General features: G+C 67.2%; 37 protein-coding genes, 2 pseudogenes and 1 other annotated feature (1 of these 40 only partly in view). Of the genes and pseudogenes, 20 read left to right on the forward strand and 19 right to left on the reverse strand.

From position 1 onward, the window contains the following. Positions 1-45 precede the first annotated feature (45 nt). Genes ACSFBM_RS09765 through ACSFBM_RS09785 form a run of 5 tightly spaced genes read left to right on the forward strand, consistent with a single transcriptional unit; the run spans position 46 to position 6,170 of the window. Positions 46-1,065 (forward strand): TRAP transporter substrate-binding protein, encoded by a 1,020-nt coding sequence (locus ACSFBM_RS09765; protein WP_435484172.1) that lies wholly within the window; start codon positions 46-48, stop codon positions 1,063-1,065. 6 nt (positions 1,066-1,071) lie between these two features. Then, positions 1,072-2,967, forward strand: a complete 1,896-nt coding sequence (locus ACSFBM_RS09770) for a TRAP transporter large permease (RefSeq protein WP_435484173.1) — start codon at positions 1,072-1,074, stop codon at positions 2,965-2,967. A gap of 43 nt (positions 2,968-3,010) precedes the next feature. Beyond that, entirely contained in the window at positions 3,011-3,550 is a 540-nt protein-coding gene (locus ACSFBM_RS09775) for a VOC family protein (RefSeq protein WP_101490957.1), read from the forward strand. A 56-nt stretch (positions 3,551-3,606) separates the two neighbouring features. Beyond that, positions 3,607-4,824 carry a ribulose-bisphosphate carboxylase large subunit family protein gene (locus ACSFBM_RS09780; protein WP_435484787.1) on the forward strand — a complete coding sequence of 406 codons (1,218 nt, stop codon included), beginning with the start codon at positions 3,607-3,609 and terminating at the stop codon, positions 4,822-4,824. Beyond that, positions 4,821-6,170, forward strand: coding sequence for a four-carbon acid sugar kinase family protein (locus ACSFBM_RS09785; RefSeq protein ID WP_435484174.1), 1,350 nt, complete (start codon positions 4,821-4,823; stop codon positions 6,168-6,170). Before ACSFBM_RS09780 ends, ACSFBM_RS09785 begins: the two co-directional genes overlap by 4 nt. Positions 6,171-6,191: 21 nt before the next feature. Here the strand turns inward: ACSFBM_RS09785 and ACSFBM_RS09790 are convergent, their stop codons facing one another. Beyond that, positions 6,192-6,623, reverse strand: a complete 432-nt coding sequence (locus ACSFBM_RS09790) for a hypothetical protein (RefSeq protein ID WP_435484175.1) — start codon at positions 6,621-6,623, stop codon at positions 6,192-6,194. Between the two features lie 31 nt (positions 6,624-6,654). Beyond that, positions 6,655-7,563: pseudogene (locus tag ACSFBM_RS09795) on the reverse strand (ShlB/FhaC/HecB family hemolysin secretion/activation protein); the annotation flags it as partial. Positions 7,564-7,614: 51 nt separating this feature from the next. Here ACSFBM_RS09795 and ACSFBM_RS09800 point away from each other — a divergent pair. Then, positions 7,615-8,846 (forward strand): IS3 family transposase gene (locus tag ACSFBM_RS09800; RefSeq protein ID WP_435484176.1). Its coding sequence is split into 2 segments (ribosomal slippage): positions 7,615-7,903 and positions 7,903-8,846, totalling 1,233 coding nucleotides; the frame shifts between segments, so codons are not numbered across the junction. Next, positions 7,893-8,009 (forward strand) — a sequence feature (AL1L pseudoknot). (Overlaps the previous gene by 117 nt.) 20 nt (positions 8,847-8,866) lie before the next feature. Here the strand turns inward: ACSFBM_RS09800 and ACSFBM_RS09805 are convergent. From ACSFBM_RS09805 to ACSFBM_RS09820, 4 genes and pseudogenes are all read right to left on the reverse strand, one after another. Beyond that, positions 8,867-9,682: pseudogene (locus ACSFBM_RS09805) on the reverse strand (ShlB/FhaC/HecB family hemolysin secretion/activation protein); the annotation flags it as partial. 106 nt (positions 9,683-9,788) lie between these two features. After that, a complete protein-coding gene (locus tag ACSFBM_RS09810) occupies positions 9,789-10,631 on the reverse strand; it encodes a hypothetical protein (RefSeq protein WP_435484177.1) in 843 nt (280 codons plus the stop codon). Continuing rightward, complete coding sequence (locus ACSFBM_RS09815) at positions 10,580-20,845, reverse strand: two-partner secretion domain-containing protein (protein WP_435484178.1); 10,266 nt, start codon at positions 20,843-20,845, stop codon at positions 10,580-10,582. Before ACSFBM_RS09815 ends, ACSFBM_RS09810 begins: the two co-directional genes overlap by 52 nt. A 338-nt stretch (positions 20,846-21,183) precedes the next feature. Continuing rightward, complete coding sequence (locus ACSFBM_RS09820; protein WP_435484179.1) at positions 21,184-21,456, reverse strand: hypothetical protein; 273 nt, start codon at positions 21,454-21,456, stop codon at positions 21,184-21,186. A gap of 137 nt (positions 21,457-21,593) precedes the next feature. Here ACSFBM_RS09820 and ACSFBM_RS09825 point away from each other — a divergent pair, with 137 nt between their 5' ends. Continuing rightward, complete coding sequence (locus ACSFBM_RS09825; protein WP_435438458.1) at positions 21,594-21,830, forward strand: hypothetical protein; 237 nt, start codon at positions 21,594-21,596, stop codon at positions 21,828-21,830. Here the strand turns inward: ACSFBM_RS09825 and ACSFBM_RS09830 are convergent. Continuing rightward, entirely contained in the window at positions 21,811-24,354 is a 2,544-nt protein-coding gene (locus ACSFBM_RS09830; protein ID WP_435484180.1) for an excinuclease ABC subunit UvrA, read from the reverse strand. The two genes, ACSFBM_RS09825 and ACSFBM_RS09830, sit on opposite strands and share 20 nt — an antisense overlap. 147 nt (positions 24,355-24,501) lie before the next feature. On the opposite strand from ACSFBM_RS09830, the gene ACSFBM_RS09835 reads away from it, so the two are divergent. Next, a complete protein-coding gene (locus tag ACSFBM_RS09835) occupies positions 24,502-24,708 on the forward strand; it encodes a hypothetical protein (RefSeq protein WP_435484181.1) in 207 nt (68 codons plus the stop codon). A 37-nt stretch (positions 24,709-24,745) separates the two neighbouring features. Here ACSFBM_RS09835 and ACSFBM_RS09840 read toward each other — a convergent pair whose 3' ends face one another. The 9 genes from ACSFBM_RS09840 to ACSFBM_RS09880 form a co-directional block, all read right to left on the reverse strand. Further along, positions 24,746-25,069: a cell envelope biogenesis protein TolA gene (locus ACSFBM_RS09840; RefSeq protein ID WP_435484182.1), complete on the reverse strand. Its 324-nt coding sequence runs from the start codon at positions 25,067-25,069 to the stop codon at positions 24,746-24,748. Between the two features lie 98 nt (positions 25,070-25,167). Continuing rightward, positions 25,168-30,342: a malto-oligosyltrehalose synthase gene (locus tag ACSFBM_RS09845; protein WP_435484788.1), complete on the reverse strand. Its 5,175-nt coding sequence runs from the start codon at positions 30,340-30,342 to the stop codon at positions 25,168-25,170. A gap of 1 nt (position 30,343) precedes the next feature. Further along, positions 30,344-32,161 carry a malto-oligosyltrehalose trehalohydrolase gene (gene treZ / locus ACSFBM_RS09850; protein WP_435484183.1) on the reverse strand — a complete coding sequence of 606 codons (1,818 nt, stop codon included), beginning with the start codon at positions 32,159-32,161 and terminating at the stop codon, positions 30,344-30,346. Between the two features lie 38 nt (positions 32,162-32,199). Then, the gene (glgX, locus tag ACSFBM_RS09855; RefSeq protein WP_435484184.1) at positions 32,200-34,362 is read right to left on the reverse strand and encodes a glycogen debranching protein GlgX; all 2,163 of its coding nucleotides are present in this window, start codon (positions 34,360-34,362) and stop codon (positions 32,200-32,202) included. 48 nt (positions 34,363-34,410) lie between these two features. Next, a complete protein-coding gene (locus ACSFBM_RS09860; RefSeq protein WP_435484185.1) occupies positions 34,411-35,199 on the reverse strand; it encodes a mechanosensitive ion channel family protein in 789 nt (262 codons plus the stop codon). A gap of 34 nt (positions 35,200-35,233) precedes the next feature. Continuing rightward, entirely contained in the window at positions 35,234-38,572 is a 3,339-nt protein-coding gene (gene treS / locus ACSFBM_RS09865) for a maltose alpha-D-glucosyltransferase (protein ID WP_435484186.1), read from the reverse strand. A 12-nt stretch (positions 38,573-38,584) separates the two neighbouring features. Then, positions 38,585-40,636 carry an alpha-1,4-glucan--maltose-1-phosphate maltosyltransferase gene (locus ACSFBM_RS09870; protein WP_435484187.1) on the reverse strand — a complete coding sequence of 684 codons (2,052 nt, stop codon included), beginning with the start codon at positions 40,634-40,636 and terminating at the stop codon, positions 38,585-38,587. Further along, positions 40,633-42,549, reverse strand: a complete 1,917-nt coding sequence (gene glgB, locus ACSFBM_RS09875; protein ID WP_435484188.1) for a 1,4-alpha-glucan branching protein GlgB — start codon at positions 42,547-42,549, stop codon at positions 40,633-40,635. Before glgB ends, ACSFBM_RS09870 begins: the two co-directional genes overlap by 4 nt. A gap of 167 nt (positions 42,550-42,716) precedes the next feature. Next, entirely contained in the window at positions 42,717-42,983 is a 267-nt protein-coding gene (locus ACSFBM_RS09880; RefSeq protein ID WP_435484189.1) for a hypothetical protein, read from the reverse strand. 199 nt (positions 42,984-43,182) lie between these two features. Between ACSFBM_RS09880 and ACSFBM_RS09885 the strand changes: the two genes are divergently transcribed. The 6 genes from ACSFBM_RS09885 (at position 43,183) to ACSFBM_RS09910 (ending at position 52,174) form a co-directional block, all read left to right on the forward strand. Then, positions 43,183-44,892, forward strand: a complete 1,710-nt coding sequence (locus ACSFBM_RS09885) for an alpha/beta hydrolase (protein WP_435484190.1) — start codon at positions 43,183-43,185, stop codon at positions 44,890-44,892. Positions 44,893-45,058: 166 nt separating this feature from the next. Beyond that, the gene (locus tag ACSFBM_RS09890; protein WP_435484191.1) at positions 45,059-45,790 is read left to right on the forward strand and encodes a 2Fe-2S iron-sulfur cluster-binding protein; all 732 of its coding nucleotides are present in this window, start codon (positions 45,059-45,061) and stop codon (positions 45,788-45,790) included. Continuing rightward, entirely contained in the window at positions 45,787-46,779 is a 993-nt protein-coding gene (locus ACSFBM_RS09895) for an FAD binding domain-containing protein (protein ID WP_435484192.1), read from the forward strand. Before ACSFBM_RS09890 ends, ACSFBM_RS09895 begins: the two co-directional genes overlap by 4 nt. Positions 46,780-46,791: 12 nt before the next feature. Then, complete coding sequence (locus tag ACSFBM_RS09900) at positions 46,792-49,029, forward strand: molybdopterin cofactor-binding domain-containing protein (protein WP_435484193.1); 2,238 nt, start codon at positions 46,792-46,794, stop codon at positions 49,027-49,029. A 356-nt stretch (positions 49,030-49,385) separates the two neighbouring features. Next, positions 49,386-49,886 (forward strand): pyridoxamine 5'-phosphate oxidase family protein, encoded by a 501-nt coding sequence (locus tag ACSFBM_RS09905; RefSeq protein WP_435438442.1) that lies wholly within the window; start codon positions 49,386-49,388, stop codon positions 49,884-49,886. A 17-nt stretch (positions 49,887-49,903) separates the two neighbouring features. After that, on the forward strand, positions 49,904-52,174 hold the full coding sequence (locus ACSFBM_RS09910; RefSeq protein ID WP_435484194.1) for a hypothetical protein: 2,271 nt from the start codon (positions 49,904-49,906) through the stop codon (positions 52,172-52,174). Between the two features lie 38 nt (positions 52,175-52,212). On the opposite strand, the gene ACSFBM_RS09915 is transcribed toward ACSFBM_RS09910, so the two are convergent. Beyond that, on the reverse strand, positions 52,213-52,455 hold the full coding sequence (locus tag ACSFBM_RS09915) for a hypothetical protein (RefSeq protein ID WP_435484195.1): 243 nt from the start codon (positions 52,453-52,455) through the stop codon (positions 52,213-52,215). Between the two features lie 196 nt (positions 52,456-52,651). Between ACSFBM_RS09915 and ACSFBM_RS09920 the strand changes: the two genes are divergently transcribed. From ACSFBM_RS09920 to ACSFBM_RS09945, 6 genes are all read left to right on the forward strand, one after another. Then, positions 52,652-52,906, forward strand: a complete 255-nt coding sequence (locus ACSFBM_RS09920) for a hypothetical protein (protein WP_435484196.1) — start codon at positions 52,652-52,654, stop codon at positions 52,904-52,906. Positions 52,907-53,049: 143 nt separating this feature from the next. Then, positions 53,050-53,391, forward strand: coding sequence for a hypothetical protein (locus ACSFBM_RS09925; RefSeq protein WP_435484197.1), 342 nt, complete (start codon positions 53,050-53,052; stop codon positions 53,389-53,391). Positions 53,392-53,488: 97 nt separating this feature from the next. Then, entirely contained in the window at positions 53,489-53,950 is a 462-nt protein-coding gene (locus ACSFBM_RS09930) for a hypothetical protein (protein WP_435484198.1), read from the forward strand. A 66-nt stretch (positions 53,951-54,016) separates the two neighbouring features. After that, the gene (gene kdsA / locus ACSFBM_RS09935) at positions 54,017-54,862 is read left to right on the forward strand and encodes a 3-deoxy-8-phosphooctulonate synthase (RefSeq protein ID WP_435438437.1); all 846 of its coding nucleotides are present in this window, start codon (positions 54,017-54,019) and stop codon (positions 54,860-54,862) included. A gap of 143 nt (positions 54,863-55,005) precedes the next feature. After that, the gene (locus ACSFBM_RS09940) at positions 55,006-55,338 is read left to right on the forward strand and encodes a hypothetical protein (protein ID WP_435484199.1); all 333 of its coding nucleotides are present in this window, start codon (positions 55,006-55,008) and stop codon (positions 55,336-55,338) included. Positions 55,339-55,584: 246 nt separating this feature from the next. Beyond that, entirely contained in the window at positions 55,585-56,091 is a 507-nt protein-coding gene (locus ACSFBM_RS09945) for a DUF4337 domain-containing protein (protein ID WP_435484200.1), read from the forward strand. 33 nt (positions 56,092-56,124) lie between these two features. Here the strand turns inward: ACSFBM_RS09945 and ACSFBM_RS09950 are convergent, their stop codons facing one another. Both ACSFBM_RS09950 and ACSFBM_RS09955 read right to left on the reverse strand, forming a co-directional pair. Continuing rightward, a complete protein-coding gene (locus ACSFBM_RS09950; protein WP_435484201.1) occupies positions 56,125-56,712 on the reverse strand; it encodes a lipocalin family protein in 588 nt (195 codons plus the stop codon). A 114-nt stretch (positions 56,713-56,826) separates the two neighbouring features. Next, on the reverse strand, positions 56,827-57,671 hold the 3' portion of the coding sequence (locus ACSFBM_RS09955; RefSeq protein WP_435484202.1) for a diguanylate cyclase domain-containing protein. It continues 718 nt past the right edge of the window; the window shows 845 of its 1,563 coding nt (coding positions 719-1,563); the start codon falls outside the window, past its right edge; it ends in the stop codon at positions 56,827-56,829.

Raw genomic sequence — 57,671 nt, forward strand, 5'->3', positions numbered from 1 at the left:
TTCCATGGTGCATCAGATTGCATCAAACGCATAACGGAGACAGACATGACATCGCTGACCCGCCGGAGCGCCCTACGCGCCCTTTCCGCCCTCCCCGCTGCCGGCATCGTCACGGCCGTGCCGCGCATCGCGCGCGCCGCCGAGTTCTCGTACAAGTACGGCAACAACCTGCCGCTGAGCCACCCGCTGAACGTGCGCGCGCAAGAAGCGGCCGACCGCATCGCCAAGGAAACCAAGGGCCGGGTCGAGATCAAGATCTTTCCCAACAACCAGCTCGGCGGCGACACCGACATGCTCGCGCAGGTGCGCTCGGGCGGCATCGAGTTCTTCACGCCCTCGGCGCTGGTCATTGCCACGCTGGTGCCGGTGGCGGCCATCAACGCCGTGGGCTTCGCGTTCAACGACTACGCGCAGGTGTGGGGCGCCATGGACGGCAAGGTCGGCGCGCACGTGCGCGGCGCCATTGCCAAGTCGCGCCTGTACGCGTTCGAAAAGATGTGGGACAACGGCTTTCGCCAGACCACCAGCAGCAAGGCCGCGGTGACCACCGCCAAGGACATGGACGGCCTGAAGATCCGCGTGCCGGTGAGCCCGCTGTCGATCTCCATGTTCAAGGGCCTGGGCGCCGCGCCGGCCAGCCTGCAGTTCAGCGAGGTGTACTCCGCGCTGCAGACCAAGATCGTCGACGCGCAGGAAAACCCGCTGCCCATCATCCAGGTGGCCAAGCTGTTCGAGGTGCAGAAGTTCTGCTCGCTCACCAACCACATCTGGGACGGCTACTGGTTCGTTGCCAACGGCCGCGCCTGGGACGCCCTGCCCGACGACCTGAAGACCATCGTGGCGCGCGCCATCAACGACGCCGGCATGCAGCAGCGCGAAGACATCAGGAAGCTCAACGAGTCGGTGGTCGGCGACCTGCAGGCCAAGGGCCTCACCATCAACCGCCCCACGGCCGACAGCTTTCGCGCGAAGCTGCGCGAATCGGGCTTCTACGGCGAGTGGAAGGGCCGCTTCGGCCCCGAGGCGTGGGCGCTGCTCGAAGGCACCGTCGGCAAGCTGGCCTGAGCGGCCATGGTGCATGAATCCACTTTCGAGGCGGCCCCGTTCACGGGCACCGGCCCTTCGGCCAATGCGCTGAGCGGCATCGCGGCGCGCGCCGACCGCGTGCTCGGCGGCGTGGTCGAGGCGGTGGCGGCGCTGCTGGTGCTGGCCGAGATCTGCGTGCTGTTCGCGGGCGTGGTGTCGCGCTATGTGTTCCATGCGCCGCTGGTGTGGTCGGACGAGCTGGCGTCCATCCTCTTCCTGTGGCTGTCGATGCTGGGCGCCGTGGTCGCGCTGCGGCGCGGCGAGCACATGCGCATGACGGCGCTGCTGCAGAAGGTGACGCCCTCCACCCGCGCCCTGCTCGACGCCTTCGCCATCGCGGCCTCGGTCGCGTTCCTGGTGCTCATCATCTGGCCGTCGATCGACTACGCGCACGAAGAGTCGTTCATCGTCACGCCCGCGCTGGAAATCAGCAACGCTTGGCGCGCGGCGGCCATTCCGGCGGGCATCGGCATCATGCTGGCGATGGCCCTGCTGCGCCTGGTGCGCGTGTGCAGCGGCCGGCAGATTGCCGTGGCGGTGCTCGGCATGGCCGCGCTGGTGGGGGCCTTCTGGCTCGCCGCGCCGCTGTTCGCGACGCTGGGCAAGTTCAACCTTGTCATCTTCTTCGTGGTCGTGGTGGCGGCCACCGTGCTGTCGGGCGTGCCCATCGCGTTCTCGTTCGCGCTGGCCACCTTCGGCTACCTGGCGCTCACCACGCGCACACCGCTGCTGGTGATGGTGGGGCGGCTGGACGAAGGCATGTCGCACCTGATCCTGCTGGCGGTGCCGCTGTTCATCTTCCTGGGCGCGCTCATCGAGATGACCGGCATGGCGCGCGCCATGATCCAGTTCCTGGCCAGCCTGCTGGGCCACGTGCGCGGCGGCCTCTCGTATGTGCTGATCGGCGCCATGTACCTGGTGTCGGGCATCTCGGGCTCCAAGATCGCCGACATGGCCGCCATTGCGCCGGTGCTGTTCCCCGAGATGGTCAAGCGCGGCGCCAAGCCCGGCGACCTGGTCGCGCTGCTGTCGGCCACCGGCGCGCAGACCGAGACCATTCCGCCGTCGATCGTGCTCATCACCATCGGCTCGGTCACGGGCATTTCCATCGCGGCGCTGTTCGCCGGCGGGCTGCTGCCGGCCGTGGTGCTGGGCGCGGCGCTGTGCGTGGTGGTGTGGTGGCGCTACCGCCGCGAAGACCTGAGCGGCGTGCAGCGCTACAGCAAGCGCGAAATCGGCAAGCTGCTGATGGTCGCGCTGCCCGCGGTGCTGCTGCCCTTCGTGATTCGCGCGGCCGTGGTCGAGGGCGTGGCCACCGCCACCGAGGTGTCGACCATCGGCATCGTGTACTCGGCGCTGGTCGGTCTCTTCGTGTACCGGCAGTTCGACTGGAAGCGGCTGAAGCCGATGCTGATCGACACCGCCTCGCTTTCGGGCGCCATCATCTTCATCGTCGGCTGCGCCACGGCCATGGCGTGGGGCCTCACGCAGTCGGGCTTCTCACAGGACCTCGCGCGCGTCATGGGCGCACTGCCAGGCGGGGCCTACGGCTTCCTGGCGGTGTCGATCATCGCCTTCATCGTGCTGGGCAGCGTGCTCGAGGGCATTCCGGCCATCGTGCTGTTCGGCCCGCTGCTGTTTCCCATTGCCAAGGCCGCGGGCGTGCACGAGGTGCACTACGCCATGGTCGTCATCTTCTCGATGGGCATCGGCCTGTTCGCGCCGCCCTTCGGCGTGGGCTACTACGGCGCATGCGCCGTGAGCAAGGTCAACCCCGATGAAGGCATCAAGCACATCTGGGGCTACATCGGCGCGATGCTGGTGGGCCTGGTGATCGTGGCCGCGTTCCCCTGGTTCTCGACCGGCTTCCTGAAATTCTGATGAACACCACAACAACACACTCACATCCACGGAGCCACACCCCATGAGTCGATTCCTCGGCGAGATCCGCCAACTGGGCTATGTCGTGCACGACATCGAAGCCGCCATGGACTACTGGAGCACCACGCTGGGCGTGGGCCCCTGGTTCTACAACCCCAAGGTGCCCATCAAGAACTACCGCTACAACGGCGAAGCGCACGAGCCGCACAACTCGGTGGCGCTGGCCAACTCGGGCTATGTGCAGGTCGAGCTCATCCAGACGCGCAACGACGTGCCCTCGATGTACCGCGACTTTTTGCAGGCCGGGCGCACCGGGCTGCAGCACGTGGCCTACTGGACGGCCGACTACGACGCCGACCTGGCACGCCTGACCGCGCAAGGCTTCAAGCCCGTGATGAGCGGCGAAGTAGGCGAGCGCGGCCGCTTCATCTACTTCGACACCGAGTACCACCCCGGCACCGTCATCGAGCTGTCGGAAGTCGCGGGCCCCAAGGGCAAGATGTTCGACCTGATCCGCAGTGCGTCCGAAGGCTGGGACGGCAGCGAACCCGTGCGGCCCTTCCCCGACCTGAGCAAGCTGTGAGCGTGCAGGCCCCAGAGCGCATCCGCGCGCGCTACCTGATCGAGACGCCGCACGACATGGCGGCCGTGGCCGAGGTGATGGCCGGCGAACAGTCGTGCGGCACCTTCACGCGCGTGGAAGGCGAGACCGATGCGCTGCGCGCGCGGGCGCGCGCCACGGTCGAGGCCATCACCGAGCTCGCGCCGGCCCAGTCGCCCTCGCTGCCCAACGCCCTGCTGGAGCGCAAAGGCGCGAAGGGCCCCTGGCGGCGCGCGCATGTGGACATCGCGTTTCCGGTGGCGAACATCGGCGCGAACCTGCCGACGCTCGCGGCCACGGTGTCGGGCAACCTGTACGACCTGGGCGAGGTGACGGGGCTGCGGCTCGAGTCGCTGCAGGTGCCTGCCGCGTACCGCGCGCAATTCGACATGCCGCGCGTGGGCATCGCCGGCACGCGGCGCGCGACCGGCGTGGCCAGCGGTGCGCTGGTCGGCACCATCATCAAGCCGAACGTGGGGCTGTCCACGGCCGAGACGGCCGAGCTGGTCGGCCGGTTGTGCGCCGCGGGCGTCGACTTCATCAAGGACGACGAGGTCTGCGCCGACCCCGCGCATGCGCCCTTGGCCGAGCGCGTGCCCGCCGTGATGGCCGTCGTGCGCGCGCACCAGCAGCGCACCGGCAAGCATGTGATGGTGGCCTTCAACATCACCGACGAGACCGACGCGATGAAGCGGCACGCCGACCTGGTCGCGCGCGAAGGCGGCTCGTGCGTGATGGCCAGCCTGAACTGGTGCGGGCACTCGGGCATGCAGACGCTGCGGCGGCACACCGGCCTGGCCGTGCACGGGCACCGCAACGGCTATGGGGCGCTGTCGCGGCATCCGCTGCTGGGCATTTCGTTCCAGGCCTACCAGGTGCTGTGGCGGCTGGCCGGCGTGGACCACATGCATGTGCACGGGCTGCAGGGCAAGTTCTCGCAGCCCGACAGCGAGGTCATCGAATCGGCCAGGGACTGCTACACACCGCTGACCGAGGCAGCAGACGACCGCGTGATGCCCGCGTTCTCCTCGGGCCAATGGGCCGGCACCGTGCCCGCAACCTGGGCGGCCATCGGCAGCGACGACCTGCTCTTCATGGCGGGCGGCGGCATCCTCGCGCACCCCGATGGCGCGGCGGCCGGCGTGACCAGCATCCGGCAGGCGTGGTCGGCCGCGCGCGCAGGCGTGCCGCTGGCGGACGCAGCCAGGGACCAGCCCGAGCTGGCACGCGCCCTCGCCTTCTTCGGCAAGCCATGAGCCCCAAGGGCCCCACCAGCCAGCGCCCGGCGGTCGTCTACTACGGCGACGACTTCACCGGCGCGACCGACACGCTGGGCACCGCGGCGCGCGCGGGGCTGCGTGCGCTGCTGTTCCTGAAGACGCCCGATGCCGCGCGCCTGGACCGCGCCGGGCCGCTCGACGTGCTGGGCATCGCGGGCGCGGCGCGCGCCATGACGCCTGAAGAAATGCGCGATGAGCTGCGCCCCGTGGCCACGCTGTTCCGCTCGCTGGGCGCGCGCGTGCTGCACTACAAGACCTGTTCGACCTTCGACAGCGCGCCGCACATCGGCTCCATCGGCGCGGCCGTGCGTGTGCTGTGCGCCGCCGTCGAGCAGCCGTGGACCGCCATCGTCGGCGGGCAGCCGAACCTGGGGCGCTATTGCCTGTTCGGCAACCTGTTCGCCGCGGCGGGAAGCGGCGGCGAGGTGTTTCGCATCGACAGGCATCCGACGATGAGCCGGCATCCGGTCACGCCGATGGAAGAGGCCGACCTGCGGCTGCACCTGGCCAGGCAAGGCCTGACGGATGTGCGTTCGATGCCCTTCACCGCGGCATCGCATGGCAGCGATGCGCTCGCCACCGCGCTGCGGCAGGCGCTGCATTCGCCGCCCGCGGACGCCGTGCTGTTCGACGTGGCCGACGCGACGCAGCTCCGGGCCATCGGCGACGTGCTGTGGGCCAGGGCGCAAGGCACCACGCTGCTGGCAGCGGGACCGAGCAGCGTGGTGGATGCGCTGGCGATGGCCATGTCGTCCTTGAACGGGGACAGCGTCGGCGCCCTGACTGCACAGACCGGCGTGACACCGGCGAAGGGCCCGGTGCTGGTGCTCGCAGGCAGCCTGTCGCCCGTCACCGCGCGGCAGGTGGCGGCGGCGAAGTCGTTCGACATCGTGTGGCTGGACGCGCAGAAGCTCGCGCAACGCGACGCAGCCGCCATATCAGATCAAGCCGAGGCGATCGCCCGAAGCCTCGAGCGCGGCCGCCACGTGCTGGCCTGCACCCGCGCGCCCCACGCCATTCCTTCAGAGGCCGAACTGGACGCACAGGCGCTGGCGCGCGCTGGGGGCGACTTGCTCGCACAAGTGCTTGCGACCACGCCGCTCGCCCGCATCGGCGTGGCCGGCGGCGACACCTCCAGCCATGGCGTGCAGGCGCTCGACGCCTGGGGCCTGTCCTATGTCGCCGACATGGGCGCCGGCGCGTCGCTGTGCCGCGTGCACAGCGACGACGCGGCGCTCGACGGCATGGAGCTCATGCTGAAAGGCGGGCAGATGGGGACGGAGGATGTGTTCGAGCGGCTGGTGCATGGCGTCGGCACTTGAGCCGGGACGCGCGCTCGCGTGTCAGAGCTTGCCGCTGTCCTTGGGGTTGTGCACGATCTGGATCAGCACGTCGGGCGTGTACGACTTGGTGCGCGAAATCTCCGCGATCTCGCCGCCTTCCGCACCCGCGAAGACCAGCACGCCCTGGCCCTTGTAGGCGAGGTAGTGGCGCCAGCGGTCGGTGCCCTTGTAGGTCGGCACCCAGGCCTTGCCCGTGTTGCGCACCGTCTCGGCGTTCGGCTTGCCGGCGATCTTGATGACCTCGGCGTAGGTCATTGTGGGGCGAAGCTGCGCGAAGGCGGTGCCGGGCGTGGGCTGCCCGACGACGGTGCGTTCTTCGTCTTCATCGGCGGCCACCAGTGCGCGGCGCGTGGGCTCGTACAAAGGGGCGGATTGGCAGGCGGCGAGCGCCATGCATGCGAGGGTGATGGCGCAGATTGATCGGTAGTTCATTTCAAATTTCTCCCGTTTAGTTGTTTGCGAATCAGAAGCTTGCGTTCAGATTGAAGCCCAGCGTGACCTTGGCCGTGCGATAGCCCTCGGGCTTGCTGATCGGTGCACCGACGAAGAAGTCGTAGCTCAGCTTCGTCCACTGGCCGCGAACGCCGATGACGGCGCCGGTCAGGCTGCGGCCGAGAAGGTCGGCGGTCGAACGGCCGCCGACATGGCCGTAGTCCATGCCCGCGTACAGCTCCGCGCCGCTCTGCCCCACCGCCCAGCCGATGTCGTTGCGCAGCAGCCATCCGCGCTCGCCCAGCAGGCTCGTCTCGCCATCGAAGCCGCGCACCGTGTAGCGCCCGCCGATGGAGAAGCGGTCTTGCGGCGTCAGCGGCGTGCGGTTCCACTGCGCGCGGATCAGGCCGGAGTAGCGCAGCTTCTGCTCGCCGAGCTTGAAGGGCGCGTTGAGGCTGATATCGGCCGTGTACAGCTTCAGTCGCGAGGTGCCCTCGCCGAACTCTTCTTCGGGCGCAGCGCGCGAACCGAAGCCGCCGGTGCCGCGCTTGTAGGCCAGCGTGCCTTCGAGCGTCGCTTCGCCGATGAACTCCTTGTGGTTCAGGCTGAACTCCAGGCCCCCGACCACGCGGTGCTGCACCTCGACCTCGGTGTCGTCCACGAAGTTGCGCGACTCGCGCCGCCAGCCCTTCACGGCCACAGTCGTCTTGCGGTGCTGGTCGCGGTAGATCAGGCGCGAGAGCTTGACCTCGGCGTTGTTGCTCTTGCCCGCGTAGACGTAGTCTTGGTTCAGGCCGGCCACGCTCTGGTGGTACTGGCTGTTGGAGGCGGTGAAGCCCAGGAGCCAGTAGCCGTAAGGCAGCGAGTAGTGGACGGTCTGGCCTTCGGTGCCTTTTGCCGGGTCACTGAAGACGTGGTTGTTAATGCTGTGGTTGGCGCTGTGAATCGCCCCGGATTTTGTGGAGGCTCAACACTCTGAGAGGATTGAGCCATGAAGAAGTCGAACAAGTTCTCACCCGAGGTGCGTGAGCGCGCAGTGAGGATGGTGCAGGAGCACCGTGGGGAATACCCGTCGCTGTGGGCGGCGATCGAGTCGATTGCACCGAAGATCGGCTGCGTGCCGCAGACGCTGAACGAATGGGTCAAGCGTGATGAGGTCGACAACGGCGTTCGAGAAGGCGTGACGACCAGCGAGTCCCAGCGGATGAAGGAGCTCGAACGCGAGGTCAAGGAACTGCGCCGAGCCAACGAGATCCTGAAGCTGGCGAGCGCGTTTTTCGCCCAGGCGGAGCTCGACCGCCGGCTGAAGTCCTGAGGGATTTCATCGACAGGCATCGTGCCACCTTCGGGGTCGAGCCGATCTGCAGGGTCTTGCAGGTCGCCCCGTCGGGCTACCGGCGGCACGCGGCGCTGCTGCGCGAGCCGCATAAGCGCTGCGCCAGAGCACTCCGCGACGATGTCCTCATTCCGGCGATACAGCGCGTCTGGCAGGCCAACATGCAGGTCTATGGGGCCGACAAGGTCTGGAGGCAACTGGCGCGCGAGGGCACGACGGTGGCCCGCTGCACGGTCGAGCGGCTGATGCGGCGCCTGGGGCTGAGAGGTGTGATGCGCGGCAAGGTGGTGAAGACCACTATCAGCAACTCCAGAGCACCATGCCCGCTGGATCGGGTCAACCGGCAGTTCCGAGCGCAGCGCCCGAACCAGCTGTGGGTCTCGGATTTCACGTACGTGTCGACATGGCAGGGCTGGCTGTACGTCGCCTTCGTGATCGATGTGTTCGCCCGACGCATCGTGGGCTGGCGGGTCAGCAGCTCGATGCGCACGGACTTCGTGCTCGATGCTTTGGAGCAAGCGCTGTACGACCGTCAACCCGAACGCGACGGCAGCTTGATTTGTCACTCCGATCGTGGCTCGCAATACGTCAGCATCCGGTACACGGAACGACTGGGCGAGGCTGGCATTGAGCCATCAGTGGGCAGCAAAGGCGACTCCTATGACAACGCCCTGCCCGAGACGATCAACGGCCTCTACAAGGCCGAGCTGATCCATCGCCGGGCGCCGTGGAAGACCAAGGAGTCGGTGGAGTTCGCGACGCTCGAATGGGTGTCCTGGTTCAACCACCATCGCCTGCTCGAACCCATCGGCTACATCCCGCCTGCAGAAGCTGAGGCAAACTATTACCGGCAACTCGCCAGTCAGTCCGCCAAGACGGCGGCATGACTTAAACCAACTGGCCTCCATGAAAGCCGGGGCGATTCACTGACGTAGAACAGGTCGTTCAGGCCGAAGGGGTTGTCCAAGGACAGCGTGGCGCCGGATTGGTAGCGGCCTGTGGCTTCGGTGCCGCTGTCGTCCAAGCTGAGGGTGACACGCCACTTCTTGGATTGGACGTACTTGACGACGAGGTCGCTGTCGCCGGGCTTGGCATTGGGGGCGGTCGAAGGTTCGATCTGGATGTCGGCTTCGGCGGTGGGGGCTCGCTTGAGGTTCTCCAGACCCTGTTCGATGTCTCGCAAGTTCAGCAGGTCGCCGGGACGGGCTGGGATCGCCGTGGCCAGCAAAGTGAAACTGCCGAGCAGCGTAGACGAAGAGTCGGCGGTCGTGCGTATTGCGGCGATGCGGCCGGGCACCAGCGAGAGGGTCAGCGTGCCGGTGGACAAGTCCTGCGGGGCGGCAAGAACACGAGTAGTGACGTAGCCGCGAGCAATGACGACTTGCTGCGCACGCGCCAGCACCACATTGACGCCAGCGGTACCGAGGCAGCGGCCAACCGGTGAATCGTTGCCCTCAGGGCCGGACAAATCGGCAACAGCCCACTGGAACGAGTCGGACTGCTCACCGACCAGCAGCACGCTGTCGATGCGAAAGCACGGGGATTCCGCCCCAGGAATGCGCTGGGCCGGCGCCTGTGGAGCAGCCTGGGGACGCTGGTCGACAGTGCGTTCGTTCTGCTCGCGCAGGGCGCGTTCTCGCTCCTGTTGGCGTTGCTGCTCGATGAAGGGCTGAGGCGTCGTCGGAGACTGCTGCGCAGCGGACAACAGCGGACCGGCGGCCATTGCGGCAGCCAACAAGTTGCGCTTCAAATCAGACTCCCATTTTTTATTCTTGAACGGCTTGAGTGCGCAAAAATTATTTGTGCAAAAGCCTGACGCGAATGGCACATTACTCCGGCAAGGGCTTAGGCTCTTCATTAATCCGAAATAGGCCTGGGCGAAATAACTTTCTCAATGCAACGCGGCGCTCCGAGAAAAGGGAGAAATTATCCATTACATCAGACAAGGTAGGCGTTAGCGTAACCAAAAAACCTTCGCCGATAGACTCTACGCTGAAGCCGTTTTCTTGGAGCTTGGCTACATCAACTTCAGAAGCATATTGCTCACCGAAGAAGTTGGCCCAAGACAAATAAGCCAAACCACGTTCCTTCAGTGCCACATCGGGGTGGCCATAGAGCAAATCATTTACTCCAAAATTTTCAACAACGTTCTCACTAAATGCTTCGGGCCTTGCCTCTGCATCTGTCCTCAAGTGCATTGTTGCAAATTTTGGATTCGTAAGAATGCAAAGGCGGTGAAACAAATCACTCCAGTCAACCCGCTTATCAGGTGTTGCCGTCAGGGTAATCCATCCTAGTTTCAACTCGCCAGATCTGGTTGTTAGCGTGTGATGAACGCAGCCCCAATATTTAATTGCCTTAGCTCGTTTCCAAAGAAAATTCCATTTGACATGCGACGGTCCCACTGGGCCATCGATGATGGCCTCTGGAGCCCAACTTGCCTTGCAATCATCAATGTTCCCAACAAAAATCTTGATTGGCTCCGAATTTCCGACATACTCAGGCGATAGGCGAGCATCAGCATCGCACAGGGTTTGCAGGAATTTACGACCAAACTCCCACTCGGTGGTATTTAATCTTGTCGTAACAGAAATTCTAATTTCTGGCTTTTCGGTTTTTTTCAATGCGGCCTCGCGAAAATTTGCTTGATGACTTGAGTGGTCGGATCGCATTGATATACCTTTCCGCCTGCTTCTAAAATTTCTTCCCACAAGGGTTGAGATATCACTTTATTCGATGGGCTCACGACCAAACTGTACGGAATATTGTTGATAGTTGCATATTGAAGCTGTGCCCTGAGTTGTTCACTGCCATTAAGAGTTATGACATCCTTGAGTTCCACTAAACCCACTGGTCTGCCAGCATTGTCAAAAATCGTCTTGACCGTGCTTCCATCAGGCATAGGAACGGGCACAGCGGTCGTGTTCTTGGGTAAGCCGGTAGCCTCATTGAACGCATTCTGAAACCGTGCCCCGTTGAACTGATTTTGCAGGGCTTGTGAGCCGGTACCAGGCGTGATGCTCCATGTCACCCCGTTGCTCAGATCGGATCTGAGTACCGTGATCTGGGTGCCTGTCGCGGGGTCTACCCTGAAGTAGCTGCCGCCACCGGCCCGCTGAAACACAAGCGACCCATCGGCCGCTACGCCGGCCGGCACCAACGACCCTCCGGCTGGCCCCGCAAAGGTGCCATCGGCATTGGCGGCATATCCCTTTGGCAGACTGACGCCACCGCCGTTGGGCATCTCGCCCACGTGGAGCGTGCAGCTTCCATTAGCGCAAGTCACACAAGGCCCCACGTTGTGCACCCACGTGCTCAGCGTCCCAACGAAGAACGTGTGTCCTGTCTCGACCGTCAGGTTGTACGTCAACCCTCGGGGCGCGTACATCTGAACCGAGCGCACCTTCAAGTACCGGTGGTTGTCTTGAGATACCAGTTGATCGCCGGCCTGCAGGTTTTCCACCCCCACGAACCCGCGGCTCTCGACGTAGAAGGGATGGCCCGGCGTGACCAGCAGTTCCTCGCTGGTGGTCTGCGACGCGTCGGCCTGCTCCACCGTCAGCCGCAGGATCGGGCGGTCGTCGCGCACGTGCGCGGCCGTCACCGGTGCAAGAAACGCCTCACCCGTGCCGTCTTCCAACCGCGTCCAGACCTTGTCGCCCGGCTTGATGGTTTCGATGGCACGCTCGCCCGATTCAGTGGACACCAGCGTACCCGGTGCAAAGCAGCAAGGCGCCAATCGAGCGGCTGTCGCCTGGGCCTGCGTCACGACGCGCCCCTCGGTGACGATGGCAGACCCTTCCGCCGATGTCACGGCAACCAAGCGTCCCTCGGAATTGAACAACTGCGCCACCCTGCTGCCAGAGGCCACCACGACCTGAGTGACTCCCTCGAACAACCCGTTGACCAGTACTCCGGTGATCGCGCCGGTGCGCGTGTCGACCAGAACCGTGCCGGCGTTGACGTTTCCGCTGTCGATGCCTTGCGTGACTGCCGAGAGCAGCCCGCCTGCCACCGCGCCAGTCGTCGCAGGGCCCACAGCGATCAGCGGCATGGTGACCATGCCAACCCCCAGGACAGCAAGCCCCTTTGCGAACTCTTGCGATTGCTGGATGCACCCCGCACTCGGGCTCACCAAGTTGCACCCGGCCGGAACCTTGTTGTAAAGATCGTTGGCGATGTACGCGAGGGCGGGCTTCTGCAGGCTGAGCACCCGATTGATGTTGCTGTCGCTGCCCAGAGCACCCGAGGTAAGAAGGTTGTTCAGGTCGCTGTCGCCGGCCCTGTAGGCGGCCGTCAGTTCAGCGCAGTTGTTGGTGGCTTTGCAGTTCAGCAGGGCCAGGTCATTGGCCTGGCTGATGGCACGCATGCTCTCAATGGCGTCCGTGATGCACTTGTCAACTCCCCCGCATTTGGCGATCTTGGCCGCAAGTTCCGCCACGTTCTGATGGGACAGGAAGTTGTTGGCAGCTGCATTGGCCCCTGCCTGCCCAGCCAGGGCGATCTGGCTTGCATCCGCCCCGGTGAGCGCGGCCGCCAGACCGGAGATCATTGCGGCGAATTGCGTGGTATTGGACTTGACCCCATACGCTTCGGCCACAAGCTCGCCCACCGCCGCGCCGATGGCCCCTGCACCGCAGCCTCCAGCGTTGTTCGTCCGGGCCGCTCCCACTGCACACCCTGCAATCGCATGCGCCACCTTGTTGGTGAACTCGTTGAGCGTGGCGTCGTTGCCCATGCTCATTGTGCCGATGGCATTGGCCGCCTGCGCCGCCACGGTGTCCAGGATGCCGTTCTTCAGTGCATCCGCCAGGTTCTTCTCCAGGCTGCCGCCGTTGATGGCCGTGTTGATCACTGCCTTGGCGGTCGCGGCCTGCAGGTTCTGGCCCAGTTGCGTGAAGAACGGCTGAGAACCCGCGCCTGCCGTGGGCAAGCCGGTCGGATTCAGGTCCATGGCGCCGAGAACGCCGCCCGTGACGATGGCTGTCAGCAGGTTCTTCACGTTGGCGCTACTGCCCAGATCATGCAGAGCCCCAGCGATATCGCCCTGGTTGTTGATCAGTGCAATGGATGCCTGGCTTGCAAGCGCAGTGATACCGGCCGTGACAGCGCCACCCACCGCAGTGGAGATCGTTACCCCTCCGGCAGCAATGAATCCGCCTTCACCAAGAACGGCAACACCGCCACCAGTCGCCGTGGTGGCTGCGGCGTCGCCCACTGCCGCACCTGCTTCTGAAGCTGCCCCTGCCGTGAAGTACGCCACCACCAGCGTCACGATGGCCGCGCCTTCCGGCGTCAGCCCCTGCTTGTCGTAGTCCCAGGTCTTGTGGACTTCCTCGACCTTCTGCCAATCGATCTTGCCGCTGAGCTTCGGGTCGTGGGCCAACTGATCCACCCAGCCCATGCCCGGCTGCTTGGAAAGCTCTTCAATGCTGTCGCGAGCGCCCAGACCTGCCTGCACATGGTTCGCCGCGACCGACAGGCTCCCCGCGTTGATCTGGTTGTAGTTCGTCGTCTGGTTGGTGCTTCCATTGTCCCGATTGACCTGGTACACAACATCGCGGCCTTGGCTCGTCGTGCGCGTGGTCGTCTCGGTCGTCTGAGTGCCCAGCAACAGTGTGTCGGCGCTCAGGCTCACCTGGCCCGGTGTGTTGATGGTCGTACCCGCCAGCGCCAACGTATCGGCGGCGGCGGCGATGTTGACGTTCGCGCCATTGATCGTGGTGCGGGCCAATGTCGTGGTGTCGACCTCTGTGGAGGTAGTCTCCCGCGCTTTGATCCCCTTGCCGACGTCCTTGAGAATCGCGGCGCTGCCGAAGTCGTACCAAGCGCTTTTGCTGCTGGTCGTGCCAGTCACGGATTGCTGGTTTGTCGCCGCCTGAATGATCACATTGCCGCCCAGGATCGAGACATCCTTCCCAGCATCCACCTGGACGCCTTGCATGAAGACGCTGTTGTTTCCTTGCAGCAGAACGCCACCGTTGCTGCTGCTGATGGTGCTGGGTGCTGCGGTGTCGGACTTGATCTCTACGCCTGTGGTGGTGGTCTTGCCGGAGGGCAGGATTACAGGTGCGCCGATGGTCACAAGACCTCCGATGACGCCGAGGGCGCTGACTCCTCGCTTTTGGCGGTCCAGCTCGATGCTGCTGTTGACGGTGTTTCGGCCTTCGACGATGTTGAGGTTGTGTTCTGCCACCACGGCAACCCCGTCCTTGCCGCTGATGCTGGAGCCGATGATGTTGATGTCGTTCTTCGCGCCAAGGGAGACCACGCCGCCGGAAAACTTGCTGCCTACGCTCGTCGCGTTGTCGAAATCCCCCGAGAGCTTGTTATCGGTGCGACTGAAGGTTTTCTTGTCCGACCACTGCGCGGAGTAGCTGCCGATGACCCGGGCCTCGCCCGACTCGATATTGATGTCCCGGTCCGCATGCACGCTCAACAAGCCCTTGCCTGCGTCCACGGTGGCCTGACGCGCATTGACGTCGCGATCTGCCCTTAGCACGATGGTGCCATTCGTGGTGATGGTGCTTCCGAACTCCTGCGAGCTGGCCATCGCCATCGACGTGGTGGAACTGGCGCCCATCATGGCCCGGGTCTCGGTCACCGTGCCCAGGTTGATGTCGTTCTTTGCCGTGATCGACGTGAAACTACCAACCCCTTGATTGGAGATGATCCCGCCGATCAGGTTCACGTCGTGGCCGGCACTGGCAACCAGTCTGCCGCCCGGGTTCGTCACGTACAGGCCTGCGATGCGGTCGAGGTTGGTGTTGTATCCGTTGGTCTGCGTGGTGCTGCGAACATTGATATCACGCCCTGCATCGATTCTCAGGCTGTCGCGCGCATCGATGGTCCCACCGATGTTGTTCAGATCGGTCCTGGCGTTCAGCGTGACATCGCCACCGCTGATACGGCCACCGAGGTTGTTGATGTTGTCCGCATCGATCCTGACCAGGGTCCGCCCGGCGATCGTGCCTGTGTTGACGAGGTCGCCGCTGCCTTTGATGTTGATTGCATCGGCACTGAGCAAGGCCCCGTTGCCGTTGATGTCCCCAGGACGCACACGAACGTAGACCTGCGGCACCAGGACCTGCTGCGTACTCCCGTTCGGCAGGGTCACCGTTTGCTCGACCAGCCAGACGATGTCGCTAGTGAGTTGCGCCATCTGTGCCGGCGTTAGGGCAATGCCGGGCCGCAAGCCATACTCCTTCGCGAAGGTAGCGCCTGCGTTCATCAGCGCGGCGTACTGCTCTTCGTCGCTGTAGTAACCGTCCAGGTAGCGGTAGCCCGTCAACTGGGCCACCTGCTCACGAATCAGCTTCTGCTCGTAAAAGCCGTCGCCCAGCCGCTTGAGGATGTTGTTCGGATCAAGTCCGAGGTTGTTCAGGAGGTAGTCGCTGCTGAGCCACTGACGATAGTTTGCAAAGCGTGGGTCCGTTTCGATGAGATACCGACCGCCGGTGTTCACGCTGAACAGACTGGCTTGCGGAACGGTGACGTTGGGCATGCTGGTACGAACCACCATCGGAACAGCCTGGCTTCCGGTACTGCCGGTCCCGTCAGCGCCAGCCGCCGCACCTGCGCTCGTCCCATTTGTCTTGATAACGCCATTCACGTTGGAGGCCACTTCGACAATGGCGCCTTGGCGTCCGCCGGCGGCGACGTTGCCCGTGCCACCCGTTGCGTTACCGACGGTGGTGTAGCCAGCGACGCCAGCGTTGAAGCCCTTGGTCGCATTCAGATGCTCCTGAGGCTGGTAGTCAGTGAGCTTGTAGGTATCGGTGGTCGTCGTCGGAGGAATGATGATCGGAGCCTCCGGCGGCTTTCCGGGGCGATTTGGGTTGTAGCCAATCCATACCGCGCTCACGGAGGTATCGCGCTTGCCGGGCGTGGCTTGGTTGTCGACGTCGGACGCGTTCAAGGCGCCACCGGCCATGATCTGGCTGTCGCGGTTGTAGACATGCCCATTGAGGGTCATATCACCGCCAGAGACAATGCGAGCCGGATCGGCCGTCCCCGGTACTACCGAGTCTTCTGTGACCGCGATGTTGGTGACGGCGTTGGTCCAGCCTTTGCCGATGACGCTGACAGTGCCATCCGCAGCCTTGTGGTAGACCAAGCGCGTGCTGGGATCGCCCCACGTGATGGGGTTGCCCAGCGCATCGAAAGGCTCCCAGGATTTCCCATCCATCGTGATGATGCTGGGGACCGATACGGTGCTGCTGTTGGTTGCAACTTTCAGATGTGTATCGACATTGTTGATACTGCCCATGGCGATGGCCATCACACCCAATGATTCGATACTCGCGCTCTCGTTGTTGAAGGTCCCGCCCTTGCCGGTGGCATAGCGCTTGGCATCCAAGGCACCGCCAATGAACATATCGCCAGCGCTGAAGATGAGTGCATCGTCCCGGTTGTTGATGGTGCCCGCGCCGATATCCAAGCTGTTACGAGCAGCTATCGTCGCAGCCTTGGCGACGCCGCTGGCCGTCTCAGCAACGTTGTTGAGCGTGCCCGCCGCGATGGAGATCGCGTTGCCATAGAGGCGACCCGTGCCGATGTTGGTCAGTGTTCCCGCGTTGACCTGCGTGGCTCCCTGGCTGTCGATCAGGCCACGGTTGGTCAGTGTCCCTGCGGCGTTGATGACGGTGTGTGTCCCGGAAATCTCCGCATTGACGGCATTCTCGACATCGCTGCCACTGGCCGTGGCAGTTCCACCCGCCAGCAGCTTGCCGTTGTTGGTCAGCTTGCCGGTGGTCGCGTAGGTCAGATTGCGCCCGGCCTTGACGTCGACGCTGTTCGTCACATCCTGCGCCAGGGTGATGCTCAGGTCATTGACGCTCACGGTCGTGCCGTCGCCGCTGAAGCCCTTGGCATCGATCTCCAGCTTGCCGAATGCGGCAGTCTGCACCTTGCCATCCGTGCCGAGCACGGCCGCCGTACCTGCTACGAGCGTGCCGCCGGTGTTGACGACGTTCAGCGTCTTGGCGGCTGGATTGGCACGGTTCGGATCAACGATGGCCAGCGTGTTGCCAGCAGAAATCAGGCCATTCGTGTTGGTCAGCGTGCCGCTGCCTGTGATCGTGGCGTTGGCACTGGCCCGAATGGCGCCCGAAGTGTTGTCCAGGCTGCCCATCCCCATGACGACATTTTGGCCCTCGATGCCTTGGTTCGTGCCTTGCGTGCCGGTATTGGAGATACCGCTGGCGTTGAGGATGCTCGTCGTGGTTGACCGGATCAGGCCACCGGTATTGGTGATGCTGCCAGCACTGATGCCCAGATCACCAACAGCCAGCGTCTGGCCGTTGCTGCTGTTGTCGTAGCTCGCGCCATTGGTGTTGATCGCCACTGTGGACTGGCCAAGCACCGTGCCCTTGCTTGTGTTGTCGAAGGCCTGGGTGTTGGCGGTCAGAGCGTTCTTCGCGCCAATAAACCCGGCCGCGTTGCTGACCGTCCCGGCCTTCAGATCGAGTGTGTCGGCGCTGGTGATACCACCTTGTTGGCTGCTGTAATTGGCCGCATTGCTGTTGGTCAGGGCCTTGCCATTCGTGTCGATGGTCATGGCGCCACCGCTTTGCACCAGGCCGGCGTCGTTGGTCAAAGCGCCTGAGCTGATGGCCACCGTGGTGGTTGCCGCCAATGTGCCGTTCGCACTGTTGTCCAAGACGTTCTTGTGCGTGTCGATGCTCAAGCTGTTGCCGAAGACCTTGCTGCCTTGATTGACCAGACCGCCATTGCTCAAGGTGGTGACGCCGCCGGCTTGCAGAGTGCCACCGTTGTTGATCGTCTGGCCCGTGGTCGTGACCGTCAGATTGCGATTGACGGCGGCCGTTGTCCCCGCGCTGTTGTCCAGGCTGGCGGCGGTGATCGCGGTGTAGCCGTTGGCCGCGAGGGTGCCGCCTGCGTTCGTGGCCGTCCCGGCGATGGTGGCGTTGAGGTCGCCGACTGCGGTCACACTGCCGGCGTTGTTGTTGAGGCTGCCCGTCGCAATGGTGGTGTTGCCGCCGGCGCCGATCACGCCCTTGTTGCTGTTGTCGAGCAGGCCGCCCACGTTCAGGGCGAGGCTGGACGTTTCCGCAGCACGGATGGAACCGCCTTGGTTCAACAAACTGCCGGCTGCGATGGTCGTGTTGCCATTGCTGGCAATGACACCCGCATTGCTGTTGTCCAACGCCCCAACGACGGTGATGCGCGTGGCATCAGCGCCGGTCTGGACGATCCGGCCACCGCGACTGCTCAAGGAGCCGGCGTCGATGGTGATTTGCTTGGCACTGGTTGCGGCTTTGTCACCGTCCTGGTTGAAGGCCCCTGACATGGCGACGACCAAGGCGTTATTCGTCGTGATCTGGCCGTTGGCACCGTTGTAGCTGCCACCTGCAATGGTCAACGTGCCAGCACCGGCATGCTCGATCTTGCCGTTCGCGCTACTGATGGTTCCGGCGCGCAGGCTCAGGTCCAGGCCATTGCTGGCGATGCGCGAGCCATCGTTGTTGAAGCTACCGCTGGCCGTGATGGTGGATGCGCCCGCACCGGTCTGCACGATCTCGCCGGCATTCGTGTTGGCGAGGTTCGAGACGTCGATCTGCAGTAGGCCCGCATTGAGCTTGCCGGTATCGTTGGTCAGCGTCTGGCCAGCCTGGGCGTTGGCCATGATGCTCAGGGTGCCGGGCGTGACGACCGTGGCATTGCTGGTGATCACATCGCCTTGTGCGGCTGTGACAGCGATGTTGGCGGCGCTGGTCTGGCTTGCCGAGAGATCGACGCTCGCGCCTTTCAGTGTGGCGTTGCCGGCCGCGAGGTTGGTGCCGTGGGCGACCAGCGCACCTGTGGATGTAACACGCAGATCGCCTGCGCTGCCGAGCTTGCCGTCGGTCTGGATTCCGGCGCCGAGCACGCTGGTGCTGCCGCCTTGCAGGCTGCCAGCCGTGATCGTGGTGTCGCGCCCGGCTGTGGCGCTGCCGTCGTTGACCATTGCGCCGCCGATGGTGACGTTCAGATCGTTCCCCCCGCGCAGGCTGCCGCTGTTGGCGAGCGAGCCGGCCTGGACACCCAGGTCCGTCGCCGCGCTGATCGAACCGCCGGTGCCGTTCACCAGTTGGTTGGTCACTGCGACCTGCACGCCGGCCTGCGCCGACTGAATGCTGCCCTTCGTGTTCTCCAGAGAGCTCGCAACTAGCGTCAGCCCTTGGTTGGAAGCCAGGGTGCCGCCACTGTTGGTGATCGCGCCGCCGACGCCGGCCGTCAATGAGCCGGTTGCGGAGACGGTGCCGCGCGTGTTGTCGGCCTGGCCCCCGACCGTGAGGTTGGCATCGGCAGCGCTCATCAGCATGCCATCGACGTTGATCAGATCGCCGCTGGTGGCAATGCTCAGGCTGCCCGCGTTCAGCTTGCCACCGCTGTTGTCCAGCCGGCCCACGTTGGCACTGAAGCTGTTGCTGACGTTGAGGGTACCGCCCGCATTGCTGAAGTTCGGTCCTGTGACCGCCATCGTCGCCACGTTCAACGTGCCGCCTGCGTTGTTGATCTGCGGCGTGCTGAGCGTGATGGGGCCGCCTGCATAAATGCGGCCACCGTCGTTCGACAGGGTGCCGCCTGCAGTGATGGCGCCAGGCGCCGGCGGGGTGTACGTGGCTGGCGTGGAAGCGCTGCCTGAGCTGCCGCTGTCGCCGCTTGTGGCCGATGGCGTCGTCGTCCCGCTGCCGCCGGGTTGAGTCGTGCCTCCAGTGCTCGCAGTACCGCCGCTGCTCGTGCCGGTACTGCCTGTGCCAGCACTCGCAGGTTCCGCGCCGATCACGCCACCATTGGTGTTGCTCAAGACCGGTGAAGTGATGGTGAGGCCGGCCATGCTGGTCTGGCGAATCGTGCCGCCGCGGTTATCGATGTCGCCCGGGGTGCTCAATTCGACGCGCTGGCCTTCCAGCGTGCCGATGTTCTCGAGACGGCCGGCGGCCGTGACGACGAGCCCGCCTGCACCGGCGCCGATGCTCCCCGCATTGCGCACACCCAGGCCCGCTTCCGTACCGATCAGGCTGATCTTGTTCGCATACATGCCCCCCAACGCCGCCACGTCCAGCGCATACGTCGGCACGGCACCGGTCCCCGCAACAGGCGTGACCTGCCCCGAATCCGCCGACACCTGATTGGCACCGGCCACCACCTTCAGCTCGCTCGCCCAGATGCCCGCGTTGACCTGCACCGCGCGCGCCAGGATGGCCGCGTAGTCCGTCTTGCTGAAGTCGAGCCCCGCGCCGTCGATGGTGATGGTGCCGCCGCGCACCAGAAAGCTGTCGAGCCCACCCATCGCATTGAACTGCGGCGTGCCCGTGGTCAGCGTTGCACGGTTTGCGTTGATGAAGCCGCCGCCGTCCACGCTGATGCCGGCCGGGTTCGCGATGATCACTTCAGCGCGCTGGCCGCCGACCTCGATGTACCCGCGCAATTGGCTCGGCGAGCCGCCGTTCACTTCATTGACGATGATGCGGGCCGCACCGCCCGCCATGAACGGATTGCCCTGTATGAACCCGCCCAATTGCGTCTGGACATTGGCTCGGCTGTTGTTCAGGATGGCGCCGTTCGCGCTGACGTTGAATTGGTTGTAGACGTTTCGCGAAACGCCTGCCGCAGAAGGCGTCTGCACATTGACCAGCGGAACACCATTCGGTGCCACAAGCACGGTCGGGCGCAGGTTGCCCGGCACGTTGGGCGCACCGACGATCTGGGCATGCACGGCACCCGCCGTCAGCAACGCAGCGACAACGCCGAGCACCGCACCACCGCTTGCGCCAGTGGACTTGCTCGCCCCCTTGCCCGTGCTCCTGGCGGTCTCCTGGACCACCATGCGCACACCCCTGGCCGCGTTGAAGACCACGCGGTGCAACTGCTTGTTCATGCCCGACACTCCCCGAATATTCTTTTGTGAACTCGCAACGCATCTGTGACAAGACGCGTATTTCGGGGGCGATTATGGGAGGCAGTTACATCTCAACAAGGCATTTCGTCACGATTTGTAATGGTTACTGAAAAACTTTGGCGGCCACGTACTTCCTATGAATTACTTTGCCGGCAATTCGAGTTGCGTATTGACGTCAACCTGGTTTGGTGCCGACCGCAAGCGCGGAGAAATGCCGTGCAATTGCCGGCACTTTTCGGTGGCGCCGGATGGGCGACGGCCGGCAGAGCGCGTTCGGGTTGCAACCCCAACCCGAGGTTGCGAGCTTGTTCACCCGTTCACAGCGGCCCCTGCCCGTCCCCGGTACGGTCGTGCACCCAGCGCACGGCCTGCTGCTCCGCATGCCGCAGCGCCTCGGCCTCGGAGCCGTACGACGCGTTGTCGGTGTCGTTGGGCAATTGCGTGTCTTCGCCGTCGGGTGTGGGCGCACGGCACACCACCACGGGCCGGTAGGTCTGGTCGTTCAGCCGCTCCGCGCGGCACAGGAAGAGCCGCCCCTGGTAGCTGAATGTGATGAGCCGTTCTTCGATGGCGGGTGTTTGCGTTTCCATGGCGCGGTCCTTGTTTCTGTGAAGTCGACCTTCAATCTGCGCCGCGCCTGTAAGCCACTGTGTGAGAGACGGCCCACGCCGGGCGTCGGCAATGAAGCACCCGGGCCTGTCCTTGCGATGAACTACGGTCGTCCACCATGGAAGACCTACTCTCGCTGATTCAATGGCCGGCCTTTGCCGCTTCAGTTGTCGCCGCCTGGCTTGTCGCGTCGCGCGAGAAGTCGAAGCGCAACGTCGGTTTCTGGGTCTTCCTGCTGAGCAATGTGCTCTGGGTGGCATGGGGCCTGCACACCAGCGCGTGGGCACTGATTGCGTTGCAGGTGTGCCTCGCAGGGCTGAACATCCGCGGCCTGTTCAAGACCGAGGACGATTGAGTGGCACCCACTCGCGCAGATAAGGTCCGGTGCGCCCGCCCGATGCAGCCACCTGCGCTGGCGACCCCGCAGCCACGATGCGCCCGCCCTCGCCCCCCGCTCCCGGCCCCATGTCGATCACCCAGTCGCAGGCCGCGACCCAGCGCATGTCGTGCTCCACCACGATCACGGTGTTGCCCGCGTCCACCAGCCCGTTCAGTTGCACCATGAGCTTGTCCATGTCGGCCGGATGCAGCCCCGTGGTGGGCTCGTCGAGCACATAGAGGGTGTCGCCGCGTTGCGCGCGCTGCAGCTCGGTGGCGAGCTTGATGCGCTGCGCCTCGCCGCCCGACAGCTCCGTGGCGGGCTGGCCCAGCCGCAGGTAACCCAGGCCGATGGCGCACAGCAGGCGCAACGGCCGCTCGATGGCGGTATCGGCCTCGAAGAAGGCATGCGCCTCGTCCACCGTCATGCCCAGCACGTCGGCAATGGTCTTGCCGCGCAGCGTCACCTTCAGCGTCTGCGGATTGAAACGCGAGCCGTGGCAGGTGGGGCACGGCGCGTACACGCTCGGCATGAACAGCAGCTCCACACTGACGAAGCCCTCGCCCTCGCAGGCCGGGCAACGTCCCTTGGCCACGTTGAACGAAAAGCGCCCGGCGTCGTAGTGCCGCGTGCGCGCGGCCTTGGTCTGCGCGAACAGCTTGCGCACCGCGTCGAACAGCCCCGTGTAGGTTGCAAGGTTCGAGCGCGGCGTGCGGCCGATGGGCTTCTGGTCCACGCGCACCAGCCGGCGAATGCGCTCCATGCCCTGCACGATGCGCCCGGCCGTGCGCTGCGCCACCACCGGCGCGGCCTGGGCCTCGCCGTCGGGCTCGTCCGCCGCGGGCGGCTCGTGGCCCAGGTGCGCGGACACCAACTCCACCAGCGCCTGCGTCACCAGGCTGGACTTGCCCGAACCCGACACGCCCGTGACCGCCGTCAGCACGCCCAGCGGAAATTTCGCGGCCAGGCCGTTCAGGTTGTTGCGCGTGATACCGGCCAGCTCAAGCCAGCCGGTGGGCGTACGGTTCGCCGTGGGGCGCGGCGTGGGTTCGCCGAAAAGATAGTGCGCGGTGTGCGAGCCCTGCACGCCGCGCAACCCCTCGGGCGGCCCGCTGTACAGCACCACGCCGCCCTTCTCGCCCGCCTCGGGCCCCACGTCCACCAGCCAATCGGCGCGACGCAGCAGCGACAGGTCGTGCTCCACCACGAAGAGCGAATTGCCCGCGCGCTTGAGCATGTCGAGCGCGGAGACCAGCGCTTCGCTGTCGGCCGGATGCAGCCCCGCCGAAGGCTCGTCGAGCACGTACACCACGCCGAACAGGTTGGAGCGGATCTGCGTGGCCAGGCGCAGCCGCTGCAGCTCCCCCGGGGACAGCGTGGGCGTGCGCCGGTCGAGCGACAGGTAGCCCAGCCCCAGGCCCAGCAGCGTGCCCACCCGCTCCAGCAGGTCATGCGCAAGGCGCTGCGCGGCAATGCGCTTTTCTTGCGCCTGCCCCTTCAGCTGACCCGCCGCCAGGGGCGCCAGCACGCGCGACAGTTCGCCCAGCGGCATCTGCGCCATCTCGCCGATGTCGTGGCCGGCCACGCGCACCGACAGCGCCTCTTTCTTCAGCCGCTTGCCCTTGCACGACGGGCACAGCGCTCCGACCATGAAGCGCGACACCCGGTTCTTCATGAGCGCGCTCTGCGTGGTGGCGAAGGTGTGCAGCACGTACTTGCGCGCGCCGGTGAAGGTGCCCTGGTAGCTCGGCTCCATCTTGCTGCGCAGCGCGGCGCGGGTTTCCGCGGGCGTGAAGCCGGCATACACCGGCACCGTCGGCTGCTCGTCGGTGAACAGGATCCAGTCGCGGGTTTTCTTCGGCAGCTCGCGCCAGGGCTTGTCGACGTCGTGCCCCAGCGTGACCAGGATGTCGCGCAGGTTCTGCCCGTGCCATGCGGGCGGCCACGCGGCCACGGCGCGCTCGCGGATGCTGAGCGAGTCGTCGGGCACCATGGTCTGCTCGGTCACCTCGAAGACCCGGCCCAGCCCGTGGCACACCGGGCAGGCGCCTTGCACGGTGTTGGGCGAAAAGTCTTCCGCATACAGCATGGCCTGGCGCGCGGGGTAGTCGCCCGCCCTCGAATACAGCATGCGCAGCAGGTTCGACAGCGTGGTCACGCTGCCCACCGAAGAGCGCGCGCTCGGCGTGCCGCGCTGCTGCTGCAGCGCCACGGCCGGCGGCAGGCCCTCGATGCTGTCGAACTCGGGAACGCCCGCCTGGTCGATCAGCCGCCGCGCATACGGCGCGACCGATTCGAGGTAACGGCGCTGCGCTTCGGCGTACAGCGTGCCGAAGGCCAATGAAGACTTGCCGGAGCCCGAGATGCCGGTGAACACCACCAGCGCGTCGCGCGGGATGTCGACGTCCACGTTCTTGAGGTTGTGCTCGCGCGCGCCGCGCAGGCGCACGAAGCGTTCGGTGGAACGGTCGGTGGTGTGGTGAAGGTCGCTGGGGTCCATATGCGCCACAGCGTAGCGGATAGCGCCTGAGTGCGGGTCGGCCCGCGGTACGGGCCCCTGTAGGAAGGCGGGCAGCTTGCTTGCCACGCTTATCGTCGCCGCAGGCCTACAGACACGGGCGGCAAAACGCGCCATGTTGATCACACCATGACACATCCCATCGAACTCACCATCCAGGAGAAGCTGCCGGGCGCATTTGTCTGGCAGTTGCTCGAAACCGACGACCGAGGCGAGCACCCGCACGTGCTGGGCGAGGCCTTCGACGCGGCAGACAGCTACGAAATGGCGCTGTCTGCGGGCCAGCGCGCGCTGAAAAGCGCGATCCGCGACCGCGCGCCTTCCAGCACCGGCTGACAGCGGCGCGTGCCGCCTGCCAGCCGGGCCAGCTCACTTACTTGGGCGTGCCGCCGGGCATGGGCTTCGGCTTGCCGGGACGACGCTCGTCGCGCGTCTCGGCACGGCGTTCACCGGCGACGGCCGCACGGTCGTTGCCGATGGCCCCACCTTCGGGCGTCTTCGATTCGTCACCGCCCGGGGCCTTCACCAGGCCGGGGGTGCGACGGTCCTTGCGGGCCTCGCCGGCCATGTCCGACTTGCCGGTGGCAACGCCCGGCGTGTTCGGCGGTACGGCCGCGCCAGGCGGGTTCGACTGGGCAAAGGCGCCCGTGGCGGCCATGAGGCCGGCAACCAACAGTGCGGGAACAATTTTCTTCATCGAAAGCTCCTGGGAAGGTAATGAAAAACGGACACCGAAGAATCCGTGCATGCCACTACCGCCCACGTAGGAAATCGTCGCGTCAGCACCGGCGCAATTCATGACGCGGCGCGCACCACGACGAACGCGGCCCACGGCACATGACGCAATGCGTCTGGCAGCGCCAGGGCATCGGCCCCCACCGTGAAGCGCTCGCCGGTCAGCAGGTTCTCGAGCACCTCGCCTTCGAGCCACGCCGGCAGTTGCACCGTGGTGTCCTGCCAGGCATCGCCTTGCGGCAATGCCGGCAGCGCCGAGGCGTCGCCCTTGCACAGGCCGACAAAAAACCGCCCCCCCAGCACCACCAGCGCCTGCGATCCATGCTGCCGCACGAAGGCCACGACGTGCCGCGCCATCGGCCCCTCGGCCGTGAGGCCTTCGTAGCTGCCTTCGCGGAACAGCTCGGGCTGCGCGCGCCGCAGCGACAGCAGCCGCCAGATGAACCACAGCTTGGAGCGGCCGTCGTGCGGTGCAGCGGCCAAGGCCTGAATGCGCCCCGCCAGGCCGGCACCCTCGGCTGCGTCGGCCATGCCGCGCAACTCGTCGAGCTGCCGCTGCCGCAGCGCATAGTCCACCGGCCGTCGGTTGTCGGGGTCGACCAGGCTCAGTTCAATCAGCTCGCTGCCCTGGTACAGGTCGGGCACGCCGGGCGAGGCGTACTTCAGCAATGTGAGCGTGAGCCCGTTCCACGCGCCGAACCACGACAGGCGGTCGGCCAGCCGCTGGATGTCCGAAAGGCAGGCACCGGCTTCCAGGTTGGAGACGATGGCGCGCACATAGCCTTCGAGCGCTGCCTCGTACTCGGCGTCGGGCTGGGTCCACCGCGTGCGCAGCTTGGCCTCGCGCGCGGCCTTCTGCATGTACTGCCAGATGCGCTCGGCATACGCGGGCGCGGTGGCCGCGTCGAGTCCGCCCGGCGGCAGCGTGCCCAGCAGCGTCTGGTACAGCAGGTACTCGTCGGCGCGCGAAGGCGCGTCGTCGGCCTCCAGCTTGCGGCGCGTGTCGCGGCACAGGCCGTGCCATCGGGTCAGCGCCAGCACCCATTCGTTGGGCATTTCGGACAGCACGTCGATGCGGTTGCGCACGTCTTCCGAGCGCTTGTTGTCGTGCGTCGAGGTGGCCAGCATGGTGTGCGGCCAGCGCAGCGCGCGGTCGGTGCTCAGCGCATGGAACTCGGCCACCTCGATGCCGAAGCGGTCGGGCTCGCCGCCCACCTCGTTGAGCGAGCTCAGCGGAAAGTAGCGGTAGAAGGCCGTGTCTTCCACGCCCTTGGCCGTGACCGGTGCGCTGAACTGCTGGAAGCGCACCGCAAAGCGGCGCACGCGTTCGGCCAGTGCGCCCGAGGCGCCCTCCACCGCCTGGCCGCGCAGCACCTGACGCAGAAAACCGAACACCGAGCGGTCGGCATCGCTGCTCTGGCGCCGGGCGCCGGCAATGGCCTCGTCGATGAAGCGTTCGTCCTGCGCGGACGGCCCGTCGATGATGTAGGTGCGGTACACCGGCATGCAGGCCGCCACGTCGGCCAGCGCGCGGCGCAGCGCATTGAGCGTGTAGTCGCGCGTGGCGCGGTCGGCGCGCGCAATGCGCAGCAGCTCGCTCGACAGCATGTTGAGCTCCGAGGACAGCGCATTGCGCATCACCTCGCGACGCCCGGTCTGCGAGAGCGCATGAAAGCTCTGCGTCTCGCCGGTGAAGCGGCGCCACGCATGGCCGATGGTCTCTTCGGCCGCTGTGTCCACCAGCACGCCGTTGGCCACATTGGCAAAACGGTAGCCGGTGGTGCCGTGCACATGCCAGCCCACGGGCACTTCCTCGTCGTTGGCGGCGATCTTCTCGGCCACCACGTAGAGCGGGCGCGACGGGCGGCCCTGCGCATCGTGGGCGGGCAGCACCAGGCCCGCGCGGCGCGCGTAGCCCTGCTGCAGCTTCTCGAAGTAGCGCGCGGGGTCGTACAAGCCGTCGGGGTGGTCGATGCGCAGGCCGTCCACCTTGCCGGCGGCCGCCAGGTCGAGCGCGAAAGACTGCGTGGCCTCGAACACGTCGTCGCGCTCCATGCGCACCGCCGCCAGGTCGTTGATGTCGAAGAAGCGCCGGTAGTTGATCTCGTCCGTCGCCACGCGCCAGTAGGCCAGCCGGTAGGCCTGCCCTTCGATGAGCGCATGCAGCGCATCGCGCGCGGCGGGCGTGGCCAGGTTCAGCTCGGCCACTGCCGCGCCCAGGGCACGCTGCACCGAGGGGTGCCGCTGCGCGAGCCGCGCCAGGCGGGCCTTCAGCAGCTCCTTGTCGCGCGCGCGTTCGGCGCGCTGCTCGGGGTCGACGGCATCGCGGCCCGGCAGGTGGCCGAACGCGGCAGCAATGCTGGCGAGCGCGGCGGCGTCGTCGGCCGACGCGTCCAGCTGCGCGAGCGCGCGCGCCATCACTGTCGGGTAGCGCTCGGGCGCCAGCGGAAAGCGGTGGTCGAAGTACCTGAGCGCCAAACCGCCCACCTCAGGCTCGAAGTGCAGCACCAGTTCGCCGCTGGCCAGCACCTCGCCGTAGTGGCCGCCCAGCACGGGCAGCAGCACCTTGCCGGTGAGCTCCACGTTCAGCGGTTGCCAGTCGATGTCGAAGTGCTGCGCGTACAGCGAGGCCGGGCCGTTTTCCAGCACGTCCATCCACCATTCGTTGTCGGCGCCGAACACGCCCATGTGGTTGGGCACCATGTCCAGCAGCTGGCCCATGCCGTGCGCCTCCAGTGCCTGCACGAAGCGCTCGAAGCCTTCCTCGCCGCCCAGCTCGGGATTGATCTCTTCATGCGCCACCACGTCGTAGCCGTGCATGCTGCCCGCCCGCGCGCGCTGGATCGGCGAGCAGTACACGTGGCTCACGCCCAGTGCGGCCAGGTACGGCAGCACGCGAATGGCGTCGTCGAAACCGAAGTCCTTGTGAAACTGCAGCCGGTAGGTGGCGCGCGGCACGCAGGCCTGCAGGTCTTGCGGCGCCACGGCGCCGGCGCGCGATCGCAGGCCCGGGCGCACCGCGCGCAGCTGCGCGGCAATGCCCTGCATGCGCTCGCTCTCGGCCAGCCCGCGCAGCGGCAGCGGCAGCTTGCGCCGCCAGTTGGGCTGCTCGTTCACCGTGCCGGGCATGTTGGCCTGCTCCACGACGCCCGCTGCGTCTTCCAGCTGCACCATCATCAGCGCCGACGGCGCGGCCGCCAGGTAGGCATGCACCGCCTCCACCACGCGCGTGGGCGGCACCGCCTGCCCGGCTGCCTCGGCGATCTCGTCGCGGCTGAGCAGGCCGCCGCGCTCGACCGCGAGCATCAGCTGGATGCGCTCCTGCGCGCGGTCGAGCAGCTGCTTGTCGAACACCCGCTCGTCGGGGAACAGGCCCAATTCAAGCCGCACGCGCAGGTCATGGCCGGCCCACCAGCCGGCGAAGGTGGCCAGGTCGTGCGTACTCACCGCCACCAGCGCGGCCGGCGGGTAGGCCTCGGGCGGCTTGAAGCCGCCTTCGTGGTGCTCGTGGTGCTGGCCGTCGAACTTCTCGAAGTACAGCAGGCGGTAAGAGAGCACATCGGCCTTGGCCAGCGCCTCGCGCACCGAGTCTTCCACCGTGCCCAGGTCTTCGCCCACCACCATGCAGCGTTGGCGGTGGCTCTCGATGGCGACGATGGCCAGCATCTCGTCCAGCGGGTAGTACACGTACGCGCCGTCGTGCGCGCCGCGGCCCGGCGGAATCCAGAACAGGCGCATGAGCCCCATCACGTGGTCGATGCGCAAGGCGCCCGCGCCGCGCATGCCGGCGCGCAGGGTCTGGATGAAGTAGCGGTAGCCGTCGGCCCGCAGGCTGTCGGGCCGCAGCGGCGGCAGGCCCCAGTTCTGGCCGGCGGGGTTGAACTCGTCCGGCGGCGCGCCGATGGCGGCGCCGGGCGCGAGCACGGCCTGCGCGGTCCAGGCGTCGGAGCCGGCGCGGTCCACCGACACCGCCAGGTCGACGTACAGGCCGATGCCCATGCCCACCGCCTCGCAGCGCGCGGCCGCCTGCGCCAGCTGGCGCGCGGCCTGCCACTGCAGGAACTGGTGGAACTGCAGGCGCTGCGCATGCTGCACCGCAAACGCCGTCACCTCGGCCGAGTCGGGGTCGCGGTAGGCCACGGGCCACACCGGCCAACCCCACATGCCGGGATCGACCGCGAGAAAGTGCGCATGCAGGGTTTCGAACAACGCGTGCTGCCGCAGCGCCTCGCCGCCCTCGGCCACGAACGCCAGGAAGGCCAGGCCGTCTTCGTCGGGCTTGCCCAGCTCGGGCAGGTGCGCCTCGCGGAAGTGCTCGAACAGCAGCGCCAGCACCTCGTGCTTGGCCGCGGCCACGCCGGGCAGGTCGACCAGCGGCTCGGCCCGCAGGGCCGCGAGCCGGGCCTGGAAGGCGGCGGAGCGCACCAGGTGGCGCGCCGGCTCGCAGTCAGAAAAGCCGTCGACCGCCTCCACGTCGATGTAGAGCACGTTCAACTGCTGGCGCGACGACGGGCTGTACGGGCTCGCATGCGCCGGGTTGGCCGCGAACAGCGCATGCAGCGGGTTCAGGCCGACGATGTCCGCGCCCTGCGCCGCCATGCGTGTGACCAGCTCGTCGAGGTCGCCGAAGTCGCCGATGCCCCAGTTGCGCGGCGAGCGCAGGCTGTACAGCTGCACCGCCGGGCCCCACACGCGCCCGCCGTCGCGCACCGCGGGCGGGCGGTAGCAGTGCCCCGGCGTGGCCAGCACCAGGGTTTCGCCGGGCAGGCCGTCAATGTGCAGTCGGTGGTAGCCGGCCTCGAGCGCCAGCGTCATGGGCAGCACGCGTTCGCACAGCCACTCGCCGTCGCGCTCGGCACGCGCGGTTTCGTGCAGCGACGCGGCATCGGCCTCGCCTTGCTGCGTGCGGCCGGCTTCGTCGGTCAGTTGCCAGCGCAGCGTGCGCATGGCGTGCGGCACGCGCAGCGGCACCTGCCAACCGGTGCTGCCCGCGGCCACCGCCGCCACCGGCGGCAATGCCTGCGCCCAGTGCGCGCGGTGCACGGTGTCGAGCGCGTGGTGCGCGTCGGCCGCGTTCTCGATGCGCACGCCGAACTCCGCCAGCAGCGCGAGCAGGCTCTGCGCCGTGGCCTCGCGACGGGTGCCGAACGCATCGTTGTACGCGGTGGCAATGCCGAAATGCGCGCACAGCGACGCAAGCACGCCCGCCGCGTCGCGGCGGAAAGCCTCGTTCATGTCATTCACCGTGCGCGTCCTCCAGCGTGACAAGCACCGCGCCGTGGGCCAGCCGCAACGCGCCGCCCTCCTCTTGCACGCCGTGGCTGTAGACCACCGCGCCGGGTGAGCCGGCAACCGCCGCCGCCGGCTGCGCGCCGAAATGCGCCAGCATGTGCAGCCGGCCCGAGCCCAGGTCCCAGTGCACGCGCAGCGTGTCGTTCTCACAGAAGAACACGCCCGCGCCGGTCGAGCCGGCCAGGCGCGGCACGATCAGCCGGTGGCGCAGGGCCAGCAGCTGCTGCACTTCGTTGAACTGCTCGAAATGCATGCGCGCGCCCCGCTCGCGCCAGTTGAGCTTGGACGCGAGAAAGGTGGCCTCGGCGTTAGGGTCGGGAATGCGCGCACGCGCCGCCTCGTCCTTGAACGCGGCGAAGCCGCCGAACTCCGAGCGCCGCCCGTTGGACACCGCCTCGGCCAGCTCGGGCCCGAAGTCGCAGAAATACAGGAACGGCGTGGAAGCGGCGAACTCGTCGCCCATGAACAGCATCGGCACATGCGGCGACAGCAGCAGGCAGGCCATGGCCGCACGCACGCGCACCGGGTCGCCCAGCGCGTGGATGCGTTCGCCGAAGGCGCGGTTGCCGACCTGGTCGTGCGTCTGCAGGAACGACACGAAGGCCTGCGACGGCAGCCGCGTGCTGGGCTCGCCGCGCCGCTCGCCGTTGCGAAACGCCGAGGGCTGGCCCTGGTAGATGAAGCCTTCGGCCAGCGACAGCGCCAGGCGGCACACCGGGTCGTCGGCATAGTCGGCGTAGTAGCCGTCGCGCTCGCCGGTGGCCAGCACATGCACCGCGTGGTGCAGGTCGTCGTTCCATTGCGCGGTGCCGGCCACGGGCAGGCCGTGGCCGTCGCGCGCGAGCATCGAGGCCTGGTTGGTGTCGTTCTCCAGCACCAGGTGCACGTGGCGCTCGCGGCCCGGGCCGGCCAGCACCGCCTCGCGGATCTCCTGCACGATGTGCGGATGCGAGCCGTCGCGGATGGCGTGAATCGCGTCCATGCGCAGCCCGTCGAAGCGGTATTCCTCGATCCAGTAGAGCGCGTTGTGCACGAAGAAGTCTCGCACCGTGCGCGCGCTCGGCCCGTCGAAGTTGATGGCCGCGCCCCAGGGCGTGCGGTGTTCGGGGTTGAAGAACTCGGGGCAGTAGCCGTGCAGGTAGTTGCCTTCGGGGCCGAAGTGGTTGTAGACCACGTCCACGAGCACCATCAGGCCCAGCCCGTGCGCCGCGTCGACCAACGCCTTGAGCTCGTCGGGCGTGCCGTACGAGGCGTCGGGCGCGAACTGCAGCACGCCGTCGTAGCCCCAGTTGCGCTTGCCCGGAAAGTCCGCCAGCGGCATCAGCTCGACGGCGGTCACGCCCAGCTCGGCCAACTCGCCGAGCCGCTCGCGCGCGGCATTGAAGGTGCCTTCTGCCGTGAACGCGCCGATGTGCAGTTCGTACACCACCGCCTCTTCCCATGGACGTCCGCGCCAGGCGGTGTCGCGCCAGGTGTAGCGGCGCGGGTCGATCACCACGCTCGGGCCGTGCACGTCCTCGGGGTTGAAGCGCGAGGCCGGGTCGGGCACGGCCGAGCCGTCGGGCATTTCGAAGCGGTAGCTGTCGCCATGCGCCGCGCCGGGCAGGTCCAGCCGGTGCCAGCCGTCGGCGTCGCGTGCCATGGCGTGCGAGGTGAAGTCGCCCTGGCCCACGGGCCGGTGCGACAGCCGCACGGCGTGCTGCGACGGTGCCCACAGGGCGAAGGCCACGCCGCCATCGTGCGCGGTGGCGCCGAAAGGCATGGCATGGGTGTGAAGGTGATTGGATGGGGTCGACATGGTCATGGCCGTACGTCCGGCCGACTCAGCACGACGAGCGAGCGGCATTGCAGGGGATAGGAAGCCTCGGCCCACGCAGGGGCGAGCGAAGCGGCGTCTTGGGTGGTGGGCGGCGGCGTGGTGCTGGCGGTGTCGACCAGCAGCCGCCACGCGCCGTGGGGCATCGGGGGCAGCGTGAAGGCGATCTCGTCGTGGTGCGCGTTCAGCAGCAGCAGGAAGTCGTCGTCGTGCTGCGTCTCGCCGCGCGGCCCGCGGTCGGCAATGCCGCCGCCGGGGATGTACATGGCGATGCAGCGGGCGTTGGTGTCGTTCCAGTCTTCGGTGCGCATCTCTTCGCCGTCGGGCTTGAGCCAGTGCACGTCGGTCACGGTCTCTCCGGCGGCCGGCTTGCCCGCGAAGAAGGTGCGCCGCCGGAACGACGGATGCGCGCGGCGCAGCGCCACCATGCGTTCGACGAAGGTGGTCAGCGCCAGCCGCTCGGGCGTGGCCGACCAGTCGAGCCAGCCGAGCTCGTTGTCCTGGCAGTAGACGTTGTTGTTGCCCTGCTGCGTGTGGCCGCGCTCGTCGCCCGCCAGCAGCATGGGCACGCCTTGGGACAGCAGCAGCGTGGCCAGCAGGTTGCGCTTCTGGCGCTCGCGCAGGGTCACCACCTCGGGGTCGTCGGTGGGGCCTTCGACGCCGCAGTTCCACGACACGTTGTGGCTGTTGCCGTCGCGGTTGTCCTCGCCGTTGGCCTCGTTGTGCTTGTCGTTGTAGGACACCAGGTCGTGCAAGGTGAAGCCGTCGTGCGCGGTGACGAAGTTGATGCTCGCGCTGGGCTGCTTGCCCGACCAGCCGTACAGGTCTTGCGAGCCGGTGACGCGCTTGGCCATTTCGCCGATGAGCCCGCCGTCGCCCTTCCAGAAGCCGCGCATGCCGTCGCGGTACTGGTCGTTCCACTCGGCCCAGCCCAGCGGAAAGTTGCCCACCTGGTAGCCGCCGTGCCCCAGATCCCAGGGCTCGGCGATGAGCTTCACGCGGTTGAGCGTCGGGTCTTGCCGGATGGCGTCGAAGAAGCCGCCGAGGTTTTCCACCTTGCCGGCCTCGCGCGCCAGGGCCGAGGCCAGGTCGAAGCGAAAGCCGTCGACGTGCATTTCCTCGGCCCAGTAGCGCAGCGAGTCCATCACCAGCTGCAGCGCATGCGGGTGCTCCAGGTTCACGGTGTTGCCGCAGCCGGTGAAGTCGTCGTAGTAGCGGCGGTTCTCTGCGTTGGCGATGTAGTAGGAGGCGTTGTCCACCCCGCGCATCGACAGCGTGGGCCCGAGCTGGTTGCCCTCGCAGGTGTGGTTGTAGACCACGTCGAGAATGACTTCGATGCCCGCGGAGTGCAGCGTCTTCACCATGGTCTTGAACTCCTTCACCTTGCCCGAGGCGCTGTAGCGCATCTCGGGGGCGAAGTAGCCGAAGGTGTTGTAGCCCCAGTAGTTCTGCAGGCCCTTCTCGGCCAGGTGGCGGTCGTTCAGGAAGCTGTGCACCGGCAGCAGCTCCACGGTGGTCACGCCCAGGCGCTTGAGGTAGTCGACCACCGGCGCGCAGCCCAGCGCGGCATAGGTGCCGCGCAGCTCGGGCGGCACGTCGGGGTGGTTCATGGTGAAGCCGCGCACATGCATCTCGTAGATGACCATGTCCTGCCGCGGCACCGAGGGGCGGCGGTCGTCGCCCCAGGTGAAGGCGGTTTCCAGCACGCGGCCCTTGGGCATCAGCGGGGCGCTGTCGCGCCGGTCGAAAGACAGGTCCTCGCGCTTGCTGCCCACGGTGTAGCCGTACAGCGCGTCGCCCCACCGCAACTGGCCCACCAGGTCTTTCGCGTACGGATCGAGCAGCAGCTTGTGCGCGTTGAAACGGTGGCCCTCCTCGGGTCTGTAGGGGCCGTGCACGCGGTAGCCGTAGGCCTGGCCGGGCCGTGCTTCGGGCAGGTAGCAGTGCCACACGCCGTCGGTGCGCTCGCGCAGCTCGATGCGCTGCAGCTCATGGCGCCCGCGCTCGTCGAACAGGCACAGCTCCACCTTCTGGGCATGCTGGGAAAAGAGCGCGAAGTTGACACCCTCGCCGTCCCAGGTGGCGCCGCGCGGATAGGGCTTGCCGGGCCAGATGGCCGTGATCGTCGGATTGGTTTTTCGTGTCATTCAGGGGCCAGGAGCAATCGAAGGCAAGGCAGGCATCGGGTCCATCGATCAGCGCGGCGGGCGGTCGTCGAAACGGGGCGGCGGGTTGGTACTTCCCACCGGGCCCACCGGGCCCGCCGGGTCTATGGGCGTCACCGGGGCCGTGCCTTTCAGCGTCTTGCCGTCCTTGATGACCTCGCGCGGCCACCAACGCTCGATCTGCGCCTTCGCCCAGTCCTTGCCGGCCAGGCCGAAGGCCAAAGCCAACGCAAAAACCACGCCCGCCAGGATCACCAGGAAGCTTTCGCGCACGATGTCGCCGCCCACCTTGATCTGGTCGAGCGCAATCAGGATCACGAAAGCCATCACCGCGTACTGCGCCATCTTGGCGAACAGCATCGCGTCCTGCATCTTCACGCCGCGAAAGTAGCTGCCCACCGCGTCGCCCACGAACTTCGCGAAATACGAGCCGAAGGCCAGCACCAGCAAGGCCACGGCCACATTCGGCACGAACCATACGATGCGCCCCAGCAGGTCGGCGATGTAGCTCAGTCCCATGCCGTTGAAGGCGATCAGCAGCGACGCCAGAATGACCAGCCAATACGCCAGCACCCCGAACACGCTGCTGGTGTCGCCCCGCCAGCCCCCCTGGCGCAGGAAGTTGTCCAGCCCCGCGCGCTCGGTGAGCACGTTGAAGTTGATGGCGCGCAGCGCCTTGGTCACCGCGAACCGCACCGCCTTGGCGATGACCCAGCCCACGAACACCACCACCAGCGCGACCAGCAGGCGCGGGATGAATGCCCCCACCTGGTAGAGGATGGCGCGCAGCGGCTCCAGGTGAATGCCGAAGTTTTCCATGATGAGTCTTTCCCGAATTTGATGGGGGGTGGTGTCAGGCGCGCGACGGGCGAATGAGAGAAAGCACGCCGTGCAGCGGCACCTGCACCCAGTCGGTGCGGTTGTTCAGCTCGTAGCGCAGTTCGTAGAGGGCCTTCTCGAGCTCGAACAGGGAGAGCAGCTCGGCGTCGAGAGGCGCACCGTCGGGCGCGGCCATGGCCTCGGCATAGCCCTTCAGGAAGGCGTCGCGCGTGGCCTGCTCCCAGGCGATGGCGGGCGCGGCGAGCTTCTCGGCCTCTTCGGGGCTTTGCGCCACGCGCCGCAGGGCGGACCAGCGCGCGTAGTTGAACGAGCGCAGCATGCCCGCCACGTCGCGCAACGGCGAACCCTTGGCGCGCCGCTCCTCGAAGCTGCGCGCGGGCTCGCCCTCGAAGTCGATGATGACGAAGTCGTTGTCCTTCACCAGCACCTGGCCCAGGTGGTAGTCGCCGTGGTAGCGGCTCTTCAGCACGGCAGCGCCGCCCTCGACGAAACGCCGCTCCGCAATGTTCGACTGCAGTGCGTCGGCAGCCGAAAGCAAGGTGTTGGCGTCGGCCTGCGTGCCGGCCGGCAACCCGCCGATGCGCTCGCGCAGCAAGGCAATCGTGGCGGTGGCGTCGGTGCCCGCATGCGTGCGGTAGCCCGCCACGTCGGTGGCCGTCAGCGGCTCGGGGTCGAAGGCGGGCGCACCGGTGCGGGTGGCCAGCGCGCGGTGCAGTTCGCCGGTACGCCGGCCCAAGGTAGCCATCAGCGCCAGGAAGCCGCCGTGCACCGCCCCCACGTCGGACCCGTCGGGTGCCGCGCCGTCGGTGGTTGCCACGTCGCGCAGAAAGCGCTCCAGGTAGCCCAGCGTGTAGTCCCAGCCGTCGCCCTGATTGGCGACATAGCTCTGCACCATCGCCAGCGTCATGGTGCGCCCGTCGGTGGTGATGTATTCGAGCGCGCCCAGCACCGGCACGCAGTTGGGGTACTCCACCTCGGTCAGGAAGCGGCCCATCTCCAGCTCGGGGTTGATGCCCAGGCGCACGTGGCGATAGCCCTTGAGGAACAGCGTTTCGTTCAGCGTCACGGCGGTGTTGCTGCTCACGCCGCTGGGCCGGCCGACCGCCAGCGCGTCGATGTCAATGTTCAGCTCGCCGAACGCGGCGGTGGGCTTGAACACGAACCTGCCGTTGCCCGTGGCCAGTTCGGCGCCCTGGCCGATGGCGCGCACCAGTTCGCGGCAGAAGGCCTCGTCGTAGAAGGCGTCGCCCATCAGGCCGACCTGCGCCTGTTGGCGCACCTTGGCGAGCGCGGCCTGCGCCACGCCGGCCATGCGCTCCTCGTCACGCTCTTCCCAGGCGAGCGCCAGCGGCATGAAGTAGGTCGCGCCGCCGGGCGGGCCGTCGAGTGCCAGCAGCGGCAGCATCCAGCTCTGGCCGTTGGCCTCCCACACCGCATGGTCGGTCATGCGCGCGCGCTGGATGGGCACGCCCTTGGAGGCGTACCAGCGCTGGATCTCGATGTGGCGCGGCAGCGTGTCCAGCTCGAACTGGTTGCGCATGCGCTCGGCCATGCCGATGCGCCATGGCATCACACGGTCGCGGAAGAAGCTGGTCCAGCCGTCGAACAGCACCAGCGTGGGCCAGTCCTGCAGCGCCACGCCCTGCTCGTGCCAGCTGGGCGCATCGGCCTCGGCCGTGAGCTTGAACCAGTAGAAGCCGTACGACGACAGCGTGAGCAGGTAAGGCAGCTCGCCGATGGGCGGAAACGCCGAGCGGCCCAGCATCTCGATGGGCACGTGCCCCTTGAACTCCGACAGGTCGAGTTCCACCGGCTGCGCCGCGCGCGACAGGTTGAACACAGCCAGGATCACGTCGCCGTCGTACTCGCTCAGGTACGCCAGGATCTTGCGGTTGCCCGGTTTCAGAAAGCGCCGCTTGCCGCGCCCGAAGGCGTGGCTGGTCTTGCGCACGGCCAGCATGCGCTTGGTCCAGTTCAAGAGCGAGCTGGCGTCGCGCGCCTGCGTTTCCACGTTGAGCGCCTCGTAGCCGTACATCGGGTCCATGATGGGCTGCAGGTACAGGCGCTGCGGGTCGGCGCGCGAAAAACCTGCGTTGCGGTCGGGGCTCCACTGCATGGGCGTGCGCACGCCGTTGCGGTCGCCCACGAACACGTTGTCGCCCATGCCGATCTCGTCGCCGTAATAGATGATGGGCGAGCCCGGCATCGACAGCAGCATGCCGTTCATGAGCTTCACCCGGTCGAGGTCGTTCTCCATCAGCGGCGCCAGGCGCCGGCGGATGCCCAGGTTGATGCGCGCGCGCGTGTCGGCCGCGTACATGGTGTACATGTAGTCGCGCTCCTTGCTGGTCACCATCTCGAGCGTGAGCTCGTCGTGGTTGCGCAGGAAGATCGCCCACTGGCAGCCCTCGGGAATGTCGGGCGTCTGCGCCATGATTTCCACGATCGGGTGGCGGTCTTCCTGCGCAATGGCCATGTACATGCGCGGCATCAGCGGAAAGTGATACGCCATGTGGCATTCGTCGCCGTCGCCGAAGTACTCGCGCACGTCCTCGGGCCACATGTTGGCTTCGGCCAGCAGGAAGCGGTTCTTGTACTCGGCGTCGATGGTCGCGCGCAACTGCTTGATGACGGCGTGCGTCTCGGGCAGGTTCTCGTTGCTCGTGCCGTCGCGCTCCACCAGGTAGGGAATGGCGTCGAGCCGGAAGCCGTCCACGCCCATGTCGAGCCAGAAGCGCATCGTCTTCAAAATGGCTTCCATCACCGCCGGGTTGTCGAAGTTCAGGTCGGGCTGGTGGCTGAAGAAGCGGTGCCAGTAATACTGCTTGGCCACCGGGTCCCAGGTCCAGTTCGAAGTCTCGGTGTCGGTGAAGATGATCCGCGTGCCCTGGTAGATCTGGTCGGTGTCGCTCCACACGTAGAAGTTGCGCTCGGGCGAGCCGGGCGGCGCCAGGCGCGCGGCCTTGAACCACGGGTGGTCGCTCGAGGTGTGGTTGATGACCAGCTCGGTAATGACGCGCAGGCCGCGCTTGTGCGCCTCGGCCATCATTTCGCGGAAGTCGGCCAGCGAGCCGTACTGCGGATGCACGTCTTCGTACTCGGCAATGTCGTAGCCGTCGTCGCGCAGCGGCGACGGATAGAACGGCATCAGCCAGATGGTGTTGACGCCCAGGTCCTTCACGTAGTCGAGCTTGGCGGTCACCCCCTGGAAGTCGCCCATGCCGTCATTGTTGGAGTCGAAGAAGGCCTTGACGTTGAGCTGGTAGATCACCGCGTCGCGGTACCACAGCGGATCGTCGCTGGTGTCGATTTCCACGGTTTCAAGTGCGATGTGCGAGACAGGTGCATTCATGGGCAGTCGACCTCAAAGAAAGTAATCGAAGTCGCGCTCGTCGCCATGGCGACGACGGACCACGAAGATGTGCGCGGGTGCGCTGTGCGGATCGAGCCGCACGTAGTGCCAGTCGCCCTGCCAGATGAAGCGCTGACCGCTGAGCAGGTCGTGCATCTGGAAGCCGCGCGACGGCGGGCTCACGCCCACGCTGCCGGGCTCCAGCCCCACCCAGCCCGACTGCGGCGTGTGCGGGTCGAGGTTGACCACCGTCACCACCACGTTGCTGCCGTCGGCCGAGGTCTTGGCGTAGGCCAGCAGTTGCGGGTTGTCCACATGCAGGAAGCGCAGCGTGCGGTCCCATTGCAGGGCGGGGTTCTCGCGGCGGATGCGGTTCACCCGCGCGATGAAGGGCGCCAGGCTTTCGGGGTCGTCGTGGTTCCAGTGGCGCAGCTGGTACTTCTCGGAGTCGAGGTATTCCTCGCCACCGTGGTCGCGCGGCAGGTGCTCGCGCAGCTCGTAGGCCGGCCCGTAGATGCCGTAGCTGGCCGACAGCGTGGCGGCCAGCACCAGCCGCGACATGTAGACCGAGGCCTCGCCGCCCTGCAGCTGCTCGTGCAGGATGTCGGGCGTGTTGGGCCACACGTTGGGGCGAAAGTAGTCGATGCCCGGCGCGGTCGACAGCTCGGTGAAGTACTCGACCAGCTCCTCCTTGGTGTTGCGCCAGGTGAAGTAGGTGTAGCTCTGCGAGAAGCCACCCTTGGCCAGCCGGTGCATCACCTTCGGGCGCGTGAAGGCCTCGGCCAGGAAGATCACGTCGGGGTGGGTGCGCTTGATCTCGGCAATCACCCATTCCCAGAACGGAAAGGCCTTGGTGTGCGGGTTGTCCACGCGGAAGATGCGCACACCCTCGCCCACCCAGTGCTCGAACACGCTCTTCAGCTCGGTCCACAGGCCGCGCCAGTCCTCGCACTCGAAGTTGAAAGGGTAGATGTCCTGGTACTTCTTGGGCGGGTTCTCCGCGTACTGCACGCTGCCGTCGGGCCGCCATCGGAACCAGTCGGGGTGTTCCTTCACGTACGGATGGTCGGGGGCGCACTGGAAGGCGATGTCCAGCGCAACCTCCAGGCCGTGGTCGGCCGCGCGCGCGAGCAGCTGGCGAAAGTCCTGCGGCGTGCCCAGCGCGGGCAGGATGTCCTTGTGCCCGCCTTCGGCCGCGCCGATGGCCCAGGGGCTCCCCACGTCCTGCGGCCCGCTCACCAGCTTGTTGTTGGGGCCCTTGCGCTGCACGCGGCCCACGGGGTGGATCGGCGGGAAGTACAGCACGTCGAATCCCATCGCGGCGATGGCCGGCAGGCGCGCCTCCACGTCCTTGAAGGTGCCGTGCACGCCGGGCTCGGTGCCGGCGGAGCGCGGGAACAGTTCGTACCAGGTGCTGAAGCGAGCGCGCTCGCGGTCGGCCACCAGCGGCAGCTCGACCGGGTAACGCGCCTCGTGGCGACGGTCGGGATGGCGGCGCGCGGTGTCTGCCAGTTCGTCGTCCAGCGCCAGCGCCTTCAGCGACACGGCGTCGGCACCGGGCGTGGCGGCCACGGCGTCGAGTTCGGTGGCCCAGCGCTGCAGCGCCGTCTTGTCGGCACCATCGGCTCGCCCGGCGGCAGCCGCGATCTCGAGCGCGCCCACCTGCGAGGCGATGCGCACGTCGTCGGGGTCGACGCGGCGCGCCATTTCGCTGCGCCACGACTCGAAGGGGTCGACCCAGGCGACGGCGGTATAGACGTAGCGGCCGAGCGCGGGTGGCGAGAAGGCAGCCTCCCACACGTCGTTGCCCAGCGGCTTCATGGGCACTTCGCGGAACGCGGCCTGGTCGTGCGCGCGCCAGCACAGCTGCACGCGCAGCACGTCGTGCCCGTCGGTGAAGCAGTGCGCGCGCACGCGCACGCGCTCGCCGGCCACGCATTTCACGGGGAAGCGGCCGTTGTCCACGGCGGGCAGCACGGCGTCGATCACCGCGCGCACGTTGCCGTGCGCGTCCGCGATGTCGCTCGCCACGGGGGTCTGGCGGGTGGCAAAGATGTTCTTCATGGTGTGGTGCGTTGCTCCAGGATCAGCGTCGAAAGGGGCGGCAGGGTCAGGCTCACCGACTGCATGCGGCCATGCGAGCGCACAGGGGCGGCTTCCACGCCGCCGAGATTTCCCCAGCCCGTGCCGCCGAACTCGGCCGCGTCGGTGTTGACGACTTCGCGCCAGAAACTGCCGCCCAGAACGCCGTCGATGCCGCCCGGCACTCCCAGCACGTAGTTGGTTCGCGGTACCGGCGTCATGTTGCAGACCACCAGCAGCGGCGGGCTGCCGTCGGCGGACTTGCGCAAGAAGGCGAACACGCTTTTCTCTTCATCGTCCGCGGTGATCCACTCGAAGCCGGCCGCGGAAAAGTCGAGCTGGTGCAGCGCGGGCGCCTCGCGGTACACGCGGTTGAGCTGCGCCACCAGCCGTTGCAGGCCGCCGTGGCCGGTCTGCTCGGTCACCCACCATTCGAGCTCGCCGTCGTGCGTCCATTCGCGGCGCTGGCCGAACTCGCCGCCCATGAACAGCAGCTTCTTGCCCGGGTGCGCCCACATGAAGCCGAACAGCGCGCGCAGGTTGGCGAACTGCTGCCAGTTGTCGCCCGGCATCTTGTTGATGAGCGAACCCTTGCCGTGCACCACCTCGTCGTGCGAGAGCGGTAGCACGAAGTTCTCGTTGAAGGCATACACCAGCGAGAAGGTCAGCTTGTGGTGGTGGTACTTGCGATTGACCGGGTCTTCCTTCATGTAGTCCAGCGTGTCGTGCATCCACCCCATGTTCCATTTCTCGCCGAAGCCCAGGCCGTCCATGTCGGTCGGGCGGGACACGCGCGGCCAGGCGGTCGACTCCTCGGCCACGGTGAGCGTGTCGGGGAACTCGCGGTACACGGCGCGGTTGAGCGTGCGCAGGAAGTCGATGGCTTCCAGGTTCTCGCGCCCGCCGTGGCGGTTGGGGATCCACTCGCCGTGCTTGCGCGCGTAGTCGAGGTAGAGCATCGAGGCCACCGCGTCCACGCGCAGCCCGTCGAGGTGGTACAGGTCGAGCCAGAACAGTCCCGAAGACACCAGGAAGCTGCGCACCTCGGGACGGCCGTAGTTGAAGATGCTGGAGCTCCACTCCGGATGGAAGCCCTGGCGCGGATCCGCATGCTCGTAGAGGTGCGTGCCGTCGAAGTAGCCCAGGCCGTGCTCGTCCGTCGGGAAGTGAGAGGGCACCCAGTCCAGCAGCACGCCGATGCCCTGCTGGTGCAGGTGATCGACCATGTACATGAAGTCCTGCGGCGAACCGTAGCGCGCGGTGGGCGCGAAGTAGCCGGTGGTCTGGTAGCCCCACGAACCGTAGAACGGGTGCTCGGTCACGGGCATGAGCTCCACGTGGGTGAAGCCCATCTTCTTCACGTAGGCGCCCAGTTCGTGCGCCAGCTCGCGGTAGCCGAGGAACTGCCCGTCATGCCGGCGCCACGAGCCCAGGTGCACCTCGTAGACCGACTGTGGCGCGTCCAGCGCGTTGTTCGCGCCGCGCGTGGCCATCCATTCGTCGTCGTTCCATTCGTACGAGAGTTCGCAGATGCGCGAGCCGGTGGCCGGCGGCAATTCGGCGCTGAAGGCCACGGGGTCGGCCTTGTCGACGGTGTAGCCAGCAAAGCGCGAACGAATGCGGTACTTGTAGGTCTGCCCGAGCGCGGCCTGGGGCACATGCCCCTGCCAGATGCCGGTGTTGTCGGGGCTGGGTGACAGAGGGTCTGCTTTGCCGGACCAGTAGTTCCAGTCGCCGACCACCGACACCGATTCGGCGTTGGGCGCCCACACCGCGAAATTCACGCCGCCACCGGGCTGCGGGTGGGAACCCAGCAGGTCGTACAGGCGGGCGTGGGTTCCTTCGTGGAAAAGATAGGCGTCTCGCTCGCCCAGGAGTGAATGGTTCAGAGGCACCGGCGTTCCTTGATTGAGGGCCAGCGACACGCCTGTTCGAGGAACATTTGCGTTTTTCGTCTGGCGGAAACTCAATTTGCGGCGGTGCCGCATGCCGTGGGTACGGTCTGAACCTACTCGCCTTGTCGGAGAGTTGCCCGTATGCCGGCGTCTCGCCCGGCGCCCGCTCAAGCGTGCAGTGCGAAGTCGTCGAGGGTCAGCGTGATGGGGCTGCGCGGCGCGGCCCGGTAGCGTGCAATGGCCGCGGGCTCGATCACCTGGAAGTGCTTGCGGCACACCTCCAGCAGACGGTCGCCGACCTCGCGCGTTCCGAACCCGTCGTGCAGGGTGTGCTCGGAGATCTGCACGATGACGCGCGCGCCGCCCGGGCCTTCGGGGTAGACGGCGAAGCGCACGCTCGCCGTGTCGAAGCAGTAGATGCCTTCGAAATTCATCTGTCTTGTCTCCTGTAATTCGGGGCAGATTGAGCGCGCACCTGCGGCCGTTGGAGAGTGGACATTGGCCCGTGCGCGTGCAGGAAATTTCCTACGCACGGCAAGGCGCGCGCTTGCACGCACAGGGCGTGTTGGCTTTGGTGGCGCGGCGCCAATGCGGCGAAGATGGTGCCTCCAGATTTCCGGAGACCCCGTCTCGATGACCGAATTGAAAACGCGGCACGTGCTGCTCCCCCGCTGCGCCACGGCGTCCGGCCTTGCGGCGCTGCTTTTGCTCGGCGCCTGCACCTCCGCCACCACCGAAGCGCAGCGGCAAGCCAGCGCCAGCAAGCCCCCGCCCACCGACTGCACTGCATGGGTCGGCACCGACCGCAACGCCATGATGGGCGGCTACCTGCTGCCGCAGGGCAAGGGCTCCGGTGAAGGTGGCAATGGCACCAAGGTGTGCGTGCCCGTGCTCATGACGGCCAACCCCACGCCGGCCGACTACGCAGGCGGCGACTACCACGTCAGCGAGTTCACCGACGAAAAGCTCAAGGCCCGCTGGCGCGCCTGCAAGGCAGACGCGGCCTGCTTCAAGCGCATCGACGCGCAGATGCAGCGCTGGCTGCCGCCCAACAAGGAGCGCGCCACGCGCTCGACCGGCGTGGTCGACCCGTCGGGCAGGATCGACCCCGAAGGCCAGGTCGACCTGAAGGCCATCCGCCGCCCTGCCTTCTTCGCCAAGGCGCCCTACCGCGAAGGCATTGCCGAGGCCGATGCGCGAACCAGCATCGTCGAGTTCACGGTGCCGCACGACGCCTTCGAGCGCATCGACCTGAAGATGACCGGTGACATCAAGCTGCGCGGCTGGTACATCGAAGGCGCGGGCGTGGACGCCGGCAAGGGCAAGAAGACGCGCGCGCTGGTCATCATGGCGCCGGGTGGCGGCGGCCAGCTCACGGCCATCCAGCATCCGGACGAGGTGGCCTACCGCATCGACCAGAAGACCGGCAAGACCGCGCCCGTGAGCTTCCCCAACGCGACCACCGAGACCATGGGCCAGCGCTGGTGGCGCGAGAACCTGTACGCGCTGAACCAGGCGGGCTACGACGTGCTGGCCTACGACCGCCGCGGCGAGGGGCTGTCGGGCGGCTTCAGCGACACCAACACGCTGGAGCAAGGCGAGGACGTGTTCCGCGCGCTCACCGCGCTGGACACCGGGCGCGGGCTGCGCATCCTCACGCCCCAGGGCCAGCTGCTCGAAGGCGACGCCACGCGCGGGCGGCTGCTCGCGGGCATGCCGGCCAGCGAGATCCCGCTGGTGCTGGGCGGCTACTCGCGCGGCTCCATGTCCACTGCGTGGGCCATGACGCGCAACTACGTGGCCCAGTGCAGCTTCGACATGCCCGAGCCCAACTGCACGCCGCCCAAGGGCATGCGCAACATCCGCGGCGCCATCCTGCTGTCGTCGTTCGCCAGCGGCCCGGGCTACGTGGGCGACTCGCCCGACCTGGCCGACCGCAACCCGTTCCTTGGCGGCATGGCGGCCGACCACCACATCGTGTTCTACCCGAACTCGTCCACGCTGGCGGGCATGGACCGCTGGCCCGCCGCCTTCTTCGGCAAGGGCCTGTGGGACCGCGCCGAGACGCTGGAGGGCACCGTGGCCGCCTACAACCGCATCCGCGGGCTGAAGGAGATCGTGGTGGCGCGCGGCCCGCATTCGATCGAGACCTGGCCCGAGTCCGACCGGGCCTACCTGCGCGAGCGCATGGTGGCGTATGCCAAGGCGGTGATCGTGGGCGGGCGCACCATTCCGGGCGCCAAAAAATGGAAGGACTTCAAGTCGCTGGTGGCGACCACGCCGGATTCGTGGGAGCCCTCGTCGCGGCCCAGGCCCGCGGGGAACACCGGCAAGGTGCCATGAACGAACGATGACCCTGGGCGGCCGCCCGTCGGTGGCTGCCTACACCACGACAGCGTGAATGCGCTGTCGCCGCACTTTCGGGGCTCCCTAGGATTTTCCTCAAGCGCAGCGCTTGTGCAGGCCGTTCTCCGGGCCGCGAGCCGCGCGCTCCCCCGGAGATCCCCCGATGAAGTTCGAAAACCATCCCCAAGGCGCGGACGACGTCCGCGCACGCCTCACGCGGCGCGCCGTGTTCCAGTCGGGCGCCGCACTCGTCGGCGCCAACGCCACGATGCTTACCGCCGCACAGGCCGCGCCTGTGGCCGCCCAGGCGGCCAACGCCACGAGCCCCCAGGAACCCGCGCCGCAGCGCATGCAGGTGCAGTTGCAGATCAACGGCCAGCCCCATCGCCTGGAGGTCGACACCCGCACCACCCTGCTCGACGCGCTGCGCGAGAACCTGCGCATGACCGGCACCAAGAAGGGCTGCGACCACGGCCAGTGCGGCGCGTGCACGGTGCTGGTGGAAGGCCGGCGCACCAATTCATGCCTGACGCTGGCGGTGATGCACGACGGCCAGTCGGTCACCACCATCGAAGGCATGGCGCAAGGCGATGCGCTGCACCCGCTGCAGCAGGCCTTTCTGGACCACGACGGCTTCCAGTGCGGCTACTGCACGCCAGGGCAGATCTGCTCGGCCGCCGGCATGCTGGCCGAGGCCCGCGCCGGCATGCCGAGCCATGTGACGCGCGAACTCACCGGCCCTGCGAGCGATGTGGGCGATGCGGCCAACGTGCCGCTCAGCGACGCAGAAATTCGCGAGCGCATGAGCGGCAATCTCTGTCGATGCAGCGCGTACCCCAACATCGTCGCGGCCATCCAGGTCGTGGCCAGGAACGCATCGGGAGCGCGCTCATGAAAGCATTCAGCTACGAACGCGCCGCCACGCCCGAAGCGGCGGCCACCGCGGCCGCGCGGCCCGGCGCGCGGATGATCGCGGGCGGCACCAACCTGCTCGACCTGATGAAGCTGCAGGTCGAGACACCCGCGCACCTGGTGGACATCAACCGCCTGGGGCTGGACACCGTGGAGCCCACCGCCGAGGGCGGCCTGCGCATCGGCGCGATGGTGCGCAATGCCGAACTGGCGGCCGACGCGCGTGTGCGAAAGGACTACGCGGTGTTGAGCCGCGCGCTGCTGGCCGGCGCCTCGGGCCAGTTGCGCAACAAGGCCACCACCGGCGGCAACCTGCTGCAGCGCACGCGCTGCTACTACTTCTACGACACCGCACGCGCCTGCAACAAGCGCGAGCCGGGCACGGGCTGCTCCGCGCTGCAGGGCTACAACCGCATGCACGCGGTGGTCGGCGCCAGCGAGCAGTGCATTGCCACGCATCCGTCGGACATGGCCGTGGCCATGCGCGTGCTCGACGCCAAGGTGGAAACCGTGTTGCCCGGCGGCATGCGCCGGGTGATTCCGATTGCCGACTTTCATCGCCTGCCGGGCGACACCCCGCAGATCGAGACCGACCTGCAGCCGGGCGAACTGATCACCGCCGTCACCCTGCCGCCGCCGGTGCCCGGCCAACACGTGTACCGCAAGGTGCGCGACCGGGCTTCGTATGCGTTCGCGCTGATCTCGGTGGCGGTGATCGTGGACGCCAGCGGCGGGCGCATCCGCTCCGCACGCATGGCCTTCGGCGGGCTGGCGCACAAGCCGTGGCGCGTGGAGGCGGCCGAGGCGCGGCTGGCCGACACCGTGCTGGACGACGCGGCGGTCGATGCCGCCGCCGACACCGTGCTGGCCGGCGCCCGCGGGCGCGGCCACAACGACTTCAAGCTCCCGCTGGTGCGACGCACCCTGCAGGCCACCATCACCGAAGCCGCGCGTGCAGTGCGTGCCGCCTGAGGAAAGCACCCCATGGAAATGAACGCCCCCTCCGCCCGCAACCCGATCGACGAGAACCGCGGCGGGCTCATCGGCAAGCCCATCGCCCGCGTGGACGGCCGACTCAAGGTGACCGGCAAGGCGCCCTATGCCTACGAAGTGCAGGAGGCGCCGGGCGCACCCGCCTACGGGTTCATCGTGGAGGCCACCATCGCCAAGGGCCGCATCGCCGACATCGACGCCTCGGCCGCCGAAAAGGCGCCCGGGGTGCTGATGGTCATGACCCACCGCAACGCCCCGAAGCAAGGCGCCTGGGGCCCCGTGGACGCCAAGGACCGCTTCGCGCGCTCGTCGCCGCAACTGGCGAGCGACCGCGTGCGTTATTACGGCGAGGCGGTGGCCTTCGTGGTGGCCGAGAGCTTCGAGGTGGCGCGCGCCGCCGCGAAGCTGGTGCGCGTTCGCTACGCCGTGGAGCCCGGCGAGTTCGACATGGCGGCCGCGCAGGGCAAGGCCGAGACACCGAAGGACGACGAGCAGCAAAAGGCCGACAGCCGCATCGGCGACTTCGAGCCGGCCTTTGCCGGCGCGCCGGTGCAGGTCGACGCGACCTACACCACGCCCACGCACATCCACGCGCAGATGGAGCCGCACGCCACCCTCGCCTGGTGGACCGGCGACAAGCTGACAGTGCACTGCGCGGCGCAACTGCTGGAGAGCGCGCAGAACGCGGTGGCCAACACGCTGCAGATACCGCCTTCGAAGGTGCGCATCGTGAGCCGCTACATCGGCGGCGGTTTCGGCGGCAAGCTGCCGATCTACGGCGACGTGATGCTCTCGGCCATGGCCGCGCGGCAGCTCAAGCGCCCGGTGAAGACCGCACTCACGCGCCAGCAGATGTTTCACTTCACCACGCACCGCAGCCAGACCGTGCAGCGCGTGCGCCTGGGTGCCACGCCGGACGGCAGGCTCACCGCCATCGGGCACGACTCGCTGTCGCACAGCGCGCGGTTCGACAACTTCTATGAAACGGCCAGCACGCAGACGCGCACGCTCTACGCCGCGCCGAACCGGCTCACCACGCACCGCATGGTGAAGCTCGACCTGCCGATTTCGGACTCCACCCGCGCGCCGGGCGAGGCCGTCGGCATGCTGGCGCTGGAGCAGGCCATGGACGAGCTGGCCGAAAAGCTCGGGCTCGACCCCATCGAGCTGCGCCGGCGCAACGAGCCCGCCATGGACCCGGAGAAGAACATTCCCTTTTCGACCCGCCAGCTGCTGCGCTGCATGGACGAGGGCGCCGAGCGCTTCGGCTGGAACCGGCGCAATGCGGCGCCGGGCGCGGTGCGAGACGGCCGCTGGCAGATCGGCCTGGGCTTTGCCGCGGCCATTCGCAGCAACCTGCTGATGGACGCCAGGTGCGCGGTGTCGCTCGACCGCCAGGGCGTGCTCACGGCGCGCATGTCCATGACCGACATCGGGACCGGCAGCTACACCGTGTTCACGCAGATCGCAGCGGAAATGCTGGGGTTGCCGGTGGACAAGGTGCGCATCGAACTGGGCGACAGCGACTTCCCCGAAACGCCCGGCTCGGGCGGATCGTGGGGCGCGGCCAGCGCCGGCTCGGCCTTGTTCGACGCCTGCACCCAGTTGCGCGAGCAGATCGCTCGGCGCATGAACGCCAGGCCGGCCGACGTGGTGTTTGCCGACGGCCAGGCCACGGCCGCAGGCCGCAGCGAAACGCTGGGCGCGCTGGCGGGCACCCTCGGCCTGCGCGCAGAGGGCCAGATCAAGAAGGGCGACATGGCAACCAAGTTCTCCCAGCAGGCCTACGGGGCGCACTTCGCCGAAGTGGCGGTCGACATGGACACCGGCGAGATTCGCGTGCGCCGCATGCTGGGTGTCTTCGCGGCGGGCCGCATCCTGAACATGAAGACCGCCACCAGCCAGGCGACGGGCGCCATGATCTGGGGCGTGGGCTCCGCACTGTTCGAGGACGCCGTGGTCGACACGCGCTTCGGCACTTACGTGAACCACGACCTGGCCGAATACCACCTGCCCTCGCATGCGGACATTCCCGCCGTGGAGGCCGTGTTCCTCGACGAGGTGGACGACAAGACCAACCCGCTGAAGATCAAGGGCGTGGGCGAGCTGGGCATCTGCGGCGCGGGCGCGGCGGTGGCGAATGCGGTCCACAACGCGACCGGCGTGCGCATTCGCGACTACCCGTTGACGCTGGACAAGGTGCTGGGGCTGCAGGCGCCGCAGGGCTGAAGCCACTGAAGCCATGAGGCCCTGAAGCCTCTTTCGTCCAGGCAAAAAAGAACCCAGCGCCAAGCTGGGTTCAAGCCTCTCCGCTGCCAAGCGTCGAGGCCCTCGCAAAAGGAAGAAAGAAGCAGCTGCGAGCAACGGATGTCCGTCGCTTCCTAACGTAGCGAGTGCAGCACCCCACGCTTCCAAGGGAATGCCGACTGCGTCGGACGGACAAGACCTACGGCCCCGCGCCGCAGTTGCGCCACATGTCGGCGCCGGACGACACGCCTGTGGGCTGTGTGTCCTCAAGATCGTTGCAACGAGGGCCTTACGGTGAAGCCTTCAGTTCGAAACCTCAACACTCTGGAGCACCCGACATGACGACGACCACCAACGACCAAAGCAAGCTCTGGGACCTGATCAAGGACACCCGCTTCGGCATGCTGACCCACCGCCACGACGACGGCCAGCTGCACAGCCACCCGCTGACCACGCAGAACAAGAATGGCGACGAGGCCGGCACGCTCTACTTCTTCGTGCCGAAGAACGGCGACATCGCGCGCCATGTGGCCACCGATCCGGTCGTGAACATCGCCTACGCCAACACCGACGACGACAGCTACGTGTCGGTGTCGGGCCATGCCGCGCTGCTCGAAGACCAGGCGAAGAAGGAAGCGCTCTTCACCAAGATGGCGCAGGCCTGGTTCCCCAACGGCCCGACCGACCCCAACCTGGGCCTGCTGGCCGTGACCGTGCGCGGCGCCGAGTACTGGGACGTGGACGACAGCAAGATGGTGCAGCTCTACAAGATGGCCAAGGCAGCCATCACCGGCGAGCCCCCCAAGAACCTGGGCGAACACAAGAAGGTCGTGGTCTGACATAAGGGCCACGGACGATGACGCAAGCGACGACCCTGCAGAACCACAAGGCCGCCGACACCCGAACCCTCGCCCCCACTCCGGCCACCCCCCACCGGTGGCAGTTCATCCGCGCAGGCGGCACCGACCAGGTGGTGTTTCGCACGGGCGAGGACATTGCCCGCGTCGGCGAGCTCGACCAGAAACTGTGGGTCGCGCTGGCCTGCCCCACGCGGGGCATCGACTTCGATGGGCGCACGCTCGACCTGATCGACACCGACAAAGATGGGCGGGTGCGCCCGCCCGAAGTCGTTGCCGCGTGCCAGTGGGTGTGCGCCCGTTTGCGCAACCCCGACGTGCTGCTGCAAGGCAGCGACGTGCTCACGCTGGACGAGCTCGACGACAGCAATCCCGAAGGTGCACGCCTGCGGGACGAGGCCCGCCGCCTGCTGGAGATCCAGGGCAAGCCCGACGCAGCCACGCTCACCCTGGCCGACATTGCAGACCGCGGCGAACTGCTGGCGGCCATGCGCTTCAACGGCGACGGCATCGTCACGCCCGACACGGCGCATGAGGACGCGGTGCGCGCATCTATAGAGGAGATCATGCGCACCCACGGCAGCGTGCCCGACCGCTACATGGCGACGCCGGGCATCGACCGTGCGCGCGCGGAAGCCTTCTTTGCCGAAGTGCAGGTGGCGCGCGACTGGCATGCGCAGGCCGACACCGGCAACGCCACGCTAATGCCCCTGGGCGACCCCACGCTGGCCGCGGCCGACGCGGCCACCAAGGTGCAGGCCAAGCTCGACGACTTCTTCGCGCGCTGCCGCGTCGCGGCCTTCGACGTGCAGGCCGTGACCGCCCTCAACCCCTCCCCCAAGGCCTACGACGAACTGGGCGCGCACGCACTCGACCTGCAGGCCGAGCCCATTGCCGAGCTGCCGCTGGCGCCCGTCACGCCGCGCTGCGTGCTGACGCTGCATGGCACCAGCCTGAATCCCGCCTGGGCAGAGGCCGTCGCCACCTTCGCCGAGCGCACCGTCGCGCCGCTGCTGGGTGCGCGCGATGAACTGGCCGAGGCCGACTGGCTGGCCGTCAAGCACAAGCTCGCGCCACTGCAGGCGTTGATGGCCAAGCGCCCCGACAACTGGGCTGCCTCGCTGCCGCTGGACAAGCTCGAGGCGCTGCTGCAAACCCGCGAGCCCTTGCTCGCGCTCATCAAGGAAGACGAAGCGGCCGAAGAACACAACGCGCTGCTGGTCGACCTGGAGAAGCTCATTCGCCTGCAGCGCGACCTGGTGGTGCTGCTGAACAACTTCGTGTCGTTCAAGGCTTTCTACAGCCGCGAAGGCGCGATCTTCCAGGCCGGCACGCTGTACCTGGACGGGCGCAGCTGCGAGCTGACGGTGCAGGTGGAAAACACCGCCAAGCATGCGGTGCTGGCAGGCCTGGCCAAGACCTGCCTGGCCTACTGCGACTGCACGCGCCAGGGCGCGAAGATGAGCATCGTCGCGGCATTCACGGCGGGCGACATCGACTTTCTGTTCGTCGGGCGCAACGGCGTTTTCTACGACCGCCAGGGGCGCGACTGGGATGCCACCATCACCAAGCTGATCGAAAACCCGACCAGCGTGGCGCAGGCCTTCTTCGCGCCGTACAAGAAGTTCGTGCGCGTGATCGAAGAACAGGTGGCCAAGCGCGCCGCCGCACAGGAAGCCGTGGGCCAGGGCAGCCTGACCAGCTTTGCGACCCGGCTCACCACCGCCGACCAGACCGCCGCGGCCGACGCCGCCAAGGCGCAGTCCGCCGGGGCCCGCGCCGCCGCCCGGGTGGACGTGGGCACGGTGGCCGCCATCGGCGTGGCGCTGGGCAGCATCAGCGCGGTGCTGGTGGCCATCTTCGGCAAGTTCGTCGACCTGGGGCAATGGATACCGGTGGCATTGCTGGGCATCGTGCTGGCCATCTCGGGCCCGAGCATGCTCATTGCCTGGCTCAAGCTGCGCCAGCGCAGCCTGGGCCCGATCCTGGACGCGAGCGGCTGGGCCATCAACGGGCGCATGAAGGTCAATGTGCGGCTCGGCGGCATGCTCTCGCAAACCGCGCACGTGCCGCCGGGCGCAAGGCGCATTGCGCGCGACCCGTACCGCGACCGCCATGCGGCCACCGGATTCGCAGCGGCGGCGGTGCTGGTGCTCGCGGTGGTCGTGCTGGCCTGGCGCATGGACTGGCTCGACGACCGGCTGCCTGCGGCCTTGCAGCACGGCACGTCGGCTGCGGCCACGGGGCTGGCTGGCGCGCGCGTCGGCTGATGGGTCGTGATGGGTCGGGACTTCAGGGCTTCAGCGCGTCAAGGCTGCGGGCCCTGTCGCCCGCGTCGCCGCATGAGCTCGGCCCGTCCGAGCGGGGTGATCTTTTTCACGACGGCCGGCAACTGCATGCCGTCGGGTTCTTCCCTCGCGGAGGGCGGCGGCACCGCGGCGTCCACCATGCCTGCAGCGACCAGCACCGCGACGCTGCGGATGTCGCCCTCGTCGTCGACGATCAGCGGCAGGTCCAGATTTTCAATCTTGCGAAGGTAATCGAACGGCATACGGCCTCGTGTGGTGCTGCAACAGTTTCCCGAGCGCAGGTTACGCCCTTGCATCGGCCCGTCGGTGCGTTGCCGCACAGACTGCGCCGCTCAGGGGCGCTAGCTTGACGGCACCGCCCATGAAAGTCGGTGCCGATGAAGAACAACGACCCGATGCACGCAGCCGCCCACGGTTCAGCCCCCAAGGCCGGGCGGGGTGCCATCCTGGAAATCGGAGCTGCATGCAGGCCCGATCTACCGTGGCGGCGTGAGCTTTCTGGCGGATGTCTCGTGGGGCGATGCCGTGCTCTGCCGCCTCGTGTATGCCGGGCCGAAGCGCACCAATGAAGAGGCGTACGCCGCCCTGTCGGAACGCGCACGCAGATGGATCGCGGGCTACGAAGCCCGCAGCCCCGCAACACCGCTGGTGGGCAGCCTGCCTGCTCCAGCAGCGGGCACCGCGGCAGCCTGAGCGAGTCGGCATCTCTTCCGACAGCGCCCGCGCCTGAAGGGCACTACATTTTTTCGGCGCTCCCCGGCGCAGGGTCTGTTGAAGGCCTGGGTGCCCGGGGAGCGCGCCACTCCTTCATCACGCACACCTTGCACATTCCGCGCATGAACACCTTCCGCTCGGCTTCGCTCCTGAGGCCCTCCGCTCCCCGCTCGCGCCGCGCGCGCGCCGAGCCAAAGACAAAGACGACGGCCTCGCTCGATGCCGTCGCGCACTCGGAGCAGCACCACGGCCGGTGGGAAATTCATTACCGCCTGGAGCCGGCCCGCGAGAAGTTCGCCGGCACCGCGCAGATTCACTGCGACGGCCTGCCGCATTGCGAACTGTCGATCTTCGAGCCGCAGTCGAACGCGCTGGCGTCCATCGACCTGCTGCGCGAACAGTGCCTGGCATGGATCGCACACCGTAGCGACGCGGCCGCTGCACGGACGCTCCCGGCCAACTGAACGCTGCGCGCGCGCCCTGCGGGCCTCGGGCGGCTTTGCGGGCGCGCCTCTGAACGCACCGATTTCGCGTTGTGGCGCGATCCGTGGAGAATGCGCGATGACTCTCCCATCCCCCGCTTCCCTTACCCCGGACCATCTTGCCGTGCTGCGCGCGGTGGCCCGCATGGACCTGTCGCTCGGCATTGCCATCGGCCAGAGCCTGGGCAGACCGGTTTCCGACGACCTGGCAGCACTGCGCGCACAGGGCTACGTCCGGGAAGTTTCCAGCCCCCGGCACGACGGAACGCCGAGCCACCTGCACACGATCACCCCCCAGGGGCGCGAGGCACTGCAGGCGCACGGCGAGCAAGGCGTGACCACCCCGCAGCCCACCGTGGGCCCCCGGCCTCCGCTGCGCCGCGAGACGTACACGGGCAGCGAAATGCTGCCTTTCACCGGGCGCGCGGGGTCGATGGATGCACTGAAGTACCCGAGCCGGGTGGGCAACCAGCTGCGTTACCGGGACGACGGGGCCGAGCCGGTGGTCAAGGACGCCACGCCGCCGCCGCGCAAGAAGTAGCCTGGGGCGCCCGCGTCGGGCTGTCGAAGCGGACGGACAATAGAGGCAAACAGCCTGGAGAAAACCTTGTCTACCGTCACCATCAGCCCCCAAGTCACCGTCAGCAACAGCGCCCCGTTCGTTCTCTTCGGCGGCGTCAACGTGCTGGAGTCCCGCGACCTGGCCCTGCGCAGCGCCGAAGAATACGTGCGCGTCACGCGCAAGCTGGGCATTCCCTACGTGTTCAAGGGCAGCTTCGACAAGGCCAACCGCTCGTCCATCCACTCGTACCGCGGCCCCGGGCTGGACGAGGGCCTGAAGATCCTCCAGGCCGTGAAGGACACCTTCGGCGTGCCGGTGCTCACCGATGTGCACGAAATCGCGCAGGCCGCCCCGGTGGCCGAGGTGGTCGACGTGCTGCAGCTGCCCGCCTTCCTGGCGCGGCAAACCGACCTGGTGGTGGCGCTGGCCAGGACGGGCCGGGTTATCAACATCAAGAAGCCCCAGTTCCTGAGCCCCTCGCAGATGCTCAACATCGTGGAGAAGTTCAAGGAAGCGGGCAACGACAAGCTCATTCTTTGCGACCGCGGCACCTGCTTCGGCTACGACAACCTGGTGGTGGACATGCTGGGCTTCGGCGTGATGAAGAAGATCACGCAGGACCTGCCGGTGATCTTCGACGTGACCCATGCGCTGCAGCAGCGCGAAGCCGGCGCCGCGGCCTCCGGCGGGCGCCGCGAGCAGGTGGCCGACCTGGCGCGCGCCGGCATGGCGGTGGGCCTGGCGGGCCTGTTCCTGGAGGCGCACCCCGACCCCGCGCAAGCCAAGTGCGACGGCCCGAGCGCCCTGCCGCTGGACAAGCTGGAGCCGTTTCTCACGCAGCTGAAGGCGCTGGACGACCTGGTCAAGTCGTTCCCGGCCCTGAAGATCTAGCACGGCGATTCAAAAAAGAATGGCTTCGTACTAAAGATCTCGCTGGACTTTCCGATAGATCACTCAGGCGCCTGAACCCGGCAAGAGTGGGTCACCGCCGAGGCCGCCTCCCGGCGCGGATGATCAACAAGGAAAGGTTCAGGATGAACCGCGAAGCTGCAACGCCAGTACATGACTTCTCGAGGTGGGCGCGCCTGACCGAGAGCTATGCCGAAGAAGTGGAGGCCCTGCGCCGCCACGAACCCGGGGCGTCCATGCGGCTCATGCGGATCGCCCATGCCATGAAGCAAGACCCGTTCGGCCCGAACTCGCCGGACTCGGAGCACATGCCGCTTCCGCTGCGGCTCGCTCCCCCGCGGCCCCGCAGCCCGACCTGGCAGACCCAGGCGCGCAGGACGCTGCTCAGGCTGCGACTGCATCTTCGGGCGCTGGCGGCCCGCCGCGCGCAGGGCGACGCCACGGCCCCGCTGGCTTGAAACCGGCCTCACGGTAAAGCCCGCGGGCTGGAGCCTCGGCGAACGCGCTTCGACGGCACGGTCACGAAGACCGTGCATACTCGCGCGCCCCCGAAATTTCCAGATACATCAAAGGACCTCATGTCAGGACACGGTTTTCACGTGCACGGCCCGCACGATCACGAACTCGAACACGCAGCCTCCGGAGGGCACGGCGACGGCCATGGCGGCGGCGCTGCGCATGGCGCGGACGGCAAGGATGGCGGCATGAGCATGACCAGCAAGATCGCGGTGTGCACCGCCGTGATCGCCACCGTGGGCGCCATCTTTTCCTACATGGGCGGGGCCACCCAGGCCAACGCCGGCCTCTACAAGAACAACGCCGCCATCAAGAAGACCGAGGCGTCGAACCAGTGGAATTACTTCCAGTCGAAGAGCACCAAGCAGGCGCTGGCCGAGTTCGCGCGCGACACCGCCACCGACGACGGCCGCCGCCAGGGCTGGCAGGTGAAGGTGGCGCGCTACGAGCAGGAAAAGACCGACATCCAGACCGCCGCCCGCAAGCTGGAAGACGAGGCCAACAAGTGGGACGCACAGTCCGAAGAGCAGATGCACCAGCACCACCGCTGGGCGCAGGCCACCACCGTGCTGCAGGTGTCGATTGCGCTGGCGGCCATTGCACTGCTCACCAAGAAGAAATGGCTGGAGCGCGGCATGTTCGGCGTGGCCGCGGCGGGGCTGGCCATCGGCGTGCTGGCGGCGCTGCACATCTAGCACCGGGGCGAGCCGGCGCGGCCGCCACTGCCACTACTTCTTCGGCACCGCGTCGGCGTCTTCCGGCCACTGCTGGGGCACGCGGCGCAGGTTGTCGACCGAGTAGCCCAGCGTTTTCAGTTGCGTGACGGCGGCCTGGTAGAGCGGCTCGGGAATGGTCGGCGTGCGCGCCATGATCCATGCGTAGTCGCGGTCGCTGCGGCCGATGATCGTGAGCTGGTAGTCGCGGTCGATGTCCACGATCACATACTCCGCCTTGATGGGCCAGATGAACTGCATGCCCCACACCGCGTTGCTGGTGCCCGGCACCACGGTGCCGGCGGGGTTCATCGTTTTCAGCGGGCCGTCGAAGCCGCCTTCGCGGTAGCGAAAGCGCGTGTCGATGCTGCCGTCGGGCTTCAGGCTGTACGACTCCACGGCGTTGAACGCGTTGCGCTCCGGCCGCGTGGGGATGTTGCCGATGACATACCAATCGCCCATGAAGCGCTGCAGGTCGACCTGCTTCACCGGCGCGATGGTCGGCGGCGACACCGCGCAGCCAGTCATCATGAACGCGGCCAACACGCCCAGGGCCATGTGCAGCGGTGGGCGGGCAAGGAGGTTTTGCAGGGTTCTTGGCATGTATCAGGCTCCGGTGTGGGATGCCGAACACTATCGCGCGCCCCCGCGGCCCCGCGTCGGACGGCACGCCTTCACCGCATCGCCGAGCGTTGCCGGCATCTCGCAGGCGCCGGGCTACGCGCGCAGCGCGTCGGGCATCAGCCGCATGGCCGGCAGCTCCGCCGACACCACATAGCTGCCGCGTCCGTTCTGCTTGGCCTGGTACATGGCCTTGTCCGCTGCGGCGAGCAGGTCTTGCGGTGTTTCGTCGCCGTCGCCGAGCGCGATGCCGATCGACACGCCGATGACGGTGCCCGAGTGACGCAGTTGCAACGGCCGCACGATGGCGTCGATGCACCTTTGCGCCAGCGTCAGGGCGGCACTTTCCGCCGGCTCTTCGAAGTCGGCGGCCAGCAGCACGAATTCGTCGCCGCCCATGCGCGCCACCGTGTCGGTCTCGCGCACCAGGCCGAGCAGCCGGCGCGCAATTTCGCGCAGGGCCTCGTCGCCCGCCTCATGGCCCAGGGTGTCGTTGAGGTTCTTGAAGCCGTCCAGGTCGAGGTACAGCACGGCCACCTGGCTGGCGTTGCGCTTGGCACGCACCAGCGTTTGCTGCAGCCGGTCGTCCAGCAGCTTGCGGTTGGGCAGGCCCGTGAGGCTGTCATGATGCGCCAGGCGCGCCAGCGCCGCCTGGTTGTCGACCAGCTTGGCGAGCAGGCGGTTGAAGGCCTGCGTGAGATGCCCTATTTCGTCGTTGCGCACCACCCGCAGCGGCGTCAACGGGAGTTCGCCGCGGGTCATGCGGTCGGCCTGGTCGGCGGCGCGCAGCAACGGCCGCAGCAGCCAGACCAGGACAAACCCGATCACGATGAGCACACCCAGCACGGCGGGCGCGCGCTGCTGCAGGATGAAGCGCTGCATGCGCCCCACGGGGGCCAGCGCTTGTTCCACGGGCAGCCGTGCCACCACGAACCAGCCGC

Origin of the sequence: Variovorax pasteuri (genome assembly GCF_051216435.1) — a bacterium.
Lineage (GTDB): Bacteria > Pseudomonadota > Gammaproteobacteria > Burkholderiales > Burkholderiaceae_C > Variovorax.

Excerpts from the sequence above, each read along its gene's own strand:
- ACSFBM_RS09765 (WP_435484172.1), top strand. The coding sequence starts at position 46 with ATGACATCGCTGACCCGCCGGAGCGCCCTACGCGCCCTTTCCGCCCTC.
- ACSFBM_RS09770 (WP_435484173.1), top strand. The coding sequence starts at position 1,072 with ATGGTGCATGAATCCACTTTCGAGGCGGCCCCGTTCACGGGCACCGGC.
- ACSFBM_RS09775 (WP_101490957.1), top strand. The coding sequence starts at position 3,011 with ATGAGTCGATTCCTCGGCGAGATCCGCCAACTGGGCTATGTCGTGCAC.
- ACSFBM_RS09780 (WP_435484787.1), top strand. The coding sequence starts at position 3,607 with ATGGCGGCCGTGGCCGAGGTGATGGCCGGCGAACAGTCGTGCGGCACC.
- ACSFBM_RS09785 (WP_435484174.1), top strand. The coding sequence starts at position 4,821 with ATGAGCCCCAAGGGCCCCACCAGCCAGCGCCCGGCGGTCGTCTACTAC.
- ACSFBM_RS09790 (WP_435484175.1), bottom strand. The coding sequence starts at position 6,623 with ATGAACTACCGATCAATCTGCGCCATCACCCTCGCATGCATGGCGCTC.
- ACSFBM_RS09810 (WP_435484177.1), bottom strand. The coding sequence starts at position 10,631 with ATGCGATCCGACCACTCAAGTCATCAAGCAAATTTTCGCGAGGCCGCA.
- ACSFBM_RS09815 (WP_435484178.1), bottom strand. The coding sequence starts at position 20,845 with ATGAACAAGCAGTTGCACCGCGTGGTCTTCAACGCGGCCAGGGGTGTG.
- ACSFBM_RS09820 (WP_435484179.1), bottom strand. The coding sequence starts at position 21,456 with ATGGAAACGCAAACACCCGCCATCGAAGAACGGCTCATCACATTCAGC.
- ACSFBM_RS09825 (WP_435438458.1), top strand. The coding sequence starts at position 21,594 with ATGGAAGACCTACTCTCGCTGATTCAATGGCCGGCCTTTGCCGCTTCA.
- ACSFBM_RS09830 (WP_435484180.1), bottom strand. The coding sequence starts at position 24,354 with ATGGACCCCAGCGACCTTCACCACACCACCGACCGTTCCACCGAACGC.
- ACSFBM_RS09835 (WP_435484181.1), top strand. The coding sequence starts at position 24,502 with ATGACACATCCCATCGAACTCACCATCCAGGAGAAGCTGCCGGGCGCA.
- ACSFBM_RS09840 (WP_435484182.1), bottom strand. The coding sequence starts at position 25,069 with ATGAAGAAAATTGTTCCCGCACTGTTGGTTGCCGGCCTCATGGCCGCC.
- ACSFBM_RS09845 (WP_435484788.1), bottom strand. The coding sequence starts at position 30,342 with ATGAACGAGGCTTTCCGCCGCGACGCGGCGGGCGTGCTTGCGTCGCTG.
- treZ (WP_435484183.1), bottom strand. The coding sequence starts at position 32,161 with ATGCCTTTCGGCGCCACCGCGCACGATGGCGGCGTGGCCTTCGCCCTG.
- glgX (WP_435484184.1), bottom strand. The coding sequence starts at position 34,362 with ATGACACGAAAAACCAATCCGACGATCACGGCCATCTGGCCCGGCAAG.
- ACSFBM_RS09860 (WP_435484185.1), bottom strand. The coding sequence starts at position 35,199 with ATGGAAAACTTCGGCATTCACCTGGAGCCGCTGCGCGCCATCCTCTAC.
- treS (WP_435484186.1), bottom strand. The coding sequence starts at position 38,572 with ATGAATGCACCTGTCTCGCACATCGCACTTGAAACCGTGGAAATCGAC.
- ACSFBM_RS09870 (WP_435484187.1), bottom strand. The coding sequence starts at position 40,636 with ATGAAGAACATCTTTGCCACCCGCCAGACCCCCGTGGCGAGCGACATC.
- ACSFBM_RS09880 (WP_435484189.1), bottom strand. The coding sequence starts at position 42,983 with ATGAATTTCGAAGGCATCTACTGCTTCGACACGGCGAGCGTGCGCTTC.
- ACSFBM_RS09885 (WP_435484190.1), top strand. The coding sequence starts at position 43,183 with ATGACCGAATTGAAAACGCGGCACGTGCTGCTCCCCCGCTGCGCCACG.
- ACSFBM_RS09890 (WP_435484191.1), top strand. The coding sequence starts at position 45,059 with ATGAAGTTCGAAAACCATCCCCAAGGCGCGGACGACGTCCGCGCACGC.
- ACSFBM_RS09895 (WP_435484192.1), top strand. The coding sequence starts at position 45,787 with ATGAAAGCATTCAGCTACGAACGCGCCGCCACGCCCGAAGCGGCGGCC.
- ACSFBM_RS09900 (WP_435484193.1), top strand. The coding sequence starts at position 46,792 with ATGGAAATGAACGCCCCCTCCGCCCGCAACCCGATCGACGAGAACCGC.
- ACSFBM_RS09905 (WP_435438442.1), top strand. The coding sequence starts at position 49,386 with ATGACGACGACCACCAACGACCAAAGCAAGCTCTGGGACCTGATCAAG.
- ACSFBM_RS09910 (WP_435484194.1), top strand. The coding sequence starts at position 49,904 with ATGACGCAAGCGACGACCCTGCAGAACCACAAGGCCGCCGACACCCGA.
- ACSFBM_RS09915 (WP_435484195.1), bottom strand. The coding sequence starts at position 52,455 with ATGCCGTTCGATTACCTTCGCAAGATTGAAAATCTGGACCTGCCGCTG.
- ACSFBM_RS09925 (WP_435484197.1), top strand. The coding sequence starts at position 53,050 with ATGAACACCTTCCGCTCGGCTTCGCTCCTGAGGCCCTCCGCTCCCCGC.
- ACSFBM_RS09930 (WP_435484198.1), top strand. The coding sequence starts at position 53,489 with ATGACTCTCCCATCCCCCGCTTCCCTTACCCCGGACCATCTTGCCGTG.
- ACSFBM_RS09940 (WP_435484199.1), top strand. The coding sequence starts at position 55,006 with ATGAACCGCGAAGCTGCAACGCCAGTACATGACTTCTCGAGGTGGGCG.
- ACSFBM_RS09945 (WP_435484200.1), top strand. The coding sequence starts at position 55,585 with ATGAGCATGACCAGCAAGATCGCGGTGTGCACCGCCGTGATCGCCACC.
- ACSFBM_RS09950 (WP_435484201.1), bottom strand. The coding sequence starts at position 56,712 with ATGCCAAGAACCCTGCAAAACCTCCTTGCCCGCCCACCGCTGCACATG.